This is a genomic window from Staphylococcus sp. HMSC36A10 (assembly GCF_001838845.1).
Classification (GTDB): Bacteria; Bacillota; Bacilli; order Staphylococcales; family Staphylococcaceae; genus Staphylococcus; species Staphylococcus aureus.
In genome coordinates this window covers 95,750-153,420 of the sequence record NZ_KV839126.1, presented here as the reverse complement: position 1 = coordinate 153,420, position 57,671 = coordinate 95,750, and the positions used below count along the sequence as shown (strand labels likewise).

At 31.2% G+C, this 57,671-nt stretch carries 61 protein-coding genes (2 of these 61 running past the window's edge); 18 read left to right on the top strand and 43 right to left on the bottom strand.

The window, feature by feature from the left end; genetic code table 11:
* From ltaS to HMPREF3247_RS11335, 7 genes are all read right to left on the bottom strand, one after another.
* Positions 1-985: the 5' portion of a polyglycerol-phosphate lipoteichoic acid synthase LtaS gene (gene ltaS / locus HMPREF3247_RS11365; protein ID WP_000098279.1), read on the bottom strand. 956 nt of this gene lie to the left of the window's left edge; 985 of the gene's 1,941 nt are visible here — the first part of the coding sequence; the start codon lies at positions 983-985; its stop codon lies beyond the left edge, outside the window.
* 473 nt (positions 986-1,458) lie between these two features.
* On the bottom strand, positions 1,459-2,463 hold the full coding sequence (locus HMPREF3247_RS11360; RefSeq protein WP_000022323.1) for a 5-oxoprolinase subunit C family protein: 1,005 nt from the start codon (positions 2,461-2,463) through the stop codon (positions 1,459-1,461).
* A complete protein-coding gene (locus HMPREF3247_RS11355; protein ID WP_000708692.1) occupies positions 2,447-3,157 on the bottom strand; it encodes a 5-oxoprolinase subunit B family protein in 711 nt (236 codons plus the stop codon). Before HMPREF3247_RS11355 ends, HMPREF3247_RS11360 begins: the two co-directional genes overlap by 17 nt.
* 87 nt (positions 3,158-3,244) lie before the next feature.
* Positions 3,245-3,451, bottom strand: a complete 207-nt coding sequence (locus HMPREF3247_RS11350) for a hypothetical protein (RefSeq protein ID WP_001790169.1) — start codon at positions 3,449-3,451, stop codon at positions 3,245-3,247.
* A gap of 65 nt (positions 3,452-3,516) precedes the next feature.
* Positions 3,517-4,125 (bottom strand): aminotransferase class IV, encoded by a 609-nt coding sequence (locus HMPREF3247_RS11345; protein WP_001175787.1) that lies wholly within the window; start codon positions 4,123-4,125, stop codon positions 3,517-3,519.
* Positions 4,125-5,276 carry a chorismate-binding protein gene (locus tag HMPREF3247_RS11340; RefSeq protein ID WP_001217797.1) on the bottom strand — a complete coding sequence of 384 codons (1,152 nt, stop codon included), beginning with the start codon at positions 5,274-5,276 and terminating at the stop codon, positions 4,125-4,127. Before HMPREF3247_RS11340 ends, HMPREF3247_RS11345 begins: the two co-directional genes overlap by 1 nt.
* A complete protein-coding gene (locus HMPREF3247_RS11335) occupies positions 5,260-5,853 on the bottom strand; it encodes an anthranilate synthase component II (RefSeq protein ID WP_000604515.1) in 594 nt (197 codons plus the stop codon). The genes HMPREF3247_RS11340 and HMPREF3247_RS11335 overlap by 17 nt, the downstream gene beginning before the upstream one ends.
* Positions 5,854-6,203: 350 nt before the next feature.
* Here HMPREF3247_RS11335 and queC point away from each other — a divergent pair, with 350 nt between their 5' ends.
* From queC to saeS, 8 genes are all read left to right on the top strand, one after another.
* The gene (gene queC, locus HMPREF3247_RS11330; protein WP_000446724.1) at positions 6,204-6,872 is read left to right on the top strand and encodes a 7-cyano-7-deazaguanine synthase QueC; all 669 of its coding nucleotides are present in this window, start codon (positions 6,204-6,206) and stop codon (positions 6,870-6,872) included.
* 1 nt (position 6,873) lies between these two features.
* Positions 6,874-7,293 carry a 6-carboxytetrahydropterin synthase QueD gene (gene queD / locus HMPREF3247_RS11325; protein ID WP_000941336.1) on the top strand — a complete coding sequence of 140 codons (420 nt, stop codon included), beginning with the start codon at positions 6,874-6,876 and terminating at the stop codon, positions 7,291-7,293.
* Between the two features lie 3 nt (positions 7,294-7,296).
* Entirely contained in the window at positions 7,297-8,010 is a 714-nt protein-coding gene (gene queE, locus HMPREF3247_RS11320) for a 7-carboxy-7-deazaguanine synthase QueE (protein ID WP_001062972.1), read from the top strand.
* Positions 8,011-8,108: 98 nt separating this feature from the next.
* Positions 8,109-8,693 carry a hypothetical protein gene (locus tag HMPREF3247_RS11315; RefSeq protein ID WP_000604990.1) on the top strand — a complete coding sequence of 195 codons (585 nt, stop codon included), beginning with the start codon at positions 8,109-8,111 and terminating at the stop codon, positions 8,691-8,693.
* A 279-nt stretch (positions 8,694-8,972) separates the two neighbouring features.
* Positions 8,973-9,413 (top strand): DM13 domain-containing protein, encoded by a 441-nt coding sequence (locus HMPREF3247_RS11310; RefSeq protein ID WP_001093562.1) that lies wholly within the window; start codon positions 8,973-8,975, stop codon positions 9,411-9,413.
* A gap of 342 nt (positions 9,414-9,755) precedes the next feature.
* Positions 9,756-10,229 carry a DoxX family membrane protein gene (locus HMPREF3247_RS11305; RefSeq protein WP_001037807.1) on the top strand — a complete coding sequence of 158 codons (474 nt, stop codon included), beginning with the start codon at positions 9,756-9,758 and terminating at the stop codon, positions 10,227-10,229.
* Positions 10,204-10,890 carry a response regulator transcription factor SaeR gene (gene saeR / locus HMPREF3247_RS11300; RefSeq protein ID WP_000149344.1) on the top strand — a complete coding sequence of 229 codons (687 nt, stop codon included), beginning with the start codon at positions 10,204-10,206 and terminating at the stop codon, positions 10,888-10,890. The genes HMPREF3247_RS11305 and saeR overlap by 26 nt, the downstream gene beginning before the upstream one ends.
* Positions 10,890-11,945, top strand: a complete 1,056-nt coding sequence (gene saeS / locus HMPREF3247_RS11295; protein ID WP_000244415.1) for a two-component system sensor histidine kinase SaeS — start codon at positions 10,890-10,892, stop codon at positions 11,943-11,945. The genes saeR and saeS overlap by 1 nt, the downstream gene beginning before the upstream one ends.
* A 71-nt stretch (positions 11,946-12,016) precedes the next feature.
* Here saeS and csbB read toward each other — a convergent pair whose 3' ends face one another.
* The 10 genes from csbB to norA all read right to left on the bottom strand — a co-directional run bounded on the left by csbB (position 12,017) and on the right by norA (position 23,713).
* Positions 12,017-13,000 carry a lipoteichoic acid-specific glycosylation protein CsbB gene (gene csbB, locus HMPREF3247_RS11290; RefSeq protein WP_000702781.1) on the bottom strand — a complete coding sequence of 328 codons (984 nt, stop codon included), beginning with the start codon at positions 12,998-13,000 and terminating at the stop codon, positions 12,017-12,019.
* A 131-nt stretch (positions 13,001-13,131) separates the two neighbouring features.
* Positions 13,132-13,971, bottom strand: a complete 840-nt coding sequence (locus tag HMPREF3247_RS11285) for an aldo/keto reductase (RefSeq protein ID WP_000931239.1) — start codon at positions 13,969-13,971, stop codon at positions 13,132-13,134.
* Positions 13,972-14,192: 221 nt separating this feature from the next.
* Positions 14,193-15,542 (bottom strand): hemolysin family protein, encoded by a 1,350-nt coding sequence (locus tag HMPREF3247_RS11280; protein ID WP_000450257.1) that lies wholly within the window; start codon positions 15,540-15,542, stop codon positions 14,193-14,195.
* Between the two features lie 220 nt (positions 15,543-15,762).
* Positions 15,763-16,944 (bottom strand): N-acetylglucosamine-6-phosphate deacetylase, encoded by a 1,182-nt coding sequence (nagA, locus tag HMPREF3247_RS11275; protein ID WP_001292242.1) that lies wholly within the window; start codon positions 16,942-16,944, stop codon positions 15,763-15,765.
* A 307-nt stretch (positions 16,945-17,251) separates the two neighbouring features.
* Complete coding sequence (locus HMPREF3247_RS11265) at positions 17,252-19,210, bottom strand: PTS fructose transporter subunit IIABC (RefSeq protein ID WP_001266544.1); 1,959 nt, start codon at positions 19,208-19,210, stop codon at positions 17,252-17,254.
* A gap of 5 nt (positions 19,211-19,215) precedes the next feature.
* Positions 19,216-20,136, bottom strand: coding sequence for a 1-phosphofructokinase (pfkB, locus tag HMPREF3247_RS11260; protein ID WP_000640743.1), 921 nt, complete (start codon positions 20,134-20,136; stop codon positions 19,216-19,218).
* A complete protein-coding gene (locus HMPREF3247_RS11255) occupies positions 20,133-20,897 on the bottom strand; it encodes a DeoR/GlpR family DNA-binding transcription regulator (protein ID WP_000972699.1) in 765 nt (254 codons plus the stop codon). The genes pfkB and HMPREF3247_RS11255 overlap by 4 nt, the downstream gene beginning before the upstream one ends.
* Positions 20,898-21,146: 249 nt before the next feature.
* Entirely contained in the window at positions 21,147-21,629 is a 483-nt protein-coding gene (gene ybaK, locus HMPREF3247_RS11250; RefSeq protein ID WP_001107241.1) for a Cys-tRNA(Pro) deacylase, read from the bottom strand.
* 172 nt (positions 21,630-21,801) lie between these two features.
* Positions 21,802-22,254: a hypothetical protein gene (locus tag HMPREF3247_RS11245; protein WP_000216723.1), complete on the bottom strand. Its 453-nt coding sequence runs from the start codon at positions 22,252-22,254 to the stop codon at positions 21,802-21,804.
* Positions 22,255-22,546: 292 nt separating this feature from the next.
* The gene (gene norA, locus HMPREF3247_RS11240) at positions 22,547-23,713 is read right to left on the bottom strand and encodes a multidrug efflux MFS transporter NorA (RefSeq protein WP_001041274.1); all 1,167 of its coding nucleotides are present in this window, start codon (positions 23,711-23,713) and stop codon (positions 22,547-22,549) included.
* Positions 23,714-23,921: 208 nt separating this feature from the next.
* On the opposite strand from norA, the gene HMPREF3247_RS11235 reads away from it, so the two are divergent.
* The 3 genes from HMPREF3247_RS11235 to HMPREF3247_RS11225 all read left to right on the top strand — a co-directional run bounded on the left by HMPREF3247_RS11235 (position 23,922) and on the right by HMPREF3247_RS11225 (position 25,428).
* Positions 23,922-24,344: a PPC domain-containing DNA-binding protein gene (locus tag HMPREF3247_RS11235; RefSeq protein ID WP_000776018.1), complete on the top strand. Its 423-nt coding sequence runs from the start codon at positions 23,922-23,924 to the stop codon at positions 24,342-24,344.
* A gap of 185 nt (positions 24,345-24,529) precedes the next feature.
* Positions 24,530-25,147, top strand: a complete 618-nt coding sequence (locus HMPREF3247_RS11230; protein WP_001191874.1) for a DUF1361 domain-containing protein — start codon at positions 24,530-24,532, stop codon at positions 25,145-25,147.
* Entirely contained in the window at positions 25,144-25,428 is a 285-nt protein-coding gene (locus tag HMPREF3247_RS11225; protein WP_000154465.1) for a hypothetical protein, read from the top strand. Before HMPREF3247_RS11230 ends, HMPREF3247_RS11225 begins: the two co-directional genes overlap by 4 nt.
* Before the next feature lie 154 nt (positions 25,429-25,582).
* On the opposite strand, the gene HMPREF3247_RS11220 is transcribed toward HMPREF3247_RS11225, so the two are convergent.
* The 5 genes from HMPREF3247_RS11220 to HMPREF3247_RS11200 form a co-directional block, all read right to left on the bottom strand.
* Positions 25,583-26,956 carry a cryptochrome/photolyase family protein gene (locus HMPREF3247_RS11220; protein ID WP_000952036.1) on the bottom strand — a complete coding sequence of 458 codons (1,374 nt, stop codon included), beginning with the start codon at positions 26,954-26,956 and terminating at the stop codon, positions 25,583-25,585.
* An 85-nt stretch (positions 26,957-27,041) separates the two neighbouring features.
* Entirely contained in the window at positions 27,042-28,595 is a 1,554-nt protein-coding gene (locus HMPREF3247_RS11215) for an SLC13 family permease (RefSeq protein WP_001288054.1), read from the bottom strand.
* A 282-nt stretch (positions 28,596-28,877) separates the two neighbouring features.
* A complete protein-coding gene (locus HMPREF3247_RS11210) occupies positions 28,878-29,165 on the bottom strand; it encodes a hypothetical protein (RefSeq protein ID WP_000180418.1) in 288 nt (95 codons plus the stop codon).
* A 34-nt stretch (positions 29,166-29,199) separates the two neighbouring features.
* Positions 29,200-30,108, bottom strand: coding sequence for an aldo/keto reductase (locus HMPREF3247_RS11205; RefSeq protein ID WP_000435109.1), 909 nt, complete (start codon positions 30,106-30,108; stop codon positions 29,200-29,202).
* 102 nt (positions 30,109-30,210) lie between these two features.
* Entirely contained in the window at positions 30,211-31,137 is a 927-nt protein-coding gene (locus HMPREF3247_RS11200) for a CobW family GTP-binding protein (RefSeq protein WP_000794406.1), read from the bottom strand.
* Between the two features lie 226 nt (positions 31,138-31,363).
* Here HMPREF3247_RS11200 and mgrA point away from each other — a divergent pair, with 226 nt between their 5' ends.
* Entirely contained in the window at positions 31,364-31,807 is a 444-nt protein-coding gene (gene mgrA, locus HMPREF3247_RS11195; protein ID WP_001283444.1) for a global transcriptional regulator MgrA, read from the top strand.
* Positions 31,808-31,933: 126 nt separating this feature from the next.
* Here the strand turns inward: mgrA and HMPREF3247_RS11190 are convergent, their stop codons facing one another.
* Both HMPREF3247_RS11190 and HMPREF3247_RS11185 read right to left on the bottom strand, forming a co-directional pair.
* The gene (locus HMPREF3247_RS11190) at positions 31,934-33,607 is read right to left on the bottom strand and encodes an amino acid ABC transporter ATP-binding/permease protein (RefSeq protein WP_070866243.1); all 1,674 of its coding nucleotides are present in this window, start codon (positions 33,605-33,607) and stop codon (positions 31,934-31,936) included.
* Positions 33,604-35,235, bottom strand: a complete 1,632-nt coding sequence (locus tag HMPREF3247_RS11185; RefSeq protein ID WP_000737143.1) for an ABC transporter ATP-binding protein/permease — start codon at positions 35,233-35,235, stop codon at positions 33,604-33,606. Before HMPREF3247_RS11185 ends, HMPREF3247_RS11190 begins: the two co-directional genes overlap by 4 nt.
* Before the next feature lie 218 nt (positions 35,236-35,453).
* On the opposite strand from HMPREF3247_RS11185, the gene HMPREF3247_RS11180 reads away from it, so the two are divergent.
* The 4 genes from HMPREF3247_RS11180 (at position 35,454) to HMPREF3247_RS11165 (ending at position 38,213) form a co-directional block, all read left to right on the top strand.
* On the top strand, positions 35,454-36,329 hold the full coding sequence (locus HMPREF3247_RS11180) for an undecaprenyl-diphosphate phosphatase (RefSeq protein WP_000469890.1): 876 nt from the start codon (positions 35,454-35,456) through the stop codon (positions 36,327-36,329).
* Positions 36,330-36,500: 171 nt separating this feature from the next.
* On the top strand, positions 36,501-37,184 hold the full coding sequence (locus HMPREF3247_RS11175) for a hypothetical protein (RefSeq protein ID WP_000358498.1): 684 nt from the start codon (positions 36,501-36,503) through the stop codon (positions 37,182-37,184).
* 2 nt (positions 37,185-37,186) lie between these two features.
* Complete coding sequence (locus tag HMPREF3247_RS11170; RefSeq protein WP_000148828.1) at positions 37,187-37,645, top strand: YaiI/YqxD family protein; 459 nt, start codon at positions 37,187-37,189, stop codon at positions 37,643-37,645.
* Position 37,646: 1 nt separating this feature from the next.
* On the top strand, positions 37,647-38,213 hold the full coding sequence (locus HMPREF3247_RS11165) for an LOG family protein (protein ID WP_000820892.1): 567 nt from the start codon (positions 37,647-37,649) through the stop codon (positions 38,211-38,213).
* Between the two features lie 95 nt (positions 38,214-38,308).
* On the opposite strand, the gene HMPREF3247_RS11160 is transcribed toward HMPREF3247_RS11165, so the two are convergent.
* The 4 genes from HMPREF3247_RS11160 to HMPREF3247_RS11145 form a co-directional block, all read right to left on the bottom strand.
* A complete protein-coding gene (locus HMPREF3247_RS11160; RefSeq protein WP_000638612.1) occupies positions 38,309-38,851 on the bottom strand; it encodes a GNAT family N-acetyltransferase in 543 nt (180 codons plus the stop codon).
* 79 nt (positions 38,852-38,930) lie between these two features.
* Positions 38,931-39,230 carry a hypothetical protein gene (locus HMPREF3247_RS11155; protein ID WP_000545115.1) on the bottom strand — a complete coding sequence of 100 codons (300 nt, stop codon included), beginning with the start codon at positions 39,228-39,230 and terminating at the stop codon, positions 38,931-38,933.
* Positions 39,231-39,367: 137 nt separating this feature from the next.
* Positions 39,368-39,763, bottom strand: coding sequence for an SA0632 family lipoprotein (locus tag HMPREF3247_RS11150; protein ID WP_000733431.1), 396 nt, complete (start codon positions 39,761-39,763; stop codon positions 39,368-39,370).
* A 66-nt stretch (positions 39,764-39,829) separates the two neighbouring features.
* Positions 39,830-40,273 (bottom strand): GNAT family N-acetyltransferase, encoded by a 444-nt coding sequence (locus HMPREF3247_RS11145; RefSeq protein ID WP_001259678.1) that lies wholly within the window; start codon positions 40,271-40,273, stop codon positions 39,830-39,832.
* Between the two features lie 126 nt (positions 40,274-40,399).
* Here HMPREF3247_RS11145 and HMPREF3247_RS11140 point away from each other — a divergent pair, with 126 nt between their 5' ends.
* Positions 40,400-41,089, top strand: coding sequence for a DUF1129 domain-containing protein (locus tag HMPREF3247_RS11140; protein WP_000842860.1), 690 nt, complete (start codon positions 40,400-40,402; stop codon positions 41,087-41,089).
* A gap of 98 nt (positions 41,090-41,187) precedes the next feature.
* On the opposite strand, the gene HMPREF3247_RS11135 is transcribed toward HMPREF3247_RS11140, so the two are convergent.
* From HMPREF3247_RS11135 to HMPREF3247_RS11085, 10 genes are all read right to left on the bottom strand, one after another.
* The gene (locus tag HMPREF3247_RS11135; protein WP_000152582.1) at positions 41,188-41,676 is read right to left on the bottom strand and encodes a DUF456 domain-containing protein; all 489 of its coding nucleotides are present in this window, start codon (positions 41,674-41,676) and stop codon (positions 41,188-41,190) included.
* The gene (locus tag HMPREF3247_RS11130; RefSeq protein ID WP_000367064.1) at positions 41,673-42,893 is read right to left on the bottom strand and encodes a sugar efflux transporter; all 1,221 of its coding nucleotides are present in this window, start codon (positions 42,891-42,893) and stop codon (positions 41,673-41,675) included. The genes HMPREF3247_RS11135 and HMPREF3247_RS11130 overlap by 4 nt, the downstream gene beginning before the upstream one ends.
* 200 nt (positions 42,894-43,093) lie before the next feature.
* Positions 43,094-43,960 (bottom strand): LysR family transcriptional regulator, encoded by an 867-nt coding sequence (locus tag HMPREF3247_RS11120; RefSeq protein ID WP_000687412.1) that lies wholly within the window; start codon positions 43,958-43,960, stop codon positions 43,094-43,096.
* 115 nt (positions 43,961-44,075) lie between these two features.
* A complete protein-coding gene (locus HMPREF3247_RS11115; protein ID WP_000865624.1) occupies positions 44,076-44,720 on the bottom strand; it encodes a ribonuclease FAU-1 family protein in 645 nt (214 codons plus the stop codon).
* 144 nt (positions 44,721-44,864) lie between these two features.
* Positions 44,865-44,981, bottom strand: coding sequence for a hypothetical protein (locus HMPREF3247_RS11110; protein WP_001789973.1), 117 nt, complete (start codon positions 44,979-44,981; stop codon positions 44,865-44,867).
* A gap of 91 nt (positions 44,982-45,072) precedes the next feature.
* Complete coding sequence (locus HMPREF3247_RS11105) at positions 45,073-45,546, bottom strand: cupin domain-containing protein (protein WP_000833483.1); 474 nt, start codon at positions 45,544-45,546, stop codon at positions 45,073-45,075.
* A complete protein-coding gene (locus HMPREF3247_RS11100) occupies positions 45,546-46,262 on the bottom strand; it encodes a YebC/PmpR family DNA-binding transcriptional regulator (protein WP_000532966.1) in 717 nt (238 codons plus the stop codon). The genes HMPREF3247_RS11105 and HMPREF3247_RS11100 overlap by 1 nt, the downstream gene beginning before the upstream one ends.
* A 189-nt stretch (positions 46,263-46,451) precedes the next feature.
* Positions 46,452-46,811, bottom strand: a complete 360-nt coding sequence (sarX, locus tag HMPREF3247_RS11095; protein ID WP_001090985.1) for an HTH-type transcriptional regulator SarX — start codon at positions 46,809-46,811, stop codon at positions 46,452-46,454.
* Positions 46,812-46,956: 145 nt separating this feature from the next.
* The gene (locus HMPREF3247_RS11090; protein ID WP_001129749.1) at positions 46,957-49,107 is read right to left on the bottom strand and encodes a helix-turn-helix transcriptional regulator; all 2,151 of its coding nucleotides are present in this window, start codon (positions 49,105-49,107) and stop codon (positions 46,957-46,959) included.
* A gap of 696 nt (positions 49,108-49,803) precedes the next feature.
* A complete protein-coding gene (locus tag HMPREF3247_RS11085; protein ID WP_000081602.1) occupies positions 49,804-50,448 on the bottom strand; it encodes a Bax inhibitor-1/YccA family protein in 645 nt (214 codons plus the stop codon).
* Between the two features lie 360 nt (positions 50,449-50,808).
* Here HMPREF3247_RS11085 and HMPREF3247_RS11080 point away from each other — a divergent pair, with 360 nt between their 5' ends.
* A complete protein-coding gene (locus tag HMPREF3247_RS11080; protein WP_000731641.1) occupies positions 50,809-51,606 on the top strand; it encodes a LysM peptidoglycan-binding domain-containing protein in 798 nt (265 codons plus the stop codon).
* A 587-nt stretch (positions 51,607-52,193) separates the two neighbouring features.
* Here HMPREF3247_RS11080 and HMPREF3247_RS11075 read toward each other — a convergent pair.
* The 5 genes from HMPREF3247_RS11075 to graS all read right to left on the bottom strand — a co-directional run.
* Entirely contained in the window at positions 52,194-53,201 is a 1,008-nt protein-coding gene (locus HMPREF3247_RS11075; RefSeq protein WP_000120368.1) for an inorganic phosphate transporter, read from the bottom strand.
* 15 nt (positions 53,202-53,216) lie between these two features.
* The gene (locus tag HMPREF3247_RS11070) at positions 53,217-53,834 is read right to left on the bottom strand and encodes a DUF47 domain-containing protein (protein ID WP_000491755.1); all 618 of its coding nucleotides are present in this window, start codon (positions 53,832-53,834) and stop codon (positions 53,217-53,219) included.
* A gap of 724 nt (positions 53,835-54,558) precedes the next feature.
* Positions 54,559-56,448, bottom strand: a complete 1,890-nt coding sequence (gene vraG / locus HMPREF3247_RS11065) for an ABC transporter permease VraG (protein ID WP_000143627.1) — start codon at positions 56,446-56,448, stop codon at positions 54,559-54,561.
* On the bottom strand, positions 56,438-57,199 hold the full coding sequence (gene vraF, locus HMPREF3247_RS11060) for an ABC transporter ATP-binding protein VraF (protein ID WP_000985996.1): 762 nt from the start codon (positions 57,197-57,199) through the stop codon (positions 56,438-56,440). The genes vraG and vraF overlap by 11 nt, the downstream gene beginning before the upstream one ends.
* Before the next feature lie 143 nt (positions 57,200-57,342).
* A protein-coding gene (gene graS, locus HMPREF3247_RS11055) for a histidine kinase GraS/ApsS (RefSeq protein ID WP_001061262.1) crosses the window boundary here: on the bottom strand, positions 57,343-57,671 show its 3' end. The gene runs 712 nt beyond the window's last position; the window shows 329 of its 1,041 coding nt (coding positions 713-1,041); its start codon lies off the right edge, out of view — the gene reads right to left on this strand; its stop codon occupies positions 57,343-57,345.

Sequence of the window (57,671 nt, the reverse complement as noted above, 5' to 3'; positions counted from 1 at the left end):
GATACGTATTATCTCCTTTTAATGAAAAGGCAGAACCTTGCGGTAAACCGTATAAACTGTTATCCATTGTAAATTCAGAGTCAGATGTTTTACCTTGACCTGTTTGATGGAAAAAGTTAGGGAAGTATGTGAATTGCTCTTTCCCACTTGATAATTTGTTTAAAAACGGTGTTACTTCTTTACCATTAACCTTTTTATTAATTAAGAAGGTTTGGAAACTTTCTAAATGAATCTTAATAATATTTTTCTTCTTTGCCACCCCATAATATTCTGGGTTAGGCTCTGTTTTACGTTGTTTCGTATAATTTAATACTTTTGTTAAGTCATCTTCAGATGCTAACGCTTTTTGTTGATTATTTTCGATAGTTTTAACACCATCATATACTGTAAAGTTATACGGTCCTAAATATTTCACTAAATATTTATGGTCAAATGTACGTGTTAATAATTCTGGTCTGTCAGTTTCAGCAAAAGCTAAGTTTAAGAAGAATAATGCTACTGAAGCCGCCATTACGACAGGAACAAATTTCTTACTAAATGCTTTTGTGTCTAACCATTTTGTTTTAAATATTAAAATGAATAAGTAAACTAACGTATCAATGAAATAAACAAAGTCATACCATTTGAATGATGCACTAACCGCACCACCCATAGATTCTACGTTACCTACTTGGTTTAAAGTACTAAACGTTAAAAAATCCGAGAAGAATCTAAAGTACACAACATTGGCATATAATAGGAACGTCAATAAGAAGCCGCCTATGAACATGAACCAAAATGCTTTTTTGCCTTTAAAGAATAGGAACACACTTAAAACCAGTGCTACTAAACTATAAGGATTCATCAATAATATTAAGTTTTGTACTAAACCTTTAACACCTAAAGAAAAATCAACATAATAAGAAAAATACGTCTTCAAGGTAATCGTTATTACGGTTAATAAGAAGAACGCAAAAAGACTAATTTTCTTTTTTTGTGAACTCATGATTCTTTCCCCCGTTATTTAGATAATAAATCTTGCGAAAGTACTTGAATAAATTAGATATTAACATTATGTAGTTAATTAATAAGTGCGTTTAAAAGTTAACATTGTCATAATTATAGTAATTACTTTCAGATTCAAGTTTATAATTTTCATTATTTGTAGCTTTCAACTTTGATTTAACAAGTATTTTGGGCTACAACTCATATTTGCTTGTGTAAGTTTCTTTATTTAATATTATCATTCAATTAACAAATTTAAAATTTGTAATCAAATTGTAATAATAAGCATAGCTCAATTAATAAATATAGAGTAATTTTAGTCAAAATTCAAGTAAAAACACACTTCATCTTTTCATTTTACTGTGAAACGAATTAGAATATGATACATTTCGCAGATAAAACACAGTATTATTTCATTATACATTAGGAGGAAATTATTTGCATCGGACTCGAGTATGAGCTACGTACCAAATATTATTTCATCATTTCTAATTGCATTCTATATTCTATTCCATGGAATAATTGGTTTAACCAGTTACTATACTTAACAAGGTTCTTTTCAGCCGTTAAAATATCTATAAATTGAAATTTCAAACGTGATCCTTGCGGTTTTTGTGCTAATTTCGTTAAATGATAACTTGCGATTGTACCGATTTGCGGGTAGCTACCTAACGTATAATGATCATTTAATAAGATAATAGGTGTGCCATCACGCTTAATTTGTATCGTTCCTTTTTTGACAGTCTGATACGGCGGCATATCTTCATAAAAAGCTTTGATTTTTTCACCTTCAAGCATCATTCCCATGCGATTTGCTTTGCTCGTTACTTTATAATCATGTTTCACAAATCTTTGAATGGCATCTTCTTTAAAATCTTCCGTACCTTTATTTTTAACGACATGAAATACATCAGACATATAATTAAATGACAAGGCGTATCCATCAATACCCCAATCTGTTTGTTTCGTGTGAGCAAGGTTTTCAAATAACTTATGATGACGAGCTGTATAATCTCTCTTAAGCTTTATTTCATCGCCATCTTGTAATGTTCTACCTTTAAAACCACCAATTTTTACATTAAAGTCGGTTGAGTTAGATCCTAACCATGCATCTAATTCAAATCCGCCTCCCACAGCTAAATACACTCGCGATGTATAACTTGTTTCTCTAAACTTTAAAACATCGCCTTTATCTAACAAATACAATTTATATGGAGATATAGTCATATGCTCAGTGTAAGCTTTGACATTACCCCCTGCTAATGCAATCAGCGTAGGTTCTGTAAAACGAATCGTTGCCATTTTATTAGTCATTTCCAAAGTTGCTTCATTCTTGTCATTAGCAACTAATCGATTAGCAATTTCATGTGCTAAAGTATCAAGTGCACCACATGGAATTACACCATCATGTTCATATCCCCTTCTGCCAAAGTCCTGAAAGCTACTGAATAAGCCACTTTTTTCAATTATGATTGACATCTTTAAACGCTCCTACTTCTAATTCATTTTCATTGATAGGTCTAAATTTAATATTATCGCCTAACTTTAAGCGTGCGAAATCTGATTCTTTCGGATTAAAAAGTGATAATGGTGTATAACCAATAACTAACCAATCATTAATTGTATCCGTAGTTACAATACCGCATTTTTTCCCTTCAAGTACTACAGAACCAGCTGGAATGAATTTTTTCTGTTTACTCGTGTGATTAATATACAATTTCTTATTTAATCCAGTTAAATAAGGAAACCCAGGTGAATATCCCATCATCGAAACAAAATATTGCGCCTTAGAATGTAATTCAATAAAAGTTTCTAGCTTGATTTTGTAATGTTTTAAAAGTGATTCTAAATCCGGACCATATTTCGAACCATACACAATTGGTATTTCAATCAAATCTTGCTGGTTAAAATCATGTTTTATGTTTAAATGAATCGATTCTATTAGTGCTTTCATGTATAAAAAAGGTGATTGTATATTATGGTGTTTAATCATATCCCTTGCGTCATAGACAATCATCATGTCTGATTCTGATGGCACAATTTCTATAATAAATGGATAATTTTGTTCAATTAAATATGAGCGAAGTGTTAATAAATCTTCGGTTAAACTTTTAGATACTTCTTTTTCAATTGCGACTACAATGGCTTGGTCACCTTGACTATATATTTTCATTTGTACACCTCTTCAATATTTGGTTACTTTACTTTCATTTTTAATTATAGAATCGATTGAATAGTTCATTTTACCTACTCACTAAATTTACTGGTGATACATTAAATCCATTGCCCGCACAACAAAAGGCATGAGTTCGTGAATTAATGCGTATACAAGGATAAAGCTTATAACAGTAGTAATTGTTGCTATCAAACGAACAACATATATTCTATTTTCAGATAGCAATCGATTCACTAATCGATAATTTACGTATACAAGAATTAACAACAGCACAATATAAACAATAATCATATTTGGCCCCATTTAATTTTTAAATTTGTTTTCACATCATTTTCTACATTATTATCATAATAATTTTAAAGGCAAAGGTGGACATCGGCAACCTCTCGTAAACTATTTATCAAAAATAAACGTATCTCATTGTTATGATATTTATAAATCAATTCGTTTTTATTAAAGTCTTTTTCAACAAGTTTGTCACTATCTATTAAATAATCACGCATGCATCCTTTTAAGAAATCATCTTTATAACTTGGTGTGTACCATTTTCCATCCTCTTCAATGACAATGTTGCCAATATCAAATTCAAGGACCTTGCCGTCCTCTGAAGTTAGCAATATTAAATCTGTTTCATGATTGTGAGCTAAATGCTTTCGTTCTGTCGTTTTATTATTTATAAAAGTTGGATTAACTACTTTGGGCAACACTTGAAATTTTGCTGTAAAACTACTTTTCTCAGGTAAAGGTGACACTATCGTTTCAAATTCGCTTTCAGCATTTAATACGATTTTAAGTCTATATTGGCCACTGTGATACTTTGTTGTTACATCGTTTAATTCATTTCGCCATGCATGTTCATCAAATTTAAAGTTTAATCGCTCAGAAGAACATTTTATGCGATTAGTATGATAAGTAAGTCTAGGGATATGTCCATTTTCAATTTTCATTGTTTCAAATAATTGCATTATAACATCTCCAAAATCTTGGTTTTTGCGTAAAATTCATTCACTTCATCTTTTGGCTTAGAATCAATTGTAATACCTGCTCCGACTCCATAAATCGCTTGTCCATATTTATACTCAATAGTACGAATCGGAATATTAAAAATCATTTTATCATCTTCAGTTGGAAGTAATAGTCCAATTGCTCCGCAGTATATACCACGAGGTGAACTTTCTAATTGTTTAATATATTTCATTGTATTCAGTTTCGGTGCACCTGTAATCGAACCACAAGGAAATAACGATGTTAAAATTTGAGTTAGGTCTGTATTAGTTTTTAAAGTACCACTTACCATCGAAGTCATTTGAAATACAGTTTTATATGCCTCAATAAAAAATAGTTTATACACCTTAATTGAGCCACTCTGTGATATTCTCCCTATATCGTTTCTTAGTAAATCAACAATCATGACATTTTCTGCACGATCTTTCGAAGAAGTTTGCAATGTTTTATAATACTGTTGATCTTCAGCTTCCGTTTTACCTCTAGGCATTGTCCCTTTCATCGGTTTGCTTATGATAACGTTATCGACATTGTTAAACTGTCCTTTTTGAAAAAATAATTCTGGTGAGATAGACGCTACTTGGATTTCATCTGTTTGTAATAACGCAGTATAATTACCATTACTAAATTGAGTTAATCGTTCATATAAAGTACTAATAGGATAATAAATGTTATCCGTTAAGCGCGCCGTATAGTTCACTTGATACGTTTCGCCTTCAACAATTGCTTGTTGGACACGTTTAATATTAGTCATCATAACCTCAGAAGATTCAACAAATGAAAAATGATGCTTTGATACATAAGAAGTTTGATGTTCATATGTTGAATTTATGCTTTCCGCTTTTTCAAAACTATAAGCTACTGCATAAATATCATCTTTAGCTAATGAATGTGTACACATAACATGATTAAAATACTTTGCCGCTTCGTAACTTAAATATAACGAGACATATCTACCTTGTCGTTGCTGCGCTTGTGCAAAGTGTATCACTTCTCCCACATCAGCCAACTTAGTAGCAACATACTTCTTTATAAATCCCTTTAATTGAATATGGTATTGCTTATATTCATTTTCAGTTAAATAGTAGCGATAATTATATTCTATTCTCACAGTAATCACCTACCTTCGATAAAAATAATTCAACTTGTCGATAACCGTATTCACTCAAAATAGATTCAGGATGATATTGCACACCAAAAACCGGAAATGTAATATGCTCAAATGCCATAATAATCGCTTCATCGTTTTTGGCTGTAATCTTTAAGCAATTTGGAAAAGTCGCTCCGTCAGCAATTAATGAATGATAACGCATTACATTGAAATTTTGAGGCAGTCCTTGAAAAATACCTTCATTGGTATGGCGTAACTGTGTAGTATGTCCGTGTACAGGATGATAGCCGTGAATGATATTTCCACCAAAATAAGACACGATACATTGAAATCCTAAGCATACACCTAGTATAGGTACACGCTGATAAAATTGTTCTAACACTTCATTCAATATAGGATAATCATCCGGATTACCCGGCCCAGGTGAAATAACAATTGCTTTTGGCTTCATATTAATGACGTCTTCTATCAGCAGATTATCAATACCAACAACTTGAACTGTTAGTTTCGTTTGAGTCTTAATATAGTCTATTAAATTATATGTAAATGAATCATTATTATCTATGACTAGAATCATTGTATACTCCGTTCTAAATGTGTTTTATTTTTATAATATGTATTGGATGTAGCTAAAACTTTAAAAGCATTGTCATTATCCTGACCTTGATTTTAACTAATATATAGTATATTCTATTCATCGTACATAAATGAATATCAGAGGTTCCTAGCTGAAACCCTCTATAAAAAACTAGACATTGAAATTTCAAACATTCGTTGGTAAACCTTTAATATATATTATAGGAGCAACCCATTTCTTTCGTCTATCTTTTATGGAGATAGGCTTTTTTTATTTTATAAATTAAAAACGGGCTTATCAATGCCATTAACCTCTTTATTAATATTATTAATGATAGGAGCAATTACAAAATGGAAAGTGTATTAAATAATGAAAAAGCCATCGTTGTCTTTAGTGGTGGTCAAGACAGTACAACATGTCTCTTTTATGCAAAAAAACATTTCAAAGAAGTTGAACTCGTAACGTTTAATTATGGCCAAAGACATGATACTGAAATTGAAGTCGCAAAACAAATTGCACAAGATCAAGGAATGAAACATCACGTTTTAGATATGTCATTATTATCACAACTTACTCCAAACGCATTAACACAACATGATATGGAAATTACTAATAATGAAGATGGTATACCTAATACATTTGTTCCAGCTAGAAATTTACTTTTCTTGTCGTTTGCAGGCGCTCTAGCTTATCAAATTGGGGCTAAGCATATTATTACAGGCGTATGTGAAACAGACTTTTCAGGCTACCCAGACTGTCGCGATAGTTTTATAAAATCAATGAACGTAACATTAAGCCTAGCTATGGACAAAGATTTTGTCATTCATACTCCTTTAATGTGGTTAAACAAAGCAGAAACGTGGAAATTAAGTGATGAACTCGAAGTTTTAGATTATATTCGTACAAAAACATTAACATGCTATAACGGTATCATTGGGGATGGCTGTGGTGAATGTCCAGCTTGTCATTTACGTCAACGTGGACTAAATCAATATCTTGAAAGTAAAGGAGCGCTTTAAAATGTTACAACAAATCTATCCTAGTACAACGCATCCATATCAATTCGAATTAAATAAAGACTTTAATTTTTCGGCTGCACATCACATTCCTTGTGAAGAAGCAGGTATTTGTCAAAATGTCCATGGTCATACTTACTTTGTTAATTTAACAATTGTCGGTGATAAACTAGATGACACTGGCTTCTTAGTGAACTTTAGCCATTTGAAAAAGATGATACACGGTAAATTTGACCATCAACTGTTAAATAACTTACCTGCTTTTAAAAACAAAATCCCTTCAACTGAAATCGTAGCGGAAACAATTTATCAAATTGTTAAAGAAAATTTGGCATCGCTCGAACACCAACCAAAATGTATTCAAGTATTTGTAAGAGAAACACCAACAAGTTATGTTGTATTTAGACCAAAGGAACAGGTGTAACTAATGGCTAAAATTCCTGTACTCGAAATATTCGGTCCAACCATTCAGGGTGAAGGTCGAGTAATCGGTAGAAAAACGATGTTTGTGAGAACAGCTGGATGTGATTATCGCTGTAGCTGGTGTGATTCTGCATTTACTTGGGATGGTAGTGCTAAAGGCGATATAAAACTCATGACCGCTGAAGAAATTTATGATGAATTAAAACGAATTGGTGGCGATTTATTTAATCACGTTACAATTTCTGGTGGTAACCCAGCATTAATTAAAGGTATCCAAGAGTTAGTTGACTTATTTCAAGATAAAGGTATTTTCAGCGCACTGGAGACACAAGGCAGTAAATTCCAACCTTGGATGACACAAATTGATGATTTAACGATTAGTCCAAAACCACCAAGTTCAACTATGACACCTGATTTAAAAAAGTTAGATGAAGTGATTACACAATGCGTACCTTCCTCATTAAACTTAAAAGTAGTTGTATTCGACGATAAAGATTATGATTTTGCCAAAATGATACACCACCGTTATCCAGATATTCCCTTCTATTTACAAGTTGGTAACCCATATTTATCAGACAGCGTAGATAATCATACCGAAAAGTTGTTAGAACGCTACGAGCAGTTGGTGGATTTAGTTATGCAAAGTAATGATATGAATCACGTTTATGTGTTACCACAACTTCATACATTACTTTGGAGTAATAAAAAAGGTGTATAAAGGATAACTTATTTTACTTTTTACAAGTCATATCTAATGAATAACAATATATTAATTGATATAATAGTTGATTGAAGTATAACGAACAGGAGTCCATCATGATTTTATATATATTAATTAATATTGCTATCGTCGTACTTATAACTGGATTCAATTTATATAGGCATCAAATGCAACATTTATCATTAAGTGCAATGTTGTTATCTATTACGATAAACGCCTTTATAAATACATTCATAATTGATAAATATAACTTTATTACTCTGTGTACTATAACGATGTTTATCATTTGGACGATACTACAGTTTTACATTGATAAAAAATTAAAACCTGTATACATTACAGACCAAAAATTTATTGCTATCATATTAACGATTGTTGTCAGTTTAACGCAACGTGTTACCGACTTTTCAAGTACACAATCAATATATATGTCTATTCCATTTTTAGCCCCTGCAATTTTCATCATTGGTGGTATTATGTTGTTTATTTCAACATTTAATAGCTTAGATGAAACTGCTGAAAATAATAACAAAATAAAGAAACTAATGATTAAAGGACTTATCATTATTAACATTTCATTTATCGTTATGATGGTTTTAACACCATATTGGTACTTGTATTTAATCGTCTATCTTATTTTCTTGTTGTTTTTATTGTGGCAAAAGGTTTATAAATTTTAATACCAAAACTATAAAACACTTCTGATATTCTTAGTTCAAAATATCAGAAGTGTTTTATAGTGTTATCTAGTTCAGATAAATATTTTCTCACCTAAAAAAATGCCCTCCTCTTATTTTGACTCCTATTTATTTAAATCAGACAATTATTTTCATTTTCAAATTATTCTTTCTTCAATATTAGTTAAGCGATATTTAAACGAAGTTAAGAATTAGTTAATGGCATATTATTTGCCTTCATTTTAAACTTAACTTATCAAATTGAAGAAATGAGGAGTTAGCATGAATACAAAATATTTTTTAGCAGTTGGTGCTGTTGCCTCTGTATTAACTTTAGGCGCTTGTGGTAATTCTAATTCACAAGATCAAGGTAACAAAACTGAACAAAAAACAAAGTCAGAAGATAGCAATGTTAAAACTGATAAAACAAAACACCTAACAGGTACATTCAGTTCTAAAAACGGTGAAACTGTTGAAGGTAAAGCTGAGATTAAAAATGGTAAATTAATGCTTACTAACTACAAATCATCAAAAGGTCCAGATTTATACGTCTACCTAACAAAAAATGGCGACATTAAAAACGGTAAAGAAATCGCAATGGTTGACTACGATAAAGAAAAACAAACATTTGATCTTAAAAATGTAGATTTAAGCAAATATGATGAAGTAACAATCTATTGTAAAAAAGCTCACGTCATCTTCGGCGGCGCTAAATTAAAATAATCAATTTCTGAGTTAAACTTTTATTTACAACATACTATTACTATACATTACAAATTTTAAAAATATACATTACACTCATTACTCAATGGAAAGCGTATGATTTCACAGCCCCCCTAGCTTGTAGAAATCATACTTTCCTTTTTTCAATATATATACAACTATTAAATCCCATAAGATTGTAGAGCACATAAGTAAAATTTTTTTAGAGCTTGAGGTTTGTTTAGCTTAAGCAACCCATGAGCTCAAACACTTCCTGTTCACATAACACTACAAATCGCATTATGTTGCTTAATCTTATGTTTATATAAATTACACACAATAAATAGAAAGAATGTGAACATCATGAATAAATTATTGCTACTCGTTACATTTATCATTCGTGTGGGTTCAGGTATTGTTATGTTAATGCAAGGCTACGAAAAATTAACGGGCGGATTTACGCTGAAAGGTTTAGTACCAGTCATCGCTAACAATACTGATTCACCAGAGTGGTATAAGTGGTTTTTCGCAAATATAGTTGCACATACGACGTCATTATTTGATATTGTTGTCCCACTCGGAGAGATTGCAATTGGATTAGGTTTAATTTTTGGAGTTTTTGCATATGCTGCTAGTTTCTTTGGAGCCTTTGTTATGATAAATTATATCTTAGCAGATATGATATTTACGTATCCTCTTCAATTAACTTTCTTTATCCTTTTACTAATGAGTCACTCATTGTTAAAACAGATTTCACTTAAAGAAATCATTAATTACTTTAGAGGTCGTAAGAACAGAGGTGAAAAAATAGATGACCCACTTACTGATCGTGGATGATGAACAAGACATTGTAGACATTTGTCAAACCTATTTTGAATATGAAGGTTACAAAGTAACAACGACAACTAGCGGTAAAGAAGCAATTTCTTTACTATCAAATGATATTGATATCATGGTACTTGATATCATGATGCCAGAAGTTAATGGTTACGACATTGTCAAAGAAATGAAAAGGCAAAAATTAGATATCCCCTTTATCTATTTAACTGCCAAAACACAAGAACATGATACCATTTACGCCTTAACTTTAGGTGCAGATGACTATGTCAAAAAACCATTTAGTCCAAGGGAACTCGTTTTACGTATTAATAATTTACTTACAAGAATGAAGAAATACCATCATCAACCAGTTGAACAACTGTCGTTTGATGAATTAACACTTATTAACTTAAGTAAAGTTGTGACTGTAAATGGTCACGAAGTCCCTATGCGTATTAAGGAATTTGAGTTATTGTGGTATTTAGCTTCTAGAGAAAATGAAGTTATTTCTAAATCAGAATTACTTGAAAAAGTTTGGGGATATGACTATTACGAAGATGCTAATACCGTGAATGTCCATATACACCGTATTAGAGAAAAATTAGAAAAAGAGAGCTTTACAACATATACCATCACAACTGTATGGGGATTAGGATATAAATTTGAAAGGAGCCGATAATGGTGTTATCAATTAGAAGTCAAATCATTATTGGCGTCGTATCGAGTATACTATTAACTTCAACTATTTTAGCAATTGCATATATTTTAATGTGGTTTAACGGCCATATGACACTAACTTTGACCTTAACGACAATAATTACAAGCTGTTTAACCTTATTAATATGTAGTATTTTTATTAATCCACTTATACAAAAAATTAAGCAGTTTAATATAAAAACTAAGCAATTTGCTAACGGAAATTACGCAAGCAATGATAAAACGTTTAATTCACCAAAAGAAATTTATGAATTAAATCAATCTTTTAATAAAATGGCTTCTGAAATTACGCAACAAATGAATCAAATTAAATCCGAACAACAAGAAAAAACAGAACTGATTCAAAACTTAGCCCATGATTTAAAAACACCTTTAGCAAGCATTATTTCATATTCTGAAGGACTACGTGATGGTATAATCACAAAGGATCATGAGATTAAAGAGTCATACGACATATTAATTAAACAAGCAAACAGATTATCAACATTATTTGATGATATGACTCATATTATCACTTTAAATACAGGTAAAACATATCCCCCAGAATTAATACAACTAGACCAATTACTTGTATCAATATTGCAACCATATGAGCAACGTATCAAACATGAAAACCGCACATTAGAAGTGAATTTCTGTAGCGAAATTGATGCATTTTATCAATATCGAACGCCACTTGAGCGTATTTTAACAAACTTACTTGATAATGCGCTAAAATTTTCAAATGTTGGTAGTCGCATTGATATTAATATTAGTGAAAACAAAGATCAAGATACTATCGACATTGCTATTAGCGATGAAGGTATTGGCATTATACCAGAACTACAAGAACGTATATTCGAACGTACATTCAGAGTAGAAAACTCTCGTAATACAAAAACGGGTGGTTCTGGATTAGGCTTATATATAGCTAATGAACTCGCGCAACAAAATAACGCAAAAATCAGTGTAAGCAGTGATATAGATGTAGGAACTACGATGACTGTAACATTACACAAATTAGACATTACGTCATAATCCGATTTATTTATAAAATAAAATGCAAAGACTAAAAAGAAGCTCCCATTAATGAGGGCTTCTTTTTTTGTTTATTTAGAATAAACTTTATGGGTATCCTTCTCATCATTTTCAATACTTGAAAGATTTGTAGCTTGAATAATATATTTAGGACGTGCCTTAACTTCATAATATATCCTGCCAATATATTCACCTACAACACCAATTGAAATTAACTGTATGCCGCCTAATAATAAAATAGCTGCAATCGTTGAAAAATATCCCGGAATATTAACACCAGATATCATAATATTGATGAATAAATAGATAATATATAGCACGCTTATTGAAAAGATAAACAAGCCAAGATAAATCATCATTCTCAAAGGTTTACTATTAAAGGAAATCAATCCATCAATACCATAATTAAATAACTTTTTAAAGGACCACTTAGATTCCCCTTTTTGTCTCTCAACATTTTGATACGTAAACACTTTAGTATTATAGCCTATCCATTCAAATAACCCTTTTGAAAATCGATTATATTCTTCAAGTGATGCAATGGATTTAACAGCTCTTTGGCTTAAAAGTCTAAAATCACCAACACCATCATCAAATTGTACTTCTTCTACAAAGCAATTAACTAACTTATAATACAAATGGCTTAATGTTTTGCGACTAAAATTTTCACCACTTCTATCACGCTTTGCAATCACTTGATCATAGCCTTCCATAAAACCTTCAACCATTTTCGGAATATATTCAGGTGGATGTTGCAAATCACAATCTATCATGATGACTGCATCAAATTCAGTACTATGCTGGTAACCTGCAATCATAGCTGCTTCTTTTCCAAAATTTCTACTAAAAGAAATAAAGCTGACATGCCTATCTATTGTGGCAAGATGTTGCATTTCATCTATAGTGGTATCCGTACTACCATCATCTATGAAAAGCATATTATAATCATAGCCTTTCACACTACTATCTTGTGAAAGTATTTCAGTTAATTGTTGATGTGTTTGTGTAATGACTTCCCCTTCATTAAAACAAGGAATGACGACTCTAATTTTCATCTATGTCCATCCTTTTTATTTAAAAGATTTTGAATGTACCTGAGTATTGTTTTATCAAATAGTAAAAACCAACTCATTTATTTTAATGTACACATTAAAAGGCATTCATAAACGTAAAATTTAACATCCAGTTATTTTAAATCCCCAATTTTCACATCATCTGGATTTTTACCTTGTCTTGCATTTCTATTTAAAGCATCAATTTCAGCTACTTCTGTTAATTCTAAATTAAAATCTAAAATATCTATATTTTCTTGAATGCGTTTAGGTGTCTGAGATTTTGGAATAATAATTCTATTGTGTGCTAAATGCCAACGTAATACAACTTGTGCTGGTGTTTTATGATATTTTTCAGCAATTTTAACAATGACAGGGTTGTCTAGTAGTCCTCTATTTCTCATCAAAGGCATCCATGCAGTCACTTTAATATCGTGACGATCACAAAATTCTTGTAATTCTTGTTGGTTAAAATATGGATGTACCTCAATTTGATTCACCATTGGTTTGATACTTGATTGAGCCATTAATTTTTCTAGATGATGAACATTAAAATTACATACACCTATTGCTTTTACCTTACCTTGCTCGTAAAGTTCTTCCATAGCTTTATATGTTTCTAAAAATAGACCATCTGCTTCACAAGGCCAATGTATTAGAAATAAATCAAGATAATCAGTTTGTAAATTTTCAATCGATTTGTTGAAATATTCGAATGTTTTCTCATAACCTTGATAGTCATTCCATAACTTCGTTGTTATAAACAAATCTTCTCTATCGACGCCATTATCCTTTAATGCTCGTCCTAGTGAAGCCTCATTATCATAAAAGTATGCTGTATCAAACGCTCTATAGCCTGCGTCAATTGCAGCATTTACAACTTTAGTCATATCTTCGTCAGAGATTTTATAAACACCTAATCCAACTGAAGGCATCGGGTATCCATTATTTAATATTTGTATCTCATTCAACATCTTTATATCTCTCCAATCTATGTATCTTTTATATCTTTACATTACCCTAAATTTTTCAATAAACTCAATTAATACGAATTATCGCTTTCAATAAAAAATATTCATTAAATCATTAAAGATATTGAGTTCCAATACTATTTTCACTTTTCATTAATTTTAGTCAAAAAAATAACCAACCAAAAATGAATTAAATCATTCTTAGTTGGTTTATATATTAATATCTATTCTGATTTTTCATCTTCATCAGACTGTCCGATAGTAGGTCTCGCTTCATTAAATTCATAGTTTAATATCACCCAAATAATTTGGTGGTTATCGATTTCTGAAACAACCCAGCGATCATAAGTTGTATCCACGTAATCATCTTTTTGTAAATTGGTATTACGAGATTGTAACCATCCACCTATCGTATCAATATCCTCAGAGTCATCAAATTCTATACCGAACTCTTCAGTTAAATCATCCAATAGTACTCTGCCATTTACTTGGAATGTCTTATTATCAATTTTAACGATATCATTCACTTCATCATCATCAAATTCATCACGAATTTCTCCAACGATTTCTTCTAAAATATCTTCCATCGTTAAAATACCTGCCGTTCCACCATATTCATCTATAATAAGACTCATATGTACATGTTCACGTTGCATTCTAATTAATGCATCACTGATACGTGTTGTCTCTGAAATCATTGGCAACTCATGTATATAGTTTGCTATTTTAATCGTTTTTCCAGAAGCGTATTCAGTTAAAAATTCTTTGACGTTAATAAATCCTTTAATGTGGTCTTTATCACCATCATCAGTAATTGGATAACGCGTAAATTGATGTTCTTTTATTGTTTCTAGTAATTCGTCTACATTAAAAGGTTCATTTAGTGTAATCATTTGAGTTCTAGGTACCATTATATCTTTTGCATGTCTTTCATCGAATGAAAAGATATTTTGCATATATGCCAATTCAGTTTGGTTGATTTCTCCACCATTATAACTATTGTTAATAATAATTTTGATTTCTTCTTCTGACATTGCATCAGTTTGGGCATCAGGATTTACACCAAACATTCTAATAATAACACGTGCAGAACCATTCATCAGCCAAATCAATGGTTTCATAATGTTACCGAAATAGAACAATGGTCTTGCATATACTAAAGCAAGCTTTTCAGTATGTTGAATCGCTATAGATTTAGGCGCTAATTCACCAAGTACTACATGCAAATACGTAACGATTATAAATGACACTGCAAACGAAATCGTCGTCGTTAATGCAGTTGGTAAATTGATTGCTTCAAATATTGGGTGTAATAGCTTTTCAAACGTTGGTTCACCAAGCCAACCTAACCCTAAAGATGTTACTGTTATACCTAACTGACAAGCAGAAAGATAATAATCTAGATTAGCAATCATCTTTTTTACTATTTTAGCAGGTTTATTTCCTTCATCTGCTAGCTGTTCAATTCTTGTTGCTCTAATTTTTACTAATGCAAATTCTGAACCAACAAATACAGTGGTTAATGCAATTAATAGAATAAATATAATCAAACTAATTATGGTCGAAGTTTCCAATTAATTCCCTATTTCTAGGGATTCACCTCCATGTTATATGTGTCACTCATGGGTAACACGCATTCAAATTTATCACTATGACTTAAATTACAACTACATGTTATCGCCTTCCCATTTAGACACCCCCAGAAAAAAATGTTATTGCTTCTATTTTATCATAATATAAAGTGCTTATGTTAACAGATTAAATCTATTGCATACATTTAATTATGATTATTTATTAGCTAAATGTGTGAACCTTACCTTGTTTTATTGTAGATTTTACATTCATATCATCATCTAGAATAACAAGATCTGCATCCTTATTTACTTTAATACTACCTTTTCTATCATCGATACCTAATGCAATGGCTTGATTTAAACTTGTTACTCGCCATAAATGATCTAATGTATCACCTGTAAATGATATTAAGTTACGTAACCCATGATTCATTTTTAAAATACTACCAGCAAGCGCACCATTTGCAAGACGTGCTTGTTGCGATTGAACAGTTACTTTTTGTCCACCCAAATCATATTCTCCTTCAGGCATACCTTTTGCACGCATTGCATCGGTAATTAAATAAAAACGTTCATTACCTTTCATACGGTAAGCAATAGCAACCGATGCCGGATGAGAATGTGTGCCATCAACAATCATTTCGGTATGTAGAGCATCATTCAACCATGCTGCTCCAAAAACACCTGGTTCTCTATGCTGGAATGGCGTCGCTGCATTATATAAATGCGTGACATGTTTAGCTCCTCGCTCAACAGCTTCGACTGCTTCTTCGTATGTTGCCACTGTATGACCAATTGAAAAAATAATGTCATCTTTATACGTTTCAAGCGCTTCTTTTGCACCTTCAACTTCAGGTGCAAACGTCATAATCTTTATTAATCTGTTAGCAGTCTCTTGAAAATGTTTAATTTTATCGATAAATGGGCGTACAACGTATTGCGGATGTTGAGCACCAACTTTATTTTCAGATATAAATGGTCCTTCTAAATGTATACCTACAATTTCCGCTGCATTGTGAACATCTTGCTCCGCTTCATATTTAGCAATATTTGTAAGTGCTTTATCTATTTTATCAGTAGATTGCGTCATTGTAGTGGCCAAGTATGATGTCGTCCCTTCAGATAACAAATTTTCGGATAGATATTTTAAGCCATCGTATGACCCATCCATTGCATCTTGACCATAACCACCATGAATATGTATATCAATAAAACCTGGTAATACATGATGACCTTTAGCATCAATCACTTGAATTTTATTTGTCGTATCATTATCAATTGCTGCTTTATCATCCCCTTCTCCAATTGCAACAATCTGTCCATCTTTCACATGAATGTAACCATTATCGATTTTGCCATCTTCAGTATAAACTTTGCCGTTATATATAATTAATTCTGACACGTATAAACCCTTCTTTATTTATAAATTTTCACTTTAAGACACTCATATTTTACTATATCTGCTTCGTTTGGCATAACTTTTTGCAAAATATTAAAAAAGTCTATACATTTGTGGTGTCTATTTCTTCATTCATTTATCTAAAAATAAAAACACCTTCATATCAATTCATAAAAACTGAATTAATAGAAAGTGTTTTTACAGCTTTGTATAAGCTACCGTTAACACGATGTATAAAACTAACATATATTCATTGAACTTACAACTTAATATGAAGCTCTTTGCTAACAATCATTTTACATCATTAAAACTACTCGTCCATTGATTTTGAAGCTTCGATTTCTGTTTCAGTTAACTTGGGTTTGATTAAACCGTAAATTAATGCTGAAACTAATGTACCAACTAGAAGTGCAATAAGAGTTTGAAGTAAGTGTGCACCATCCGTACCAACAATTACAATAATACCACCATGTGGCGCAGTAATTCGTGAACCTAAGCCTAAAGCAATTGCGCCACCTATACCTGAACCAATCATCATTGAAGGAATAACACGTAATGGATCGGCAGCTGCAAATGGAATCGCACCTTCTGTAATAAAGGACATACCCATCACATAGTTAGGGATAATTGAACCACGTTGTTCTTTTGTAAATTTACGTCTGAAAATTAACATCGCTGTCGCAATTGCTAACGGTGGAATCATACCACCAATCATTGCAGCTGTAATTGGTGCTGCATTACCTTCAATCAACGCACCTGTTGCAAAAACATATGCCGCTTTGTTGAATGGACCGCCCATATCAATTGCCATCATAGCGCCAATAACTAAACCTAATAATACAATATTAGAACCTGATAAATTGTTTAATCCATCTAATAACAAATGATTTAACCAAGATGCTGGTGGATTAAAGACATAAATCATCAATAAGCCTGTAGCTGTCACTGTCAATAGTGGGTAAATTAATGTTGGTTTTAATCCCTCTAATGCTTGTGGTAACTTACGTGTCATCGCTTTAACACCTTGTGTTAAGTAACCTGCTAAGAAACCTGCAATAATACCACCAATAAATCCTGAACCACCTGAAATTGCTAACATACCACCTACAAGACCAGCTGCAAAACCAGGTTTATCCGCAATACTACGTGCAATGAATCCAGATAAAATTGGAATGATTAACGCGAATGCACTTTTACTACCAATGTTCCATAGCTGCTCTGCAAACGCATTGTACTCTGAGCTTTTTGGTTTAAATGAGTCTACTCCAAATAAAAATACGATTGCCATTAAAATACCACCAGATATTACAAGTGGCAACATGTTAGAAACACCGTTCATTAAGTGTTTATAGAATGCTTTACCTGGGCTTAATTTTTCTTGACTGTCATTTGAGTTACCTTTTCTTTGACCATCACGGGCAACAAAAGGTTTACGACTTGTATCTAATGCTTTATTAATTAATTCTTCTGGGCGTTTAATACCATCTGCTACTGGTACTTCTACGACATTTTTACCATCGAAGCGATCCGTCTCAACATGAACATCAGCAGCAACAATGATACCTGTTGCATTTTCAATATCTTGTTCAGTTAAATGGTTTTTAATGCCGCTTGAACCATTCGTTTCTACTTTAATTTTAATACCCATCTTATCCGCTTGTTTTTTCAATGCGTCACGTGCCATGTACGTATGTGCAATACCTGTTGGACAAGCAGTTACTGCTAACACATATGGCTCATTAGATTGTTTAGATGATTGTTCTGCAGTTGCAACTTGTTGTGCTTCAGCTTCTGCCTCTTCTTCTTTTGTCACTTCATCATCAGCCTCATCTATGATCGCTAGTACTTCTTCAGGTGATGAAGCATGTAATAATTTCTCACGTACATTTTCATCCATTAAAATACCAGACAACTTAGCTAAAGCATCTAGATGTGTTTGGGCGCCACCTTCTGGCGCTGCAATCATAAAGAATAAGTGTGCTGGTTGCATATCCAAACTTTGATAATCTACGCCTGCTTTAGATTTACCAAACGCAATAGCTGGTGACTTAACTGCGGCCACTTTGGCATGTGGAATGGCAATACCTTCGCCGATACCAGTTGTACTTTGTGATTCTCGATTGTGAATCGCTTCCTTAAATGACGCGACATCACTTAATTTACCTGCTTTGTCTAATTGATTTACTAACTCATCAATAACACCATTTTTGTCATTTGCCATTAAATCCATTGCTATTGTATCTTTTGTTAATAACTCTGTTACTCTCATTATTTTCACTCCCCATCAAGTACGCTAATCGTAACTTGTGATTTTATTTTTTCTATAGCGTCCCGTGTTGCTAAGTCCTCATCAAATGCCGTGGCAGTACCGCATGCGACTGCTTGTTGGAATGCTTTTTCAATCGTTAAACCTGAAGCAATTCCAGCCACCATGCCTGCAACTGTACTATCACCAGAGCCAACTGTATTAACCACTTTCCCTTGTGGATTAACTGCTTTAATACTGATTTCTTTATCAATATAAATAGCACCATCACCGCCAAGCGAGACAATAACAGATTGCGCACCTTTATCAACTAACAAACGACCATATTTAATAACATCTGTGTCTGAGTTCACTGTTGTATTAAACATCACTTCTAATTCATCTTTATTAGGTTTAATAAATAGTGGATGATATGGTAAAACGCTTTCAGCCAATTCTTTTTCAGCGTCGACTACTAATTTAGCACCTGTCTGTGCTGTAATTTGTGCAATTTGCGCATACGCATCGCTTGGAATACTACTTGGTACACTTCCAGCAACAATAACTATATCTTCGCTTGTTGTATTTTTAATTTGTTGTAACAGTTGTTCAAATTGTGTTGACGTTATATGAGGACCCGGTGCATTGATTTCTGTTTCTTGTCCTGTTTTTAATTTCACATTAATACGTGTATCTTCATCAACTTCAATAAAATTCGATTGAATTGCACTGTTATTTAATGTATCTATAATGAATTTCCCAGGAAATCCACCTGCAAATCCCAAGGCAGTTGACTCAACATCCAATGTCTTTAAGACGCGCGAGACATTAATACCTTTCCCCCCAGCGAATTTATATGTTGCTGTTGCTCTGTTCAAACCATCAATTTTAAAATCATTCGTAAAAATGACATAGTCAATTGAAGGATTGAAAGTCACTGTATAAATCATAAAGTCCCTCCTATAAAGTGATACTTTTGTTGGTATTCTTTTAACGATTCTTGATTTAATGCTTTTTCAGATGTGATGATTGTCGTACTTTCTAGCAAAGGTACACGAGCAAAATATACTTTATTAAACTTAGAATGATCTATAAGTACAAATGATTGATTGGCTAATGACATTGCTGTTTGTTTAACTAATGCCTCTTGCTCATCGGGAGTAGTTAATCCAAGTTCAATATCTAATCCATTCATCCCGATAAAAGCTTTATCGAAACAATATCGTCTTAATATCTCCATAGCACTAGAACCAATCGTAGCAAGTGTATTTTCTTTAACTTGACCACCTAGCATAATTGTTTTAATACCTTTTTTAAGTAAAGCTTCTACATGTGTTAAACCATTGGTTACCACAATGATATCTTTCGCTTGAATATATTTAATTAGCTCCAATGTAGATGAACCAGCATCGATAAATAAGCATTCATTATCGTTGATTTGATTAGCTGCTATTTTAGCAATCATTTTCTTTTCATCAAGATTCGTTGCTAATTTTTCAGTTAAATTCGCCTCAACCATACGATTTTCTTTTAACATTGCACCACCATGCACACGTTGCAATTTCCCTAATTGTTGTAGTTTAGATAAATCTCTTCGTATTGTTGAAGCACTGCATCCAGTTCGATCTATTAGTTCTTGTAAAGTCAAAAAATCTTTGTGCGAAAGTTCTTCTAATATTAACTCGTGTCTTTTTTCTGTAATTATCATCATCACCCCATCTCACTCTGTATTATAATGAGTACGCTTTCACTTTTCAATCATAAATTACCAAAAACAATCACAAACAATCAAATTGTGACGATAAAATTACATTTTTATGTTCAAATACTCATTTGTAATGACTGTTTATGATCGTAAAATGCTAATTCAATCAAAAAGGAGTGTGGCAGAAATGAATTTTATAAAAATTTCATCTCTGTCACACTCCGAATCTTGCCCCATACTTTTTGTTGTTATTAATCATTCATGGATAACTGCTCCAATTTTGCCTTTAGTTATTGTAATCAAATCCTCAACAGCTATTGTGATTTGCATTGTTCGAAGCCCACCACTCACACTGATATGACTATAATTTTCACACGATTTGTCAACGACTGTTGGAAACAATGTTTTCATACCAACAGGCGAACACCCACCACGAATGTATCCCGTTACATTTTTCAAATTATCTAAAGGCATAAGCTGCAATTTCTTCTCTCCAACCAAAGCAGCTGCCTTTTTCATATCTAAAGTTTCACTTACTGGGATAACAAATACAAAATGTTCATGTTTTGTATTTTCTAGAACAAGCGTTTTAAATACTGTTTTAACATTTGCTTGTATGAGTTCTGCGACTTCTTGACCAGATAAATGTTCTTCTGGTACCTCAAAGCTATGAACTTCGTATTTAATTTTTGCACGATCAAGCATACGCATCGCGTTCGTTTTCTTATTTTTAGCCATTTCAACACCTCATTTATACTTCTTCAGAACTATATTAACATTTTAAAATACATTACGGATTGGTTGATTTTGACATAACATTTACATCATTTTATAAGTTGATTTCACCTTTTTAAATTAAATTATTGCAAAATAAAAACAGTATATCCAATTAGAATACACTGTTCCATTATTATTTCGTTATTATGCCTTGATTTGAAATACTTACATGTTGCTTACTAGTTGAATTATCATTGGAATAAACATAATTATATCCATGATTTGTCTTAGAAATTCTTTCTAAACCATAATTATCATTGATATGCTTATCTGCATAACGATCAGCAATAACTTGGCACTCTTGTTCGTTAAAAGAATTTGATTTATTTGCATTCACACGATGTTTAAAATGATTTTGCTTTTTCATATTTTCATTCACTTCAGATGCTTTAGCAGTATGAATATTGAGAATATCCATTTTCTTTTTATAAGTATCTTCAGTTGATACATTTATCGCGTTAAGCGTATTAATTGTTTTATGTACCTTAGCAAGCGCATCTTCATTTGTTGCTAATATTAATAAACCAATTAAACAAACGGTTAATATTACAGCAACAAAGCCTAAAAATAAATTTTTTACTGTCATCCCCTTACCCACATTTCCTTACTCATTTTTTATCATCTTAACACATTAACGTTAATGAATTAGGTATGTGGATTGCAATTTAAAAAGAATGTAATATTTGTAACATGTTTATTACTCAAAATCATTTTTTGTTACATATAACATTTAAATATAAAGAGTAAAACATTTAGTCAATCGAATCTTTTTAAATGTAAAGCATCGAATTTTCTTAATAAAATTCATAAGAAAAACGATGCTAATCATTCATAATATTACGCTTTACTTTATATCAATATACACCAAAATACTTATGCTACATATTTTGTTCTTTCAATTTTGCTCTATGTTGCTTTTCAATTAAAACAATAACAACACCTGCTAATGAAACACCTATAGCCATATAAATTGGTGCTTCAATGTGTACATCAAATAACGCACCTGCGATTAAAGGACCTATGAAATTACCCATACTAGTGAATGTCGAGTTCAATCCGCCTGCAAAGCCTTGCCTTTCTCCAGCAATATTAGAAAAATAATTTGTAATGGCTGGTCGTATCATATCAAAACCTATGAAGACAACAAAACTGATTAACATTATTGACCAATAGCCATTAGCAAAAACTAATAATATTAAGACAACAACTGAATATAATAATGACCAAGCTATAAATGTTAACTCTGAGAAATACTTCATAAATTTATCGAAGAAATAGATTTGGAAAAGTGCCCCAAATATACCGCCACCCGTAATAGCAATCGAAATATCTTTAGGTGAATAATTTACCTTGTCAGCTGTGTATAGTGAATACAATGTTTCAAATGCAGATAAACCAAACGATAATACAAGTGTTAAAATAACTGGTGTAATAAACACTTTCCAGTTAATTTTCGTTAGCAATTGTGGCTCTAACTTTTGGAAACCACTTGTCGTAGACTTTTTCGGATCGTGAATCAATACAATTGACATTATAAATGCTAGAATACCTAATGCTCCTGCAAAGTAAAATGGCATACGATGTGAAACTTCTGCCATAAATCCACCAATCCCTGGTCCTAAAATGAATCCAGAATTGATAATCGCTGACATGTAGCCAAAGTTTTTTGCTTTTTGATGGCTTGGTGAAATGTCAGCTATTAAACCTGTCACACCAGGCATTACCATACCAGCACTCATACCACCAATCACTCTCGATAACATCAATACCGAAAAATTGTGGCCAACTGCAAACATAAATTCTGACACTGAAAACAAAATTAATCCTATACATATAATTAATTTCTTCCCTAATTTGTCAGCTAGCGTACCACCAAACGGCGATATAATCATTTGAGATAACGCAAAAGCAGCAACTAGTAATCCTAAATCACTACCAGTTAATCCCAAATCTTTTAAATAAACAGGCAAGACTGGTATTACTAAACCGATACCTAAAAAAATCAAGAAAATATTAAAATATAAGACAAAAATCTGTTTATTCATATGCTCACCTCTTTTTTCTCCATGTCATGCTTAAAGCTGTTATTCTTCTTTTCCACGACAGATTGCAATTCATGCTAAATATTCGTAAAAAGTTTCTATATTGTATTACAACATTGCTACATTTGACAATATTTTTTCTTTGTAATTATCACTATTTTCCATTTAATTGTATAATTAATGACATATTAAAATAAAGGGGATTGATCATATGAAATTGCAAAAAAGTAATCATACTATACTACTAGTGTTGGAAAAAGGAGAAGATATCGTTGAATGTATAACAACCTTTGCAGATGACCAAGACTTAACATTTACATCTGTCAGCGGCATTGGTGCATGTGATGACGTTGTATTAAAATTTTTCAATTTAACAACGAAACAATACGAAGAAAAACATATTACTGAGCCACTGGAATTGACGAGCTTATTAGGTAATATTTCTCGTCTAGACAATGGTCATTTTGCACATTTGCATGCTACTTTCGGTACTCAATCATATGAAACTTTTAGCGGACATCTCGCTAAAGCAATTGTTTCTGCAACTGCTGAAATCATTCTTACTGTAACTGATTTGGACATTCAACGTTCATTCAAAGATGCAGTCGGTTTAAATTTACTTGATCCTCAATAGCACTTTACTTTTTAGTTGAATCAAATTTTATTACAAGTTATCATAAGTGCTTAATCATAAATGCATTCTCGTTTATTAATATACTTCAACGAGTTAAATTAAATTTTTAATTAGGAATTGAATGCGTTTATAACTATCACATTTGAATGAATAACTTTTTCATTAGAAAGTAGTGTTTATTATTGATGCAATCTCGATACATCGCTAGAATTTACTTTTTAATTTTATTTATCGTCTCCCTTTTTGAGACTAAAATTTTTCAATTTATGACTTTAAATTTGTTTTTAGCATATATACCTTTTGAGCTTAGTCTATTATTACGATTATTCAAACCGAATAAAAAGTATGAATGGCCACTCTTTATCATATATAGTTTTATATTTGTGTTACTTTTACCAAATACATTTTATATGGTAACTGATTTAATCCATTTGAACCAATTTCAATTCAACTTTTACGCAGGACTAAATTTAAGTGAGTGGAAATACTTTACCTATTTACTGCTTGGTGTCTTCTTAGCGGTTTATGTGATGATTTTAATCTATTTTGAAATACTAACATTGACTTCTCACCGTTGGCTTAATAGATTAATTGTTGTCGTGCTAATGTTTTTAAATGGATTCGGAATTTATATTGGTCGTTTCTTACGCTTACATTCCGTTTATTTCTTTAATGAGCCCTTACATGTTCTAAATCACATTCTAGAAAGTCTAACGCTTAAAACTGCTATGTTTGTATGTTTTATGGTTGTCATGCAAGCAGCAATTCTATTATTTGGAAAAGGAGTGCGTTTGAACAAGTGACAATAAATATAATCGTTTTAATAGTATCTATCATTGTCTTTCAATTGATTATTGGACACATATGGCATGATATTGGTTTAAGTTATTTAAGAAGTATCTTACTCATGATGCTGCCATTTGGACTAGGTGTATTTATACAACAAGTGTCGTATTACGAACGACAATATCCTAAATGGCAAGTGCCTCAAAACATAAAAGTTAGATTGAAATATATTTATCTCGCTACGTTTTTAGAGTATGTCGTACTATACCTCACTTTATTTACGGACATACTAAGATAACATCAAATTAATAAGAAAACTAAATACAACTTATATATTTGAGGAAAGCCAATTTCTATCACATCAATAATAGAAATTGGCTTATTTATATTGCTTAAGAACTTTATATTCTGCTCCAGATTTTACTCATGCCAGATCTATCAATTGAGCCGAATTAGTCTAGCGCTTTAAATGTAGCTAAAACTTGTGTACGTTTTTCTTGATGATCTACCATTTGTCTTGGATAATGACTACCTAATTCAATCCCCTGTTCAAAAAGGTTGGACTCATTGCGTTGTGTATCATGCAAATATTTTGCATCAATTTGATTAAAAATCGGAAGATATGTTTTGATATACAAAGCTTTAGCATCAAAGCGTTCACTCTGTCTTATTGGATTAAACATTCTAAAATACGGCACTGCATCCGTACCTGTAGAAGCAGACCATTGCCATCCATGAATATTTGATGCTGCATCATAGTCAATAAGGTGCTTTCTAAAGAATTTTTCTCCCCATGTCCAATCTATAAATAAATCTTTGGTTAAAAATTGCGACACAACCATTCTCATTCGATTATGCATAAAACCAGTTTGTGTCAATTCCATTATTGCTGCATCAATGATTGGAAATCCTGTTTGCCCTTCGCACCATACATTAAAATCCGCTTCATTTTGCGACCATTTTATCTGTCGATATTTAGGTTTGAAAGCTTGGTATGAGGTTTCTGGATACTGTGTCATTAACACATAATAAAATTCTCTAAAAATGAGTTCACGTATAAATGCTTCATAGTTTGCCTCATCTTCATCATAACGCGCCAATAAATCATTAAAAATTTCAATAATATCTAATAATCCATATGCTAAAGCAACACTTAGCTGACTTGTTAACACTTCAGGTAAATAGTCTCTTCCGCTTTCGTAATTCTGTATATCTTGATCTAAAAAATGTTGCCATTTATTCTGTTCAATTACTTGTGAGGATCCAAACGCTATGTCATCAAACACTAAATCATCAGGTGATGCAATGACAAAGTCTTCGAATGATTTTAAATCATAGTGATATACGTCTCTATGCCTCAAGTAAGGTCGCCATTTTTTATAGAAACTAGTAAAAACTTTGTATGGCTCCCCTTGTTGATTCATTGTTTTACTCGCTTTAAAGTAATGATTCCCACGTATCAAAGTAACGGCAATGCGTGCTTCATTGAATAAAGAACGTTGATGTAAAATATCATATTCTTCAAGATGATAACTCATAATATCACCCGCAATCACTACTTCAGATATATTGTTTTCTTTACAAAATGAAATGATATCGTCATAAGACATGACATAAGGTGTGAGCTTTTCTGCGTGCAACGATTGGTAAAAGCGCTGCAAAGTACCGCGATAAAACTGTGCTTTCAAATCAGAAGCTGAAGACATGTCCTCTTCCGGAATGATAAAATAACATGCATCAATGTCTTCTTTTTGTTGATAAATATATTCAAATAATGGATTGTGTTCCATTCGAAACATTCGATTTAATAACACAGCAATTGCCATAAACAAAACACCCTTCAATTATCTTTTTATTTTATTAAGCTTTTTGTCACTTTAAAATAACCTAGATTCTTATTTATATTTTTAATTAAAGCAAACCTAACCATTTCCAATAAGTCATACTAAAAACTATCACTAGAATATACCCTACAATTGTCAATGGTATACCTGCCTTCAAGAAATCTTTAACCGTAAAAGTACCAGTGCCATAAGCCAACATATTTTGAGGTGCACTAACAGGTAATAAGAAACCAAAACTAATAACAAATTGTTGAATTAAAACAAATCCTATAGACTGGTCTCCTAAGTGTAACGTAGAGGTTAGCGAAATAAAAACAGGTATTAACGCTGATGATAAACTTGTTGCACTCGCAAAGCCCAAATGAATCAATATATTAAAAAGCGTGATAAGTGCTATTGTCGCGATAATAGGTAAATGTTTTAAACCTAAAACACCAAAAGTTTGATCACTTAACCATTGAGCTGCACCTGTTTTCAAAAGAACGTTACCTAGTGAAATACCTACACCAAACACGATAATTGTCCCCCATGGTATTTTATTTTCAACATGTTTCCATGTCATGACACCAATTTTCGGCATTAACATAACACCTAAAGCAATAATAGTAATGGATGCAGAGTCAATCGGATGTAATACTTTTTCAGTTGACCAAAACAGTAATAATAACATCGATATAACAATTAAACGCCATTCACGTGCGCTAACGGGGCCAAGTTTATGCAATTCTTCTTTTATTAAATCTTTACCACCTTCTATTGTATTAATTTCTGGAGGCATCACTTTAATCATGATGAAATATAAAGCTATGGACATAACTATGGACCAAGGCGCTGCATATAAGAACCACTCGCCCCATGAAACATCAAATCCTAATTGATGGTTTATAAAATTAATCGCTACGATATTTTGTGCTGCCGCCGTTTTGATACCAATATTCCAAATTGACACAGCTTGTACTGAAGTAATTATTAATAAAGACGCTAACTTGCTATCTTTGGAAACTTTAAATGCCGCAATCATACCCAGCAAGATTGGTACAACTGCCCCTGCTCTAGCTGTTGCAGAAGGAACGAAAAATGCAAGTACAATTGAAACGATAATTGCTCCAATAACTATATTTCTAGTTTTATTACCAACAATTGATAACACTAAAAGAGCTAGTCTTTTATGCAAATTCGTTTCTTGCATAGCAGCAGCCAAAAATAATGCGGCTGCAACGAGAGCTACAGCTGAAGTTGCAAATCCACTAAACGCTAATGATAATGCATGATTAGTTCCTAGAAGGTCACTTCCAGCTAAAACAGCACTGCCACTTTTCGGATTACCTAGCTTCTCCCCTAAATTTTGAACCGGGCTAAATCCTAAAAGTAATATCATTAAGCCAATAATTAAAGTTGCTGACACCGGATATGATACAGCTTCCGTTACCCACATAATAACTGCAAAAGCTAAAATAGCTAGTACTGCCTTAGCCATTATCGGCAGACTTGAAGGTGCCGGGAGTAATAGTACAACTATAAGTATTATAAAACTCATGACAATCCAAAATGGCTTGTATTGCTTTTTTGTCTTTTCTTTCTTTTGTTGTTCATGTTCAACTACATGTTTTTCTTCTGACATAACAGTCACCCCTTTGTTTAATCTTAATTTAATTATAACAATTTTTTAAAACATACATTTTTAATTTATGCAAAATACACAATTTTATCGAAATATTTTGTAAATAATATTGCTAGGTGAAGAGTTATCTCGGTTAATTACAAAACGATATCTAAGTTTAAATATTAGATCATAAAAAAACTATCTACTGAATATCCTCATAGCATCATTTTTCTAAGCAAAAGTTAAACTTAGTTAGATAAAATGCAAATGAGATTATTGTAGATAGTCTCTTTTTAATATTTAAAAATGATTAATGCCATAAACATAAATAATTCCAAAGAATGCCACGCCACTAAGCACTGTTAATATAAGACTTAGTAACAATGTGCGTTTATAATGTTTAATAAATGCTATGAACAAAATGACTACATTATACGCAAAGAAAAGTCCGAATAATGTCATTGTTATTTTCAAATCAGAATAGAAAATATTTAATAGTAATACAATGACTGCATAAATTAAATACGGAATAACTATAAATTTGCGTTCAAATCTTAATTGTTCGAAACGTTTATCTTCGTTTGTCATGATATGCTCCTTTATGATTTAAAAGTAAATAAGTTTACGGAATATCTTGTCCGATAATAGCGGTGTAAATGTCAAACCACGACTGATCATCTAAATTAAGTTGTAGCCCTTCGATTGCTTGATCAATACGCTTTAACTGACTTGTTCCAAGTATCGGCATGATACTATGCGGTATTTTTACTAACCATGCTATCATCACAGCTGTGTCACTCACACCATATTTGTCAGCTATTGATTGAACAACTTTCATAATACGTTGCGCTTTAATATCTTCCTTGTCGAAAATTTTACCGCCTGCAAAAGGACTCCAAGCCATAATTTGAACATGGTTTTGATACATTGAATCCATTGTTCCATCTTGTAAACTATCAACGTGATATGGCGATAATTCTAATTGATTGATGCTAATATGTAGTCTTTCTTTCATAATATATTGATTTAACAATTGGTATTGTGAATGATTAAAATTCGACACCCCGAATGACTTCAACTTACCTTGTTTAACAAGTTTAGTTAATGCATCAGCAACTTGTTCTGGATCCATCAATGGTGAAGGACGATGAATGAGTAGACTATCTAAATAATCTACATTCAAATTGATTAATGACTGTTCAACAGATTTCACGATGTGCTTACTACTCAAATCATAACGATGTCCATTTGTAAAATCAAATTGCTTAGAAGGCAAAATGATACCACATTTCGTAACAATTTGAATTTTATTTCTTAATTCGGGTGATAAATCCAAAGCATTACCAAACAGTGATTCACATTGATAATCCCCATAAATATCAGCATGATCCATCGTTGTAATTCCACGTTCAACTAATTCATTTATAAAATAATTTAACTCTTTCGCAGTCATCTTCCATTCATTTGCACGCCAAAAACCTTGTACAAGCCTAGAAAAATGAACATAGTGATTAATCATTATTTGTTCCATATCTCATCCACTCCATCCCTCAATGTCACAAAATATTCACAATAAAAGTATTAAGAAATTAATGTGCTATTTCCGTTAAATTGAAACAACACATTTTCTGATTTACGTAAATTGTAGCATATCCAATTGATTACGTATGTGATTTGTATCTAAAGTTTCACCAATAATAACAATCGTTAATGGTAATTGCATGCCAATTATTCCATAGTCTGGTAAACCATATGCATATTGAAATTCATAAATTGCATTTGGTTGATCTCTAAATGACACATAACCTTTCAAACGTAGAACAGATTCCGGTAATTTCATTATAAATTGATAAAACAATTGACGATCAATCGGACCTGTAAACGTGTAAGTCATACTTTTAATCCCATGATGATGGTGATGATGAGACGATATCTCTCTGTCTTTAACAGTTAAGTCCAATTCTTCCAACGAAACTTTTCCATAGGTTGTTTTATATGTTGGAATACTTGCACAAATCATACCTAATTGCTTATCAATTCTCTCAAGACGGTCATCAGTTATAAGATCAATTTTATTAATAATAATCATGTCACTTAGTTTCAACTGATCTTCCATCAGCGAAACTGTATTTTCGGTATATTGATGACGTTCTAAAAATCGAGTCGCATCTAATACACCATAAATAATCGGCTTTTCAAAGAAATTAACGATTTGCGGATCTTGACATGCAACTAGTAATTCCAAAGGATGCGCAATGCCTGTCGCTTCTATGATGACATGATTAACGTCCCCTTTTAAAGCAATGGCTTTTAGTTCATAGACAAGTTCTTGTTTAAGATCGCAACAAACACAACCATTAATCAATGAATGGACTTCAATTTCATTTGAAATACTATTGCTATCAATATCAAAAGTACCGAATTCATTCATGATGATTTTAATTTTCTCATCATTTTTTAATAATTCACTAATATAATGTGTCAGTAACGTGGTTTTACCACTACCCAAAAATCCGTTAATTATGGATATTCTTATTTTTTCATCTTTATTATTTTTCATTTTATATTCTCTTTTCTATTACAGTTATTTTTAAAAATGATAACATATATATTAAATTATCTTTTTGCTTGATTTAATCAAAAATATCTTCTAAACTTTAAACATACTTTAATTTTAGCATGGCATTGAATCAAAGAAAGTTGTGAATTAATAAACAATCAACTTTTTAATGATTACCAATCCGAAAAGAGAAAAAAACGGATAGTATGTCTGGAGGAGAACTTTAATGTCTGATCAACATAATTTAAAAGAACAGCTATGCTTTAGTTTGTACAATGCTCAAAGACAAGTTAATCGCTACTACTCTAACAAAGTTTTTAAGAAGTACAATCTAACATACCCACAATTTCTTGTCTTAACAATTTTATGGGATGAATCTCCTGTAAACGTCAAGAAAGTCGTAACTGAATTAGCACTCGATACTGGTACAGTATCACCATTATTAAAACGAATGGAACAAGTAGACTTAATTAAGCGTGAACGTTCCGAAGTCGATCAACGTGAAGTATTTATTCACTTGACTGACAAAAGTGAAACTATTAGACCAGAATTAAGTAATGCATCTGACAAAGTCGCTTCAGCTTCTTCTTTATCTCAAGATGAAGTTAAAGAACTTAATCGCTTATTAGGTAAAGTCATTCATGCATTTGATGAAACAAAGGAAAAATAATTAACTTTTGTCATGACAATTAAAGTAATGTTTAGAATTTATTAAGAATAGAAAAACAATTAGCACGCGTAAGCTTGTTAGTTAAAAAACTGCTTGAAAGGTTTCTTAGCCTATCAAGCAGTTTTTTTATGCATTATATTGAATCATATTCCATAAAGCACCTTGATTAGCGAGTAATTGTTGATAGTTTCCCTTTTCAACTATTTTACCATTTATCATCACAATGATGGTCTCAAAACGTGACAATAAAGTTAAATCGTGTGTAGCAACAATTAATGTTTCTGCATGTGCTTCAATTAAATCCATAACTTTTAAACTATTTTGTTTATCTAATGCAGTTGTTGGTTCATCTAAAATCCATGTTGATGCAGTATCTTTTAATAACATCCTTGCAATCGCTAAACGCTGAATTTCTCCGCCAGATAATGTATGACCATCTAAGTCAATTTGACGTTCTAGTGCCAAATGTTCTAAGTCTAATTGCTTAAATATTGCTTGCACCGCTTCATCTTTTTCATCGGTAAATAAATTTTGACGTATTGTACCGTCAAATAATTGTTGAGATTGTAGCAAGACATTTAACGATTTAAACTTATCTTTGTCATCTATTTCAAACATATCCATATTTTCGAAACGAATAGAGCCACTATCTAATTGATATAACCCAGCCATAATTTGTAGTAATGTACTTTTTCCTGAACCAGAAGGCCCCACAATCGCAATCTTTTCGCCTCTATTAACATTAAAATTAATATCCGACAACACATACGTTTGCTGGTTCCAATACTTAAAACTAGCGTCCTTAACTTCATAAATGTTCGTTGCATCATACTTATCATTAAGACGGTTTTTTCCATTAGTAGAAGGTACAGATATCACTTCATTAATATCATGCAATGCTTGGTCAGTATCCGCTTTATAATACGCGACATTTGTCATTGGTACAGCTTGTTCAAATAAAGTTAAGACCATTAAAACTATACTCGTCATATAAATAATATTTAGTTGGCCTGCATTAATTTGAATTAATCCTAGAACTAAACTACCAAAAATCGAAAGCATAGCAATAATATTTAATATAAAATCATAAATCGTTAAAAAGCGTTGCTCTTTAAGTTGTAATTTATCAAAATGATTTAATTTAGCCATCAAATTATCTCGATAATGATTAATTTGATTAAATCGACGTAGTTCATCCATACCAGCTTTATAATCATAAAAATGATTTAAAAATCGGGCCTGTTCATTAGCTGCATGTTTCTTTAAAGTACGTGCTTTTTTTGAGCTTAACCAAGGAACAACGAGTAAAGTATACAACATGCTAACCATAATCAATAGCGCATGGCTGATTGAAATGAACGCCAAAACTATTACTGTAACTAGCGCTGTCAAACCGATAACGACTGGTGGATAATAAACACGTAAATATATATTTTGTAATGCCTCAACACGACTAATCATACGTGAAATTAAATCACTAGAACTCAGTTTACGGTAAACATTAGGAATGACATTTACTAATTTACCGAAAAACTGTACCCGAATATCACGTAGCATTGTAAATGTAGCTTTATGAGAAATAAGGCGCTCTACGTATCGAGTAATAGCTCTTAAAAACCCAAACAATTTTACTGTAACGACTAAAATCATCAGAGCGTATAGTGGCGCACCAAGTGCACTTTGTGTCACCATATAACCACTTAAGAAAAACATGGCGAGCGCAACTAAACTTCCACAAACACCAACAACTATAGCTAACAATAAATCCTTATCTACTTGAAATTTTAGTCGTGTTTTCATAAGTCATCACCATTTTCTGTTATATTTACTGAAATATTGCGATCATCAGCAATCAGTCTTCCATTTTCTATATACAAGCGTCGTTGTAAATGGCGAATTGTATTATCTCTATGTGCAATGACAATCATCGTTGTATCTTTAAAATGTTGAAACAGAACGTTCTGAATCATGTGTTCTGTTTGAATATCTAAACCAGTTGCAGGCTCATCAAATATAACGAGATCTGGCTTCATAACTAAAAGACGGCAAAGTTCTATGCGTCTCATCTGTCCACCAGATAACATTTCGCCTCCTTCACCTATTATTGTGTTAATGCCTTTTGTGAAAGATTGCACTTTGTCTAATAAACCTACTTCGTCTAGCACTTCTTCAATAGTATTATTTTCTATATCTTTAAACATCGTAATATTCTCTTTTATAGAAGCACTGAAAATATATGGCTGTTGACTAAGTATTCCTATATTTAAATCACGCTGGTTTGTACTTATAGTACCTATTGTTGGCTGATAAACACCTGCAATAAGATGTGTCAAAGTGGATTTACCTGCCCCGCTTGGACCTACAAGTGCAATTTGATCACCTTTAAATATTTCCAAATTTAAATCATTTAATACCAATCTATCAGAATCATCATATCGAAATGATATGTCTGTTAACTGAATAAATGGCTTTTGGTTTTCCTCATACTTTAATAGAAATTCATTATTATAGTTCGGTTGTTCTAAAAACTCAAACACAACGTCACTGGCACCTTCACTTTGTTTTCCAGTATGGAACGCTTGCCCTAAGTCCTTAATTGCATTATAAAATTCAGGCGCTAAAATAATCGCAATTGCCGCAGTTTTAAAATCAATATTATGAAATACTACTAAGCTTAGCGTTGCTTCCAATGCAACCAATCCAATACCTAACATACTTATAAATTCGAGCATTAATCCCGATAAAAAAGCACTGCGTAAAATGCGCATTGTTAAAGTTCTAAACTGAGTACTATCGTCGTAAATATGCTTCTCTGTTTGCTCTGTACGATTAAATAGCTTTAACGTCACTAAACCTTTAGCAATATTTAAAAACCGTTGACTAAATTGATTCAAATAAGTCATTTGATCTTTTGACTCATCTCGCGTTTTCAAACCGAAAATAATATAAAACAAAGGAATAAATGGTGCAGTTATTAACATAATTAATGCGGTATTGAAATGGATGAAAAACATTGCAATGATTATGATGAGCGGAACCATCATTGATTTGAACACTTGAGGCAAATAACTCTTATAAAAAGGTGCTAGACCATCAATGTTTTCTGTGAGTATAGTCATTTGTTCACCGATTGGATGACCATTATTTTTATAAATAACCCGCTGTCTAAGCATATGCTTAACTTTAAATGCTAATGTATCACCTAACCATTGATTTAGAAATTGCACAGTTGCTCTTAAAAGTAAAACACCTAATAAAATAAATAATACAATCCATAAACCTTGAAATTGATGTCTTATAATTTTAGCTAAAAAATCTGCTATTAAAATATTTTGCGTTATAACGATTATGCCGAGACCAGTACTGACCAAGAACATGAGTACCGGAAAAATTTTATATTGAAACAGTATTGTTGTTAATTTTTTCACAATTATATCACCTAAACCTATTATAAAAGGTTTTCCTTAAAATCAAATTAAATAGCTCAATAAAATATTGTAGTTTTACATGTAAAAGAAAATGAATATATACATCTTTAGTCTAGTATTATAACTATAACTAGCATGTCTTTAAATGAATATGCTATCATGATATGGTAATTTTGATATTTAAATAAATTAAATTGAGTAATGAAAGTGGGTACATTATGTTTATCATTGAATTAATAAAAGGTATTATCTTAGGGGTCGTCGAAGGATTAACAGAATTTGCACCTGTTTCCTCTACTGGACATATGATCCTAGTTGATGATATGTGGTTAAAATCATCTGAATTTTTAGGTTCTCAGTCAGCATTTACATTTAAAATCGTCATCCAATTAGGATCCGTCTTTGCAGCAGCATGGGTGTTCCGCGAACGCTTCTTAGAGATTTTACATATTGGTAAACACAAACATGTTGAAGGAGATAACGATCAACAAAGACGTTCAAAGCCAAGACGTTTAAATTTATTACATGTATTAGTGGGTATGGTGCCAGCAGGTATTTTAGGCTTACTATTTGATGATTTCATCGAAGAACATTTATTTAGTGTGCCAACTGTTATGATTGGCTTATTCGTAGGTGCTATCTATATGATTATTGCTGATAAATACTCAGCTAAAGTTAAAAACCCACAAACAGTAGATCAAATCAGTTATTTCCAAGCATTTGTAATTGGTATTTCTCAAGCAGTAGCTATGTGGCCTGGTTTCAGCCGTTCAGGCTCAACAATTTCAACTGGGGTATTAATGAAATTAAATCATAAAGCAGCATCGGACTTTACATTTATTATGGCTGTTCCAATTATGTTAGCAGCTAGTGGTTTATCTTTATTAAAACATTATCAAGATATTCAGATTGCTGATATACCTTTTTATATTTTAGGCTTTTTAGCTGCATTTACTGTTGGACTAATTGCAATCAAAACATTCTTGCATCTAATTAACAAAATCAAACTAATTCCATTTGCCATTTACAGAATTGTATTAGTAATCTTTATTGCTATACTTTACTTCGGATTTGGCATTGGTAAAGGTATTTAATTTCCTTTTAAAATATAGACTGTCAATTAAGGAATCACTTGATTGGCAGTTTTTATTGTCTTCTTTTAAAAAACATCTGAAATACTTAATAGTGATTCACTACTATCATCGTTTATATTGATGTATCATAGGGTATGTAAAATTAATAAAGTAATTATGGAGGCAAGATCTATGGATAAGAAAAAAGTCATCAAATTTATGATTAATGTATTACCAATTGTATTGGTACCGTTAATTGTTGAACGTAAACGTATCAAACAACATCCGGACGTACAAAAAGTTACAGATGCTACAAGTAAAGTTGCTTCAAAAACATCTGCAGCAATCAGTAACACAGCGAGTGATGTTAAAGAATATGTCGGCGATAAAAAACAAGATTTTGAAAATAAACGTGAACTTAAAAAGTTTGCTAGAGAACATGATCCTGCCTATATTGAGAAAAAAGGCGAAAAATTAGCTAAACAAAATCGTAAAGACGCTGATAAAATGAATAAAATACTTCAAAAAAATATCGAAAAGCGTCATAAAGAAGAGCAAAAAGCCCGCGAAAAGAATGAAATACAACGTATTAAAGATATGAAAAAATCACAAAAATACGAAGAAAAAGCAGGCTTAACACCTAATAAATTAGATGAGAAAACTGAGAAAAAAGGCGATAAACTAGCTGAAAAAAATCGCAAAGAAATCGCTAAAATGAATAAAAAGTTACAAAAAAATATTGAAAAACGACACAAAGAAGAACAAAAACGCCAACAAGAAGCTGATAAAGCACGCATCAAGTCATTTAAAAAATATAAAGATTATGTTGCCAAAAGCGCCTCTCAACAAAATAAAGAAAACAATACAGAGGCATAATTGTGACACATATTATTATTGATGGAGATGCTTGTCCTGTTGTTGATTCTATTATAGATTTAACAACTGAGACAGGCATTTTTGTGACAATTATTCGGAGCTTCAGCCATTTTTCGAACCAATTATATCCTCCACATGTATCAACATTATATGTTGATGATGGACCAGATGCAGTTGATTACAAAATTGTTCAATTATCAACGAAGGATGATATCGTAGTCACTCAAGATTATGGACTCGCAAGTTTATTAGTCGACAAAGTCTTAATTGTCATGCATCATAATGGGAAGATATACAATTCCAAAAATATTCAACAACTATTAGATAAACGATATATGAATGCACAAATTAGAAAACAAGGTGGTCGCCACAAAGGTCCCCCACCTTTTACAAAGCAAGATCAAAAAGTGTTTGAACAATCACTATTAAAAGTCATTCATCGAATTAAGGAGCTGGATTAACATGAAACGAATCGCAGTTTATTGTGGTGCAAGCAAAGGTCATGACCCTTCATATGTACAAAAAGCATACGATTTAGGTAAATATTTTGCTGAACAAGGTTATGAATTAGTATTTGGTGCAGGGTCAATTGGCATTATGGGTGCCATTCAAGATGGTGTATTAGATCATGGCGGCAAAGCTATTGGCGTCATGCCTAAAATGTTAGATGAACATGAAATCACAAGCCAACGTTTAACTGAATTAATTTTAGTTGATTCTATGCATGAACGTAAAAATAAAATGGCAGAACTTGCAGATGCATTTGTCATGGCTCCTGGTGGCGCAGGTTCACTAGAAGAATTTTTCGAAATGTATAGTTGGGCTCAAATAGGTATCCATGAAAAGCCTATTGCCATTTATAATATTAATGGCTTTTTCAATCCACTACAAACAATGATTGACCATATGATTGAGGAAGGTTTTATTGATCCTAAGTATCGTGCTCTTGCACCGTTATGCGACACTAAGGAATCATTAATTGAATCAATATTAAATTTCAAACCTCTGGGTACTCGTTCATACGATTAATCATTCTAAGGTTAAAAAATAAACAAACACCCCTAATATTGTTATCATCAGCTAAACAATGTTAGGGGTGTTTGTTACGCTTATGTATAAATTTTTCACTTTCGAAGATTAATGTAATAGCGCACTTGCCTTTTTAATAAATGATACTTACTTAGATTGGGTAATTCGAAATGATCATACACTATCATGCCAATTTTTTCCATTACACGTTGTGAAGCTTTATTTGCTTCTGCTGTAAAACTATAGACATCGTATATTTGATGTTCTTCTGCTAACTTCAATGTTGCCTTTGCGCCTTCAGTTGCTAATCCTTTTCCCCAAAATTCTGGCAACAAGCGCCAACCTATTTCATAAAGCGGTAATTCTTTAAATGGATAATCGCTTGTTTCTGGAATATAATTCAAACCTATAAAGCCTATCCATTGATGGGACTCTTTATCTTCTACAGCAAATAATCCAATGCCATAATCTTTAATAACCGCATCCATAGTTCTCATATCTAATTCTGAACGACGATAACTCAATAAACTTGGAAAATATTTACGTACGTCATAATTCGCATTCATTTTTTGAAAAGGTAACAGATCATCTTCATGCCAGTCTCTTAATATTAAACGCTCTGTTTCACAATAAATCATCGATTGACACTCCTATATAATTTCTCAATAAAAAACACAAAATCGATATTTTGATCAACTTTGCGTTTTAGATAGCAGTTTATTTTGATTTAGAAATATAACTTATAAGTTCAACATGAACTGGCACTTCTTTTAAACGTGCTCTATCTGATTTCAGCGCAGTAAAAGTTGCATCTATAAAATCTTGTTGATGGTTTAAACGATATGTAGCAACAAAAGTATCTGTATCGGACTCAAAGTTTGGTAAATGTGCAATTACACGCTTAATTTCGCCAGTAGAATCAGCAATCGTATGTCCTGTAATATTTTCTAATTCTCTACCTAATTCTGGCAAAGTAATATCTTGACCCTCTAAAATTCTAAAATCTTGTTCATGCATGCCGTTTCTCTCCTTTATTAATTACGTTGTCTATTTTTACGTTCTGTTTCAATCATGACCACATTTTAATTAATACATACCCTTAAAATAAGGTTTAAAACGCTGTACCTTTCATCTATAACAAGTAAGCAATTCGATTATGATTGGTGTTTGTCATTAGCTTTTTGATCTTTATCTGCTGATGTAGGCTTTTTGTGATTATCTTTATCCGATGACTTAGTTTGATCTTTTGATTGCTTATCTTGTGATGCCTCTTTATCTTTATCTTTGTCTTTATTTTTGTCTTCGTCTTTTTTATCATCCTTGTTATCTTCTTTTGAAGGTTTTAAATCTTTCACTTCTTTTTCAAGGTCTTTTTGCTTATCTGCTAATTTTTCTTTTTCTTGTTGAAGCTTTTCTTTTTTGTCTTTTAATTCTTTATTTTCTTTTTGTAAATTATCGATATCCTTTTCCAGAGTGGCTTTCTCTTGACTTTTACCACAACCTGTTAAAAATAGCATGACCGCCATAATACTGATGATTAATTTCTTCATATAAAACTCCTTAACGTCATTAAATCTTTTTTAATTTTAACATGAATTAGCAACATAATCCTAATTCTAATCAATATCTTTATACATTTTCACATGACTCACTTGATAACCTAAATCTTTATTCAAAGATATCATTGGCAAATTATTTTTATGAATTGTATTGCTTATTCGCTTTGCATTCATAGTTTTTGCCCATTTTTCAAGCGCAATCTTCAGTTGCGTAGCTATTCCCAGTTTGCGAAATTGTGGTTCAACATATAGCAGTTCAATGTTAACCATACTTTTTTCATTACTAAAATGTCCCCAAATAAACGCTATTAATTGACCTTCATTTTCATATATATAAATTTTATCATTTGTATGTTCTAATCTTGAACATATCATCTCGTACCTAAGAGCAATACTCAGTTTAGTACATTTATAGTTGGATTCTACTTGCGACAATAATGTCTCATGTATATTAGCTATTTGCTTGATATAATTATGTTCATCTTTATTAAGTGTCCTCATTTTCCTCTCCAATATTAATCGTTATATTTATGCGTTTAATATGATATGATTGACCTTATTAATACTATAAAATCATTTCCATTTTAATTTGGAATTAAACATTTTTAAAGGAGCGCTTAAGTAACAATGAAAAGTACTGCGCAATTAACAAAAGAAAATAATGTTAAATCATTAAGATTAAGCAATACTGATAGAGAAATCTTCGAGAATTATATGACTTATATGCGCTCTGACTTTCGCGTCAACCCTCATGATACAGAGTTAATTATTAACCGTATACTCAAACAATTATTAAGCGCAGAACAACATGGTTTATTAGCCTTAGATTTTTTCAATCACGACCCAAAAGCACATGCAATAAAAGAACTAAAAGCGATGCCTAATGAAACATTTAAAAATATTTTTAAATATATCTATCAACACATCGTTCTATTAATTGGGATTGTTAGTTTTCTCAAAGGATTTTTAGGATTTTTCATGGAAAAAAATGGAAGTAATTTATATTTTGTTTCATTCCCGTTTTCAGTAGTCGTTGGATTCTTTATTGTCTTTTTATTTATATGGTTTAGTTTTAAAACAATACAACTGCAGTGTTTTAACAATTCAAATTGGATATGGATATTCACCTATTTAGCAATCATTCTACTAATTGTAGGATTTTTCTATGTATTCTTTATTCCACAATCATTACTTGCCTTTGGACCATATATTCAGGTAAGCAATTGGGTATTTATTATATTTTCATTTATAGTTATGCCTATTGGATTACGCATTGAAAGAAATATTTCGAAAAAACATTCTCATACATTTTTATAAACAAAAAGCTTATTACATCATATGCGAATTTGGTACTGTTAATGATAAAATCACTAAATTACAGTTACCGAAAAACATATTTTGCAATAAGCTTTTTATTAATTAATCAATAAAGCATCTATAAAGAACCATACAATCATTATAAACATAATGATTGCTTGAGCTATACTACTTGTTAAAAATGCTACGATTGAACCTATACTTACTTTAACTGCTCTTTCAAATGAATAGCCTTGTATTAATTCAACTATGAATACCAAAATAAAAGGTATAATAATAATTCCAAATGGCGGTAAAACAAAACATCCAATAACCACACCAATTAAAGCTGCATACTCTCCAAACTTAGAACCACCGAAGCGATTCACAAAATATTTATTAGCTAAAAAGTCGGCACATAAAATTAATATTGTTAGCAATGCCATAGATACATAAAACACCCATGATAAATGCTGATTATGAAAGCCAAATTGATAGATTAAAAAGCCAACCCATAATACTAAAACAGAAGGAATAATCGGCTTAATCAACCCAACAAATGCTAACATGAAGGCAGCGATGATAAGTAGCCATAAAATAATTGTCATGTTGATATCACATCCTCTTTTGTAATTTTTTGATTTTTAGTAAAGAATATAAGTATCATACCTAACATGATTGATGCTGCTGATACAAAAAATACATTTTCCAAACCTACCCAGTGACTCATAGCACCACCTAATAGGTTACCGCCTAACTGTCCAATAACCATTGCATTAGAAAATAGTGTTGAAGCGTATCCTGGAAAATCTGGTAAGATATCTTGGAAATAACTAATACCAATTCCTAAAAGAACCGCTAAGAAAATAGCTAAAAACACCTGTCCTGCTAACATCATATAGAAGTTTTTAAATACCCCAATGCTGAAGTAGAATAAACCACCAAAAATCGCTCCATAAATCAACAATGTTCGAGTCTGTAATCTAGATGATAAAACGCCAAGAATGATCATAAATGGCACTTCTAAACCAGCACATAAACTAGCTAAATAACCGACATGTTGTTCATTTTCTTTTAAATAATCAGTAACAAATAAAGGCATATTCATCGTATACATCCATTGTCCAATGTGTAATAAAATAAATGCAATAAATGGTAATAAAAGCGTTTTGTCTTTAAACATATTAGGAGCAATTTTTTCAACATGTTGTTGCGTACTAATAGGGTGTTTAATGTTTAAATCCTTATAGAAAAACACTTGAAGTACTAAAGTAAATAAAATGATACTTATTGTTCCACCAAACAATCCAGCATAGCCTTTTAATCCGATTAATTGGGCACCAATAAATGGACCAAATAAAAAGCCCAATGAGAACATTGAACGTAATACTGTGTTGGCAAATTGAGCTCTATCTTTAGAGCTTGAAACATTGATAGATTCTCTAGCAGATGCGTAAAGTTGGGGCATTGCTGGTGCAAATAATCCTTGGAAAATCGCATATAGTAATATGAATAACCAGATTGTATCTACAAAAAAGTATATTGAAAAACCAAGCGCACCCATTAATAATGCGAGAATAATAATAATTTTTCTATTAAAGTGATGCGTATCCGAAAATCTAGCAATAATTGAATTTACTGTAAACTGGCTAATCGCTGCAGATGCTAGAAGTAATCCATACTGATTTGTTGTCATACCTAAATCTTTAGTTGCAAAAAGAACAAGATATGGGACCGTAACCGCAATACCCATACCTAGTAGAAACATATTAGCAACAAAGAGTTTATAATTCTTTATTTGTAATAACGCTGCAAACATATCCATAACCCCGCTTCTTAGAGCCCCTTTTAATTTATTAATTAGGGGCTCTTATGCAGTTGGTGCATTAGCAACCAACTGTATTCCTTTGTCCCCTTTTAATTTATTAATTAGGGGCTCTTTTGCTGTTGGTGCATTAGCAACCAACTACGTTCAATTTAACCGAATAGTTTAAAATTAAATACAAACCTTAAATTAGTCTAAAACTACGCCTTTGGTTGTTCAACAAAGCTCGCCATGAGATTTACAAAAGAATCAACTTGTGGCAATTGCAACATGCTCGGATCATAACTCATAAATGTCGAACGAATCAGCGGTTCATTATCAATTTCTACTTTTTCAAACTCAAATTGTTCTTTGCTGATATTTTTCATCATAATTTCTGGCAAGATTGTAACACCTACACCACTAATCAACATTTCTTTGCAAGTTGCTACTTGATCCACTGTAATAGTTGCATGGTAATCTTGTTCTAAATTATCGTTATACCATTGTTTTATTTGATTTATATAAATCGGATCAGCTTGAAACTCTATAAATGGTAACTTTGTAACATCATCTCGTCTATTTTTTGGAAAAATAAAATAATGATCATCATTAAATAAATGTGTGTTAGCTAAATTCATTACCTTATTTCCACGAGTTATCATAACATGATAATCTCTATGATTTGCTTTAATTTGTTCAGTTGAACCAACTTGCACTTGTATTTCAACATTAGGAAATTGGGCATTATATAGGCTCAAAACTTCAGGAAGTAAGGTTTGTCCAATCAAAGAAGAACACCCGATTGATATTGTTCCATTCACTTCACCAATATGTGCCTGCATTTTGTCAAAAAATAATCGCTCTCTTTTCAACATGTCACGAGCATGCTCAATAATCATTGTTCCTTCAGTTGTTGTAATCAATTGTTTTTTTGTTCTGATAAAAATATCTACTCCAAAAGCATTTTCAATAGCTTTTAGTCTTTGTGTAACAGCAGGTTGAGATATATATAAAATTTCAGCCGCTTTACGTAACGTTTTCGTTTCGTCTAATGTTATTAGTAAACGATAGTCTTCAATCTTCATAATTTCCCCCCATAAATTATTCAATTATTGAACTTTCATGGCTACAAGCATTCATGAGTTCATTACTAACGAATAATTTCACCAATTTTATTGGTATGGCTGCAGCTTGAATTACTTAGTTTTTCTTTTGTTGTTGGTGATTTTTAGTTTGATTATATTGCTTAGGCTTTATTTGTTTGCTTTTTTCAATATTAGTTTTATTTTGTGGCTTTTGATGATTTTTTTGAGCCTTTGCATTAATTTTATTAAAGCAGTACATGATTTTCTTTTGGAATCCTTTAAAATCATTTTCTAACTCTGCCATAATTTGATGTGCAATCATATATGCTTCATGAAATTGCTTTTTTGTAATTTGCTCACTTTCTAATGCAAACATTAAATCATCTTCATCTACCAACTCATATTCACCACTTGGTAATGCTAAAACATCTAAACATAAATCTACTGTACGCGCATTACCTTTTTGCGTTATATTTTTGATATTTATATCAAAATAATATTCTAATGGATTGCCTTTATTATCAAACATTACAGTTATACTATAACGTTTCTTTTCAGGTAGTATTTGCAACCATTTATAATTGTCATCTGCGACAATGATATTTTGTCCAACTACCGTCACCTCTAAAGGATCACGAACCTTTTTCATCGTGACTAAGCCTATAATACCCTTAAACCTATTATTATTAACTTTTACCTCTGTGTATTCCCTATCAATTAGGCGACGCCAGTGACGTTTATCTATATACTTTACTTTCACAGTCACCAACTCCTTGTCATTATTATATAAAACTACATAAATGATGTCATGTCATGATACAGTTTTATAGTTTTTGTTAATCATATGAAAATATTTATTATTATTTTACTACAACTCGCTTCAATTTACTTAAAATAGACAATATTAATTAGATAGTACACACATTTCTTCATAAAAGTGATTTTTCAAAAATATAAATAACACACTCTTATCGTTTTCAAAATCATTTAATGCTATTTTCATTAAAAACAGCTGAAGCATCAAATCTATTCTGATTCAATCAAGAATACATATAAAAATGAAGTGACTCAAAGGTTTATTAACAACCTTCAAACCACTTCATTGATCATTTTTATTTTAAAGCATATTTTTCGATTACTGATTTAAGATGCGGATATTGCGTAATTAATTCAGATTGCTTAAACAATTCAAACTGCTTAAACTCAAATGCCGGTTGACACATACAACCTACTAAACTAAAAGTATTTGATATTTCGATTGAAGAAGCAAAAATTGTTCCTTTAGGCACTACATATTGCAATACATCTCCATTTTGGATATCAGTACCCAATGTTGCAGTCGTATATTCCCCATCCGGATTTATCATATGAATTGTTAGAGAATCACCAGCATGATAGTACCATACTTCATCAGCATCAATTCGATGAAAATGCGAAATATTGTCATCTGTAAGTAAAAAATAAATACTACTAAACGGCGCTCTGCGTCCATCTTTCAATACTTCTCGAATTGTCTCTCTATAGAAACCACCTTCAGGATGTGATTCAAGTTGCAATTCATCAATCCATTGTTCTGCTGATTTCATTATTTCAAATCCACATTATGGAATACGTTTTGTACATCTTCTAAATCTTCTAATGCATCGATTAATTTTTCAAATGTTACTTGGTCCGCTTCAGAAAGTTCAATATCTGTTTGAGGTAACATTTCAAATTCAGCAACTTTAAATTCTTCAACACCTGCTGCACGAAGCGCATCTTGAACGACTGCAAATTGATCTGGTTCAGCATAGACTATTGTCAATCCATTATCGTCAATCACATCATTTACATCTACATCTTGTTCCATTAATGTTTCAAGTATTTCGTCAACAGACTTTCCTTCAATACCAAATGTTGCCACATGATCAAACATATAAGCAACTGATCCAGATACACCCATATTACCGCCGTTTTTACCAAAAGCAGCTCGCACATCAGAGGCAGTACGATTTACATTATTTGTTAACGCATCAACAATTAGCATTGATCCGCTTGGGCCAAATCCTTCATATCTTAGGTGATCAAAGTTTTCGTCTCCAGCACCCTTAGCTTTATCTATTGCTTTTTCAATAATATGATTCGGCACTGAATATGTCTTAGCGCGTTCAAGCACCAACCTTAAAGCTTGGTTAGATTCTGGATTGGGTTCACCAGATTTTGCTGCAACATAAATCTCCTTACCAAATTTCGCATATATTCTACTTGTGTTTTTATCTTTTTGGGCCTTTTTTTCTTTAATGTTATTCCATTTACGTCCCATAATGTCATCTCGCTTTCGAACTGTTTAATTAACAACATATATTATACATGATTTTTTTATGTTTATATACATTTTCACAATTAACATTATTGAACTACGATTTCTTCAAACTGTTACTTAGTTTTAAAATATGTATAAATTAAAAATGTGCCGATAAGCAAATTCTATGCTTTCGACACTCAATTTCAATTAAATATTTAAAAATTGTTCTACATCTTCAAATAAAGCATTAAATTTAGATATATCATCATTATTTAAATAAATATAAATTTTACGCTCATCTTTAGATGATCTAACTTTACTAAGTCTTTCTTTTTCAATTAGTCTTCTTATAGAAACTAATAATTTTGTCCTACTTAAATCTAGCTCATCCATTGCAGTTTTTAAAAATGATTGCATAAGTACTTTTTCATCTTTGCAATGCTTCATCGTTAAATCTAAGACTGCTAAATCATTTAGCGACAACTTATATTTTTTATCAATATATTCAGATAATGCTTTATATTGTTTATAGAAGCCAAGCAATGTTTCTAATTTCTCAGTATTCAAAATGTTGCACCCCCAAATATATAAAGACAATGCTTCTGTCATTATTATCTTAAATTTTTCAGCCATTGTCTTTCTCATTTGTTTTTAATACGTTGTCAAAATTACCAACAAATGCAAATTAAATTTTGCAATACATATCAAGGTGTTATTTTTTTCCTATTTTAATTATGTATAACGCATTAAAAGTAACGTTAATATTCAAGGAATTATCACTAAAATTATGCTCTTTAATCTCTATTGCTGGTTTAAGGTAGTTGTCAATTTTAGATAGTAAACTAGGGTTCCATTCATATTTATCTCTTAATTCTTTAGAAATCAAATGATTAATGTTGCCACTATTTTCGTCCAATGTTTCTATTACAATTAGATATTTATCGTTTAAAACATTGTTTTTAAAATTTATATAAACTTGACTATCCTCAAAATTACTCATAATTGTCTCGCTCTCTATCACTCGCCAATCATAAATAACAAGACAATAATAATTCTCTATATCAAAAATAGAATAATAACTGTTTTCGTATTTTGGTTTCGAGACATATTCGATAAATTTTTCCAATATAAGACCTAGTGTTGTTTTAAATCCATTTTTATCATATAGATGCATCGCATTAAATGTATGATGATTATCAAAAATGTTTAATCCAAAGCCATCAAAGTTGTGATACAGCGCACTTAATGTCTTATAAATTAATGGAGCACTATTACTTAAATCTCGTTCTTTATTATTAAGCAGTTTATGATTTTCAACATTTAGAAAAATAAGCTTTTCTTGTTCAATATCCAATTCATTAATTACTTGTTTTAAATTTTTAAAATGCAAAATATTTTTCAATAGTAACTCATCACTTTCCCCCATCAAATAAGGGCTACTTAAATTTGCATTATCTATTATTAACGAATCGAATTTAAGTCGCTTTATTTGTGATACTAGTGATTTAAAAACTGAAGGTTTTTCAAATAAACAGGTAATGTTCAATCCTAATTTCACATTCAACATGATGTTATGTAATTTTAATATCATTCGATAAATTGTTCTAATTTCCATCAATGATAAATCAAAAACAAAATGCACTTCGTAATTATTATGATTACTTAATTCGTTTGGAGATATTTGTCTGAAAACACTCATAAAAGCTTCTTCAACAAAATAAGTTGTTTCAATATCATTTATATTAAATGCTATCTTTAGATCACTTTCAATTATTGTTTTAATGATTGTGAATTTTTCTTCTTCGGACATGGTATTTTTACTTTTTAGAATCGATGGCATGATGAAAAAGACAACTTGACTGTTCTTATTCAATAAGGTTTTAAAGATTCCTTCTAAGAAAACTAATTTCATTTCTGTATAAGTATTTATTTGAATAACCGTTTGAAACAATTTAGGTGTTTCAAATTTGTCTTCATCAATATGTATAACATCAGTTAGGTGGTTTTTATAATGTTCAATATAATTCAATATGATTTCTTTTACTTCTTGCACCATTTTGCCTACTAGTGGTTCTGGCTTTAGCATTAAACATTTATTATATTTTGATAAATTACGATATTCATTCGGTGTTATATCCATATAACTTTTAAACATTTTAGAGTAAGTGGAGCTACTACTAAAACCTAAATGTTCACTTATGTTGCTAATAGTACTATCAGTAGTAAGTAGAATTTCAATCGATTTACCAATTTTCAAAGTATCAATATATTTTTTAAAACCCATGCCCATAAGTAAGTGGAATTGTGATGACAAATTTGACTTTGAGACAAATAATTTATCAGCGACACTTTTTAATGTCAATCGTTGATTTACATTTTGATAAATATATTCGAGCTCATCACGCAAATCACCATAATAAGCATATCGATATTGATTTTGTGCAATCTTTTTATCCATACTTGCTTCTTTTGCAATGATTTTAATAATATCCTGTAATTTTCTAATATCAGCGTCATTAAGAGGCTGATTATCAAGGTATCGATATGTCAATTTTAATAGTAGACATTTCAAATTATAGGATGATTTAATCAACTTTGCTGTATAGTGGTAATTAAAGAAAGTAAAGCCTAATTCCGCAAACCAATCGCTACTCAAATACAACATGATCGTTTTTTTATTATTCTTAATACTAAATACATCCAGATGATTAATAATATATATATCATCTTCAATTATTTTACTTTTACGAAATTTTTGTAGTTCGATTTCCCCGTCAATTGGCCAAAATAAGACTATGCCATCTTGGCAACGCGTTGTCGCATATTCATTATTAGTAAGTATATGCAAGCATGATTTTGCCATAACTTTACCTCTTTCTATATTTAAGTACCACTTTTATCATTCCCTATAATATTTAACTTATTTAATTAAACGTAAATTTAACACAATACGAATACCAAATCAAAAATAAATAAAACTATATAATGGTTAATTTTTAAACTTATATATCAATCATTTAAATATTACAAAAATAGATGTAGTCAGTTTAATTAAACTATCCAATTGAAAACACACTACTTTTTAGTATTTTCAAAATAATTTTAAATGACCACATCTACAACGTATTACTATTATCTTTTGTTAGTTATATATTCATTTTCAATTTAAAAATAAACACTTATTTAAATCACATTCTACTTTTGAGATGAGCTCAAACTAACATTAAATTGTTTATATTATCTATACTTCTTCCTATTAATGTTTCGATTTTAAAATTAATACGTAGCTATACTTTACTTTTCTAATAAAAGTGTAATTAGAAAGGCAAGTACACCTGTTTAAAGTTTATCTTCTAAGATTTGTTTACTTTAGAACTATAGCAGTTAATCATTTCAATGATTAATAATATCTTTACAATTAAGGTAATATATTTTTATTGCTTTATCAGTAAAATCTCAGTCTAAGTTTCTAACTTATGACAATCGCTCCAGTTTAAGGTTGATATTCATTATTGATTATTCCAAAACTTTATACAAATTTCTTTATTAATTTAACTGTTTATCTTCTGAACATATTAGCAAGATAAAGTATATCCTTAATAATATTCAACAAATTAATAAATAGATTAAATCCCATTTCTCTTGGTGAATAGTCACCTCTTTTTAAACGATTAAAATCATACAAAGTATAAAGTAGAAATAACAACAAACTAACGACGGTAATAATAGTGTAAAAAATAGGATTTTGAAGAAAAATACCAATTAGACTCGCAATAATTAATGTTATTAATGTAACGAATAAATATTTGCCTATACTCGATGCATCTCCAACGAAGAAATAACCAATAATACCAAATGCTATAAATGCAAAAATTGCTAATGCGATATTTTTATAGAAAATATCTGGTCCTAAATTTTGTAAATACGTGGTAAACGTTGCGTATGACAATAAGCCGATCACTACAGCGTAAATATGTGAAATAATTAAACCGAACCGTCTCGCTCTTTCAAAAACAAGTGTTGCTAAAATAATAATCAGTAATCCAAATGACAAGGGTTGTCGCCAACTTAATGGTAAAAACTGACCTAGATAGCATCCTATGCCAAATATAATCCAATAATACATAAAATAAAGCCACACTTTACTTATTGATTGAGCATGCTGGTTTTGATGATAATATGAATGATTTGTATTTTGCGACAAAATAATTCCTCCTTCTACCGTCGTTTTATGCGTCAAATTTTACAGTAAATTTTGCTTCATCAAAAGAAATAACCTTTAATAAGTATAGTAATTTTACATTTTACAATGTTACAAAATATAATTTTTTATAATTAGTTAAAATCACTAAAACGCTTTTATACACTATCAAATCAGCATTTATAAAAATATGAACCGCTATCCTAAAATGTTAATAATATTACAAGATAATAACAAACCACACAAAGCTACTTATTTTTGATAATATGGAAATCGTAATATAAAACGAAAACTTAATTTACTATATAAATTGTCTTAATAATTTTTAAAAGTAGTAAAACTTAATTTTAAGGAGGAGTCCCTTTGAAAAAATTAGCATTTGCAATAACAGCAACATCTGGTGCAGCTGCATTTTTAACGCATCATGATGCACAAGCTTCTACACAACATACAGTACAATCTGGTGAATCATTATGGAGTATTGCTCAAAAATACAACACTTCAGTAGAGAGTATTAAACAAAATAACCAATTAGATAACAACTTGGTATTCCCTGGTCAAGTTATCTCAGTAGGTGGAAGTGATGCACAAAATTCGTCAAACACTTCTCCACAAGCTGGTTCAGCATCATCTCATACTGTACAAGCTGGTGAATCATTAAATATCATTGCTAGCAGATATGGTGTTTCAGTTGATCAATTAATGGCAGCCAATAACTTACGTGGTTATTTAATTATGCCTAACCAAACATTACAAATTCCTAATGGTGGATCAGGTGGTACAACACCAACAGCTACAACAGGTAGCAATGGCAATGCATCATCTTTTAATCACCAAAATTTATACACTGCTGGTCAATGTACATGGTACGTATTTGACCGTCGTGCTCAAGCTGGTAGTCCAATTAGCACATATTGGTCAGACGCTAAGTATTGGGCTGGTAACGCAGCTAATGATGGTTACCAAGTAAACAACACACCATCAGTTGGTTCAATTATGCAAAGCACACCTGGCCCATATGGTCATGTTGCTTATGTTGAACGTGTCAATGGTGATGGTAGTATCTTGATTTCTGAAATGAATTACACATATGGTCCATACAATATGAACTACCGTACAATTCCAGCTTCAGAAGTTTCTAGCTATGCATTCATCCATTAATTAAATAAATTGTACTGATATATACTAGCAATTCACATCATGTGAGATTGCTAGTTTTTTATTTTTGAAAAAAATTTTCATTTTGGTACAAAAAATTATCTCACCCTTCCCTATCATACATATTTATATTTTGTATGAATGGTAGTTAGGTAAAAATTAACAACCTACCTATTTGATTAAATTAAATGCATAATATATTAAAAATCAAAATAATGCAACTAAGTTGACTATATAATGATTTAATTTGTTATACCAGTATTTTACGCTTTTTCTTCTACATATACAAATTTATATTAAATAAAGTCCAATACAATTTAGGTTAATTAAACAAGTTGATAACTATTTAATTATTCCTTCATTGAAGAATATAAACTATTAAATCATTATTTTACGCTTACTTATATTTTAATGACCTAACTGTTTATGTTCCATGGAATAAATTTATAACTTAGACCCCTAATTAAAATGCTTTGTCTTGGTCATTCTACGTAAACTCTATAAAATATGTTATCTACTTACATAAAAAACTGAACTTCAATACCACCATATGTTTGTGATACTGAAGTTCAGTTTAGTTTTATTTTCAATTAGAAAAATAAGTTAAGTATATAGAATAGTAAACCTGCTAACAATGCTGAAATAGGTAATGTAATCACCCATGTAATGATCATTCGTTGCGCAGTGCTCCATTTTACACCTTTAGCTCGGTTAGAAGCACCAACACCTAAGATTGATGATGACACAACGTGAGTTGTTGATAATGGGAAATGTAGCGATGATGCAACAAAAATTGTTAATGCAGATGATAAATCGGCCGCAGCACCATTTGCTGGACGTATTTTCATAATATTACCACCTACAGTTTTGATAATTTTCCAGCCACCAATTGCAGTACCAAGCCCCATTGCTGTCGCACAGGCAAATTTTACCCATAACTGTGGTTCAACGCTGCCATCATTCTGTACATTAGCAACAATTAATGCCAACGTAATAATACCCATTGACTTTTGCGCATCATTCGTACCGTGAGAGAATGATTGTAACGCTGCTGTGAAAATTTGGAAAAATCTAAAGTTACGATTCGCTCTTGTTAAATTTGCATTTTTAAAGATAACTTTAAAAATTGAATACATCAAGAAACCAACACAAAATGCGATTATCGGTGAAACGATTAATACAATAATAATTTTTGTGAAACCTTGGTAATGTAACACTCCAAATGAGCCTTCAGATGCGATTGCTGCACCCGCAATTGAACCTATAAGTGCATGTGAAGACGAACTTGGAATTCCGTAAAACCAAGTAGCTAAATTCCAAATAATAGCCGCAAGTATTGCAGCTAACACAACAACTAATCCATTTTCCAATTTAAATGGATCGACAATGTCTTTAGTAATGGTGCCTGCAACGCCCGTAAATGTTAAAGCACCTATAAAGTTCATCACTGCTGCCATTAAAATTGCCGTTTTAGGCGTTAACGCTCTAGTAGATACAGCAGTAGCTACTGCATTGGCTGTATCATGGAATCCATTGATAAAGTCAAATATCAGCGAGAAAATAACTACAGCTATAGTGACGATGATTATATATGACATAAATATATACTCCCCTTAGCTATTTTTCATAATAATAGTTTCAAAATTATTTGCTACGATTTGACATTTATCAGCGATTTCTTCCATGCTTTCATAAATATCTTTTATTTTAATTAAAGTGATTGGATCTGTTTCGCTATTGAAAATATGTTTAATTGACTGTCTTAAAATACCATCACAGTTTGTTTCAAATTCTTTAATATTAATTGAATGAATACGCATATGTGATAATTTTTTATCGACTAATAAGCCGACAGCAAGTTTCATTTCTGCAACTGCTTTTTGAATATTATCAACAAACTCAGCCATATATTCATCTGTGTATTCGATTGAATACATTTCAAACATAGCTGCCGTTTCTTCAATTGCATCTAAAACATCATCAATTGCATCACATAATGATAAAATATCTTCACGTTCAATTGGTGTGATAAATGTTTGATTTAAATCAGTAATTACTTGATGTACTAATTCGTCACCATGTGACTCATAAGTTTTAATGTTGTCTGAGTATGCTTTTAAATCTAAATGTGTATTGAAATCCATTTTACCGAATTCAATAGCAGCACGATCCAGATTGAAAACCATCTCTTCTAATTGAACCATAAACTTATCTTTTTTCTTACTAAACATTTAAAATCCTCCATTTAAGCGATTGTCACCAATCACATTCAGTTATAATTTGTTTCAAATTAAGACAAGTGAATTTACAAACTAATGATACAAATTTGTTATTATCAATCGTCAGTATAATTTTAGTGTACTGATATTAATTTCAAAAATGCCTCACAGTAAACAATTTACTGTATTTGCCCTTATATGAAAATAGCACAAAATTTACAATCCCACAATTCAATTTACAAATTTTTAACAATTCCGAAACTTAACTTTTACATAAAATTTAAATAGTAGTAGGCATTTGTTTTGAAAAAGTTATTGTATAGGCAATTTTTTATCTATACAACTCTAAAAATTGTAAATGGATATAGTTGGGAAATTTGCAACGATACAATATTTATTACATAACTTTTACATATTAAAATACACTTATCTTGTTTAAAACGATCATTGACTCATATATCTCTCAATGAATATACTTTTATTTTCTCACATTTAATACAATTTACAAAGTTGAATCCTATTAATCTTTTCAATTAAAAGCATCACCAATTAAATATATTTCATTCAAAACACTTTCATAATCACTCATACCTTTACTTCATTATTAATATGGTATTTTAACCCAGTATTCAACTATACATGCTAAAAATATAACTTCTCTTCATTTATAATAAAAAGCTTCCAGTATAGTTCGTGAATCCGAATCCACTACTCTACTGAAAGCCATCTGTATATTTTATATGGAATGTCTAATTGTTCGCTTGGAATGATTATAAGCCGTCACTGCAAAAACAGCATACATACAAATGTATAATCCCATTACTATGAAAACCGGTATTTGATTCGTTGTACCCATTAATTTCATATATGCTAATGATGTAAAATATGCATGTGATAGTGCAATAACTAAAGGTAACCCAAAATTAAACATAATTTTAAACTTTAGTCCCCTTGCCATATCTTTTTGTGTAAATCCAAGCTTTCTCAAAATACTATAATTCTCTAACTCATCTTCGGTTTCATCTATTTGCTTTATGTATATAATGCAACATACAGCAATCAAGAATGTAATACCTAAAAATGATGTTACAAATAATAATATTCCGGTTAAACTTGATATTGAGCTTATCGCTTCACTTCTTGTTTTAATAGATTTATCAACTTTATTTTTCACTTTTTCTAATGCTAAAGCATCTTTTTTATGTTTCAAATCGAATCCAAATTGAGAGACGATATGCTTTGCTTTTGTATACTTTCTTATTTCTTGATAGTCTTTGTCATTTAAGACAAACGTTGGTCCACCTAAATCAACATCTGTCATAAAATAGATTTTATTAATATCTTTCCGCAACTTAATATTAACATGATGTTTTTTCGTTCCTATAACTGCTTTACCATGCTTCTTATGTTTCACTAAATCTTTGATAGAACCTTCCGCTACAAACAAATCAGCTTGTCCACGTTTCAAATCAGTATTAGGGATATATTTATCACTAGTAATTGTTACATTGTATGGTTCTTTCGCTTTTACATCAAATAAATTATCTTTATACAATTTCGTATGAATTACTTCTTTATAATTATAAAAATGAGGAATTTTTTGATTGTTTAATTCACTTGCTAATTGATTAGCTTTTTGTTGGTCTTTAATTGTAACGTCGTGTGGTGCAGTATATTTTATTTCACTTGATAAGGACGCTCTACTTATAGCAGCAAAGCAAAGAACTGAAACAGTAATCGCTGAAATGATTGCCATGACCGTAAGTGAAAAAGCATTTTTCTTAATACGATACATAATAGATGATGAGAACATGACATCATTTACACTTATAACACCTTTTCTAAACTTCTTCACCATTTTAAAAACTAGAGAAACAGAGCTTTTAAAAAATAAGTATGCCCCAATCACAGTTGACAATAAAATAAACATAAGTGTACCGATAGAATCATAATATTGAACAATGTTCAAAGATAGATAGTATCCTGTGGTAATCAATACTATACCTAAGATGCCTAAAACAACCTCTTCAAATGTAATTTTATTATGATTTGTTTCTTTAACCTGGTTATTCTTTGACATCTGTGAAATAGATTGTTTGAACACTAATATAAAATTTTGAGCAGATGTTAAAAAATAAGCGACACCGATTAACATTAATGTTTCAAATACCGCCCTCAAACTAAAAATAATTGGAACCTTTTCTTTAATTCCTAATAATGTAAAGACAATCATTAATAACAGTTTCGAACCAAAAATACCAATAATAATACCTAATATTGCCGTAATTATAAATATTAGTAATTGTTCGAGCATTAGTATATAAATAATGTTGAATTTAGATAAACCTAATGTTTGATATAATGCAAGCTCATAACTTCGTCGTTTAATAAATAACACATTGGCATATAACAAAAATGCAATTATGATGAAAAATAGAAAGTAGCTTCCGACTTGTGAGCCTTCCTTTATAATTGGATATGACTCTGTCATGTTTAGTTTATGCGCGTATTTTAATGCTACAAAGCTAAAATACAATACTACACTCGTAATTAATGAAAAAAGATAGATGGCATAATGTGATAAATTTTGACGGAAATTTTTAAATATTATCTCGTTAAAGGTCATAATTAACGCCACCTAAAACACTTTGTACACGTATTATTTCTTTGAAAAAGGTATGTTTATCGTCATCCCCTTGGTATAATTCAGTGAAAATTTGACCATCTTTTAGCATCACTACTCGATTGGCATAACTTGCTGCAACAGGATCATGCGTTACCATAATAATTGTAGACTTAAATGCTTCATTCATTCTTGTTAATCGTTTTAATAAATCTTGAGTACTTTTAGAATCCAGTGCACCTGTTGGTTCGTCAGCAAATATAATAGAAGGTAATGTAATAAACGCTCTTGCAGCAGATGTTCGTTGTCTTTGTCCACCAGACAATTCAGAAGGGTATTTATCACTAATATCCAATATATTTAATGCTTCTGCTACTTTTTCATAACGATTTAACATATGTTCTTTATCTAACTTCTGAACCGTTAGTGGTAACATTATGTTTTCTTTAACAGTCAATGTATGCAGTAAATTATACTCTTGAAAAATAAACCCAATATCATGCTTGCGTATATCAGATAATTCCTTGTTTGAAAGCTTTTCTAATTTTTTTCCTTTTAATGTAATAGAACCTTGTGAAATATAATCAATTGAACTTAAAACATTTAATAATGTCGTTTTCCCAGATCCAGAGGGACCCATAATAGCAATAAACTCGCCTTCTTCAATAGACATATTGATATCTCGCAACACTTCTTGTGCCATTTTTTTAGTTCCATATATTTTTGTTAATTGTTTTACTTCTAAAATTGCCACTTTAACACTCCTATAATTTATCTTAACTTCATTTCCTTTAGGCTTTGGCACTTGTATCTTCAATTTAACATATGACTAACATCTATCTTATTATAACGTTGAAGCTGCATTGATGTATCAATTCTAAGTAACAAAACGCATGTTTAAAATGACAAATTTGTCACTTCCGACATGCGTTCAACAATTTCATTTTGTAATGGGAAAATCAATCTGACAGTTGTCCCCTTACCAACAGTCGACGTGACTTGCAGGTGAATACCTAATTGATCCTTTACACTATTTACTAAATATAGACCCATACCTGAAGACGTCGTTTCATTTCTGTTAGCCGTTGACGTAAATCCTCGTTCAAATATTCGCGGCATATCTTTTTTACTAATACCTCTGCCATAGTCTTTAATATATAACGAAACATGTTGATCATTTAATTCTGTCCCAATTTCAATATTAAAATTCTCACTATATTTCAATG

What these genes read in the sequence shown, in the direction of transcription:
- HMPREF3247_RS11160 (WP_000638612.1), bottom strand. Translation starts at nt 38,851, where the DNA reads ATGATTTATTGTGAAACAGAGCGTTTAATATTAAGAGACTGGCATGAA.
- HMPREF3247_RS11165 (WP_000820892.1), top strand. Translation starts at nt 37,647, where the DNA reads ATGAAACGAATCGCAGTTTATTGTGGTGCAAGCAAAGGTCATGACCCT.
- queC (WP_000446724.1), top strand. Translation starts at nt 6,204, where the DNA reads ATGGAAAGTGTATTAAATAATGAAAAAGCCATCGTTGTCTTTAGTGGT.
- HMPREF3247_RS11350 (WP_001790169.1), bottom strand. Translation starts at nt 3,451, where the DNA reads ATGATTATTGTTTATATTGTGCTGTTGTTAATTCTTGTATACGTAAAT.
- HMPREF3247_RS11070 (WP_000491755.1), bottom strand. Translation starts at nt 53,834, where the DNA reads ATGTTTAGTAAGAAAAAAGATAAGTTTATGGTTCAATTAGAAGAGATG.
- HMPREF3247_RS11155 (WP_000545115.1), bottom strand. Translation starts at nt 39,230, where the DNA reads ATGCATGAACAAGATTTTAGAATTTTAGAGGGTCAAGATATTACTTTG.
- HMPREF3247_RS11180 (WP_000469890.1), top strand. Translation starts at nt 35,454, where the DNA reads ATGTTTATCATTGAATTAATAAAAGGTATTATCTTAGGGGTCGTCGAA.
- HMPREF3247_RS11235 (WP_000776018.1), top strand. Translation starts at nt 23,922, where the DNA reads ATGAAATTGCAAAAAAGTAATCATACTATACTACTAGTGTTGGAAAAA.
- vraG (WP_000143627.1), bottom strand. Translation starts at nt 56,448, where the DNA reads ATGACCTTTAACGAGATAATATTTAAAAATTTCCGTCAAAATTTATCA.
- HMPREF3247_RS11230 (WP_001191874.1), top strand. Translation starts at nt 24,530, where the DNA reads ATGCAATCTCGATACATCGCTAGAATTTACTTTTTAATTTTATTTATC.
- HMPREF3247_RS11190 (WP_070866243.1), bottom strand. Translation starts at nt 33,607, where the DNA reads ATGAAAACACGACTAAAATTTCAAGTAGATAAGGATTTATTGTTAGCT.
- HMPREF3247_RS11265 (WP_001266544.1), bottom strand. Translation starts at nt 19,210, where the DNA reads ATGAGAGTAACAGAGTTATTAACAAAAGATACAATAGCAATGGATTTA.
- HMPREF3247_RS11130 (WP_000367064.1), bottom strand. Translation starts at nt 42,893, where the DNA reads ATGGATATGTTTGCAGCGTTATTACAAATAAAGAATTATAAACTCTTT.
- HMPREF3247_RS11315 (WP_000604990.1), top strand. Translation starts at nt 8,109, where the DNA reads ATGATTTTATATATATTAATTAATATTGCTATCGTCGTACTTATAACT.
- HMPREF3247_RS11335 (WP_000604515.1), bottom strand. Translation starts at nt 5,853, where the DNA reads ATGATTCTAGTCATAGATAATAATGATTCATTTACATATAATTTAATA.
- mgrA (WP_001283444.1), top strand. Translation starts at nt 31,364, where the DNA reads ATGTCTGATCAACATAATTTAAAAGAACAGCTATGCTTTAGTTTGTAC.
- HMPREF3247_RS11105 (WP_000833483.1), bottom strand. Translation starts at nt 45,546, where the DNA reads ATGAAATCAGCAGAACAATGGATTGATGAATTGCAACTTGAATCACAT.
- ybaK (WP_001107241.1), bottom strand. Translation starts at nt 21,629, where the DNA reads ATGGCTAAAAATAAGAAAACGAACGCGATGCGTATGCTTGATCGTGCA.
- HMPREF3247_RS11220 (WP_000952036.1), bottom strand. Translation starts at nt 26,956, where the DNA reads ATGGCAATTGCTGTGTTATTAAATCGAATGTTTCGAATGGAACACAAT.
- HMPREF3247_RS11090 (WP_001129749.1), bottom strand. Translation starts at nt 49,107, where the DNA reads ATGGCAAAATCATGCTTGCATATACTTACTAATAATGAATATGCGACA.
- HMPREF3247_RS11100 (WP_000532966.1), bottom strand. Translation starts at nt 46,262, where the DNA reads ATGGGACGTAAATGGAATAACATTAAAGAAAAAAAGGCCCAAAAAGAT.
- HMPREF3247_RS11255 (WP_000972699.1), bottom strand. Translation starts at nt 20,897, where the DNA reads ATGATGATAATTACAGAAAAAAGACACGAGTTAATATTAGAAGAACTT.
- HMPREF3247_RS11200 (WP_000794406.1), bottom strand. Translation starts at nt 31,137, where the DNA reads ATGAAAAATAATAAAGATGAAAAAATAAGAATATCCATAATTAACGGA.
- HMPREF3247_RS11345 (WP_001175787.1), bottom strand. Translation starts at nt 4,125, where the DNA reads ATGCAATTATTTGAAACAATGAAAATTGAAAATGGACATATCCCTAGA.
- queE (WP_001062972.1), top strand. Translation starts at nt 7,297, where the DNA reads ATGGCTAAAATTCCTGTACTCGAAATATTCGGTCCAACCATTCAGGGT.
- csbB (WP_000702781.1), bottom strand. Translation starts at nt 13,000, where the DNA reads ATGAAAATTAGAGTCGTCATTCCTTGTTTTAATGAAGGGGAAGTCATT.
- HMPREF3247_RS11150 (WP_000733431.1), bottom strand. Translation starts at nt 39,763, where the DNA reads ATGAAGAAATTAATCATCAGTATTATGGCGGTCATGCTATTTTTAACA.
- HMPREF3247_RS11175 (WP_000358498.1), top strand. Translation starts at nt 36,501, where the DNA reads ATGGATAAGAAAAAAGTCATCAAATTTATGATTAATGTATTACCAATT.
- HMPREF3247_RS11120 (WP_000687412.1), bottom strand. Translation starts at nt 43,960, where the DNA reads ATGAAGATTGAAGACTATCGTTTACTAATAACATTAGACGAAACGAAA.
- HMPREF3247_RS11310 (WP_001093562.1), top strand. Translation starts at nt 8,973, where the DNA reads ATGAATACAAAATATTTTTTAGCAGTTGGTGCTGTTGCCTCTGTATTA.
- HMPREF3247_RS11135 (WP_000152582.1), bottom strand. Translation starts at nt 41,676, where the DNA reads ATGACAATTATTTTATGGCTACTTATCATCGCTGCCTTCATGTTAGCA.
- saeS (WP_000244415.1), top strand. Translation starts at nt 10,890, where the DNA reads ATGGTGTTATCAATTAGAAGTCAAATCATTATTGGCGTCGTATCGAGT.
- saeR (WP_000149344.1), top strand. Translation starts at nt 10,204, where the DNA reads ATGACCCACTTACTGATCGTGGATGATGAACAAGACATTGTAGACATT.
- norA (WP_001041274.1), bottom strand. Translation starts at nt 23,713, where the DNA reads ATGAATAAACAGATTTTTGTCTTATATTTTAATATTTTCTTGATTTTT.
- HMPREF3247_RS11210 (WP_000180418.1), bottom strand. Translation starts at nt 29,165, where the DNA reads ATGACAAACGAAGATAAACGTTTCGAACAATTAAGATTTGAACGCAAA.
- HMPREF3247_RS11140 (WP_000842860.1), top strand. Translation starts at nt 40,400, where the DNA reads ATGAAAAGTACTGCGCAATTAACAAAAGAAAATAATGTTAAATCATTA.
- pfkB (WP_000640743.1), bottom strand. Translation starts at nt 20,136, where the DNA reads ATGATTTATACAGTGACTTTCAATCCTTCAATTGACTATGTCATTTTT.
- HMPREF3247_RS11145 (WP_001259678.1), bottom strand. Translation starts at nt 40,273, where the DNA reads ATGAGGACACTTAATAAAGATGAACATAATTATATCAAGCAAATAGCT.
- HMPREF3247_RS11305 (WP_001037807.1), top strand. Translation starts at nt 9,756, where the DNA reads ATGAATAAATTATTGCTACTCGTTACATTTATCATTCGTGTGGGTTCA.
- HMPREF3247_RS11285 (WP_000931239.1), bottom strand. Translation starts at nt 13,971, where the DNA reads ATGTTGAATGAGATACAAATATTAAATAATGGATACCCGATGCCTTCA.
- HMPREF3247_RS11215 (WP_001288054.1), bottom strand. Translation starts at nt 28,595, where the DNA reads ATGTCAGAAGAAAAACATGTAGTTGAACATGAACAACAAAAGAAAGAA.
- HMPREF3247_RS11245 (WP_000216723.1), bottom strand. Translation starts at nt 22,254, where the DNA reads ATGACAGTAAAAAATTTATTTTTAGGCTTTGTTGCTGTAATATTAACC.
- HMPREF3247_RS11355 (WP_000708692.1), bottom strand. Translation starts at nt 3,157, where the DNA reads ATGAAAATATATAGTCAAGGTGACCAAGCCATTGTAGTCGCAATTGAA.
- HMPREF3247_RS11205 (WP_000435109.1), bottom strand. Translation starts at nt 30,108, where the DNA reads ATGGAACAAATAATGATTAATCACTATGTTCATTTTTCTAGGCTTGTA.
- HMPREF3247_RS11075 (WP_000120368.1), bottom strand. Translation starts at nt 53,201, where the DNA reads ATGTCATATATAATCATCGTCACTATAGCTGTAGTTATTTTCTCGCTG.
- HMPREF3247_RS11110 (WP_001789973.1), bottom strand. Translation starts at nt 44,981, where the DNA reads ATGCTTCAGCTGTTTTTAATGAAAATAGCATTAAATGATTTTGAAAAC.
- queD (WP_000941336.1), top strand. Translation starts at nt 6,874, where the DNA reads ATGTTACAACAAATCTATCCTAGTACAACGCATCCATATCAATTCGAA.
- HMPREF3247_RS11360 (WP_000022323.1), bottom strand. Translation starts at nt 2,463, where the DNA reads ATGTCAATCATAATTGAAAAAAGTGGCTTATTCAGTAGCTTTCAGGAC.